Annotated in this window: 52 protein-coding genes; 17 read left to right on the top strand and 35 right to left on the bottom strand. The window is 66.8% G+C overall.

The window, feature by feature from the left end; translation table 11 throughout:
- Positions 1-161 precede the first annotated feature (161 nt).
- The gene (locus ABY44_RS37605; RefSeq protein WP_059696660.1) at positions 162-1,190 is read left to right on the top strand and encodes a MerR family transcriptional regulator; all 1,029 of its coding nucleotides are present in this window, start codon (positions 162-164) and stop codon (positions 1,188-1,190) included.
- 48 nt (positions 1,191-1,238) lie between these two features.
- Here ABY44_RS37605 and ABY44_RS37600 read toward each other — a convergent pair whose 3' ends face one another.
- The 5 genes from ABY44_RS37600 to ABY44_RS37580 form a co-directional block, all read right to left on the bottom strand.
- Positions 1,239-1,946: a hypothetical protein gene (locus ABY44_RS37600; RefSeq protein ID WP_060174538.1), complete on the bottom strand. Its 708-nt coding sequence runs from the start codon at positions 1,944-1,946 to the stop codon at positions 1,239-1,241.
- Positions 1,921-2,145, bottom strand: a complete 225-nt coding sequence (locus tag ABY44_RS37595; protein WP_027787308.1) for a helix-turn-helix domain-containing protein — start codon at positions 2,143-2,145, stop codon at positions 1,921-1,923. The genes ABY44_RS37600 and ABY44_RS37595 overlap by 26 nt, the downstream gene beginning before the upstream one ends.
- Positions 2,146-2,153: 8 nt before the next feature.
- On the bottom strand, positions 2,154-2,714 hold the full coding sequence (locus tag ABY44_RS37590) for a DUF2975 domain-containing protein (protein ID WP_048022805.1): 561 nt from the start codon (positions 2,712-2,714) through the stop codon (positions 2,154-2,156).
- Between the two features lie 162 nt (positions 2,715-2,876).
- Positions 2,877-3,407: a M949_RS01915 family surface polysaccharide biosynthesis protein gene (locus tag ABY44_RS37585; protein WP_059696656.1), complete on the bottom strand. Its 531-nt coding sequence runs from the start codon at positions 3,405-3,407 to the stop codon at positions 2,877-2,879.
- 79 nt (positions 3,408-3,486) lie between these two features.
- Positions 3,487-4,869: a sigma-54 interaction domain-containing protein gene (locus tag ABY44_RS37580; protein ID WP_060174539.1), complete on the bottom strand. Its 1,383-nt coding sequence runs from the start codon at positions 4,867-4,869 to the stop codon at positions 3,487-3,489.
- Between the two features lie 261 nt (positions 4,870-5,130).
- Here ABY44_RS37580 and ABY44_RS37575 point away from each other — a divergent pair, with 261 nt between their 5' ends.
- From ABY44_RS37575 to ABY44_RS37565, 3 genes are read left to right on the top strand one after another with little or no spacing between them, the layout of a single operon-like run.
- Positions 5,131-6,015 (top strand): MBL fold metallo-hydrolase, encoded by an 885-nt coding sequence (locus tag ABY44_RS37575; protein ID WP_060174540.1) that lies wholly within the window; start codon positions 5,131-5,133, stop codon positions 6,013-6,015.
- Between the two features lie 28 nt (positions 6,016-6,043).
- On the top strand, positions 6,044-7,714 hold the full coding sequence (locus tag ABY44_RS37570) for a bifunctional protein tyrosine phosphatase family protein/NAD(P)/FAD-dependent oxidoreductase (protein WP_060174541.1): 1,671 nt from the start codon (positions 6,044-6,046) through the stop codon (positions 7,712-7,714).
- An 18-nt stretch (positions 7,715-7,732) separates the two neighbouring features.
- On the top strand, positions 7,733-8,539 hold the full coding sequence (locus tag ABY44_RS37565) for a sulfite exporter TauE/SafE family protein (protein ID WP_060174542.1): 807 nt from the start codon (positions 7,733-7,735) through the stop codon (positions 8,537-8,539).
- Positions 8,540-8,688: 149 nt separating this feature from the next.
- Here ABY44_RS37565 and ABY44_RS37560 read toward each other — a convergent pair whose 3' ends face one another.
- The 5 genes from ABY44_RS37560 to ABY44_RS37540 form a co-directional block, all read right to left on the bottom strand.
- On the bottom strand, positions 8,689-9,099 hold the full coding sequence (locus tag ABY44_RS37560; RefSeq protein WP_431643554.1) for a hypothetical protein: 411 nt from the start codon (positions 9,097-9,099) through the stop codon (positions 8,689-8,691).
- A gap of 87 nt (positions 9,100-9,186) precedes the next feature.
- Complete coding sequence (locus ABY44_RS37555) at positions 9,187-10,008, bottom strand: ABC transporter permease subunit (RefSeq protein WP_027787300.1); 822 nt, start codon at positions 10,006-10,008, stop codon at positions 9,187-9,189.
- Positions 10,005-10,931 (bottom strand): ABC transporter permease subunit, encoded by a 927-nt coding sequence (locus tag ABY44_RS37550; protein ID WP_027787299.1) that lies wholly within the window; start codon positions 10,929-10,931, stop codon positions 10,005-10,007. Before ABY44_RS37550 ends, ABY44_RS37555 begins: the two co-directional genes overlap by 4 nt.
- Complete coding sequence (locus ABY44_RS37545; RefSeq protein ID WP_027787298.1) at positions 10,928-12,088, bottom strand: ABC transporter ATP-binding protein; 1,161 nt, start codon at positions 12,086-12,088, stop codon at positions 10,928-10,930. The genes ABY44_RS37550 and ABY44_RS37545 overlap by 4 nt, the downstream gene beginning before the upstream one ends.
- 85 nt (positions 12,089-12,173) lie before the next feature.
- Positions 12,174-13,268: a polyamine ABC transporter substrate-binding protein gene (locus ABY44_RS37540; RefSeq protein ID WP_027787297.1), complete on the bottom strand. Its 1,095-nt coding sequence runs from the start codon at positions 13,266-13,268 to the stop codon at positions 12,174-12,176.
- 421 nt (positions 13,269-13,689) lie between these two features.
- Between ABY44_RS37540 and ABY44_RS37535 the strand changes: the two genes are divergently transcribed.
- Positions 13,690-13,893, top strand: coding sequence for a DUF1289 domain-containing protein (locus ABY44_RS37535; protein ID WP_021159754.1), 204 nt, complete (start codon positions 13,690-13,692; stop codon positions 13,891-13,893).
- Between the two features lie 90 nt (positions 13,894-13,983).
- On the opposite strand, the gene ABY44_RS37530 is transcribed toward ABY44_RS37535, so the two are convergent.
- From ABY44_RS37530 to ABY44_RS37520, 3 genes are all read right to left on the bottom strand, one after another.
- On the bottom strand, positions 13,984-14,625 hold the full coding sequence (locus ABY44_RS37530; protein ID WP_027787296.1) for an OmpW/AlkL family protein: 642 nt from the start codon (positions 14,623-14,625) through the stop codon (positions 13,984-13,986).
- A gap of 65 nt (positions 14,626-14,690) precedes the next feature.
- Complete coding sequence (locus ABY44_RS37525) at positions 14,691-15,881, bottom strand: NAD(P)H-dependent flavin oxidoreductase (RefSeq protein ID WP_027787295.1); 1,191 nt, start codon at positions 15,879-15,881, stop codon at positions 14,691-14,693.
- A gap of 121 nt (positions 15,882-16,002) precedes the next feature.
- Positions 16,003-17,439 (bottom strand): aldehyde dehydrogenase family protein, encoded by a 1,437-nt coding sequence (locus ABY44_RS37520; protein ID WP_060174543.1) that lies wholly within the window; start codon positions 17,437-17,439, stop codon positions 16,003-16,005.
- A 124-nt stretch (positions 17,440-17,563) separates the two neighbouring features.
- Between ABY44_RS37520 and ABY44_RS37515 the strand changes: the two genes are divergently transcribed.
- Entirely contained in the window at positions 17,564-18,325 is a 762-nt protein-coding gene (locus ABY44_RS37515; RefSeq protein ID WP_060174544.1) for a hypothetical protein, read from the top strand.
- Between the two features lie 331 nt (positions 18,326-18,656).
- Positions 18,657-19,022: a hypothetical protein gene (locus ABY44_RS37510; RefSeq protein ID WP_027787292.1), complete on the top strand. Its 366-nt coding sequence runs from the start codon at positions 18,657-18,659 to the stop codon at positions 19,020-19,022.
- A 116-nt stretch (positions 19,023-19,138) separates the two neighbouring features.
- Here ABY44_RS37510 and ABY44_RS37505 read toward each other — a convergent pair whose 3' ends face one another.
- On the bottom strand, positions 19,139-19,618 hold the full coding sequence (locus ABY44_RS37505; RefSeq protein WP_021159760.1) for a DUF2501 domain-containing protein: 480 nt from the start codon (positions 19,616-19,618) through the stop codon (positions 19,139-19,141).
- A gap of 286 nt (positions 19,619-19,904) precedes the next feature.
- Here ABY44_RS37505 and ABY44_RS37500 point away from each other — a divergent pair, with 286 nt between their 5' ends.
- Together ABY44_RS37500 and ABY44_RS37495 are read left to right on the top strand one after the other, a co-directional pair.
- Positions 19,905-20,453 carry a hypothetical protein gene (locus ABY44_RS37500; RefSeq protein ID WP_060174563.1) on the top strand — a complete coding sequence of 183 codons (549 nt, stop codon included), beginning with the start codon at positions 19,905-19,907 and terminating at the stop codon, positions 20,451-20,453.
- Between the two features lie 70 nt (positions 20,454-20,523).
- Entirely contained in the window at positions 20,524-21,099 is a 576-nt protein-coding gene (locus ABY44_RS37495; RefSeq protein WP_060174545.1) for a polysaccharide deacetylase family protein, read from the top strand.
- An 18-nt stretch (positions 21,100-21,117) separates the two neighbouring features.
- Here ABY44_RS37495 and ABY44_RS37490 read toward each other — a convergent pair whose 3' ends face one another.
- A complete protein-coding gene (locus tag ABY44_RS37490) occupies positions 21,118-22,077 on the bottom strand; it encodes a phosphotransferase (protein ID WP_060174546.1) in 960 nt (319 codons plus the stop codon).
- Between the two features lie 25 nt (positions 22,078-22,102).
- On the opposite strand from ABY44_RS37490, the gene ABY44_RS37485 reads away from it, so the two are divergent.
- Positions 22,103-22,792 carry a cephalosporin hydroxylase family protein gene (locus ABY44_RS37485; protein ID WP_060174547.1) on the top strand — a complete coding sequence of 230 codons (690 nt, stop codon included), beginning with the start codon at positions 22,103-22,105 and terminating at the stop codon, positions 22,790-22,792.
- Here the strand turns inward: ABY44_RS37485 and ABY44_RS37480 are convergent.
- The 6 genes from ABY44_RS37480 to ABY44_RS37455 form a co-directional block, all read right to left on the bottom strand.
- Positions 22,749-23,954 carry a glycosyltransferase gene (locus tag ABY44_RS37480; RefSeq protein ID WP_060174548.1) on the bottom strand — a complete coding sequence of 402 codons (1,206 nt, stop codon included), beginning with the start codon at positions 23,952-23,954 and terminating at the stop codon, positions 22,749-22,751. The two genes, ABY44_RS37485 and ABY44_RS37480, sit on opposite strands and share 44 nt — an antisense overlap.
- A gap of 7 nt (positions 23,955-23,961) precedes the next feature.
- On the bottom strand, positions 23,962-25,035 hold the full coding sequence (locus ABY44_RS37475; RefSeq protein ID WP_027787285.1) for an asparagine synthase-related protein: 1,074 nt from the start codon (positions 25,033-25,035) through the stop codon (positions 23,962-23,964).
- Positions 25,032-25,892: a 4Fe-4S cluster-binding domain-containing protein gene (locus tag ABY44_RS37470; protein WP_233634251.1), complete on the bottom strand. Its 861-nt coding sequence runs from the start codon at positions 25,890-25,892 to the stop codon at positions 25,032-25,034. The genes ABY44_RS37475 and ABY44_RS37470 overlap by 4 nt, the downstream gene beginning before the upstream one ends.
- 22 nt (positions 25,893-25,914) lie before the next feature.
- Positions 25,915-26,907: a phosphotransferase enzyme family protein gene (locus tag ABY44_RS37465; protein WP_060084948.1), complete on the bottom strand. Its 993-nt coding sequence runs from the start codon at positions 26,905-26,907 to the stop codon at positions 25,915-25,917.
- Positions 26,908-27,657, bottom strand: coding sequence for an FkbM family methyltransferase (locus ABY44_RS37460; protein ID WP_060174550.1), 750 nt, complete (start codon positions 27,655-27,657; stop codon positions 26,908-26,910). It abuts the gene before it with no gap.
- A 255-nt stretch (positions 27,658-27,912) separates the two neighbouring features.
- Complete coding sequence (locus ABY44_RS37455; RefSeq protein WP_060174551.1) at positions 27,913-29,505, bottom strand: ABC-F family ATPase; 1,593 nt, start codon at positions 29,503-29,505, stop codon at positions 27,913-27,915.
- Positions 29,506-29,674: 169 nt separating this feature from the next.
- Between ABY44_RS37455 and ABY44_RS37450 the strand changes: the two genes are divergently transcribed.
- Entirely contained in the window at positions 29,675-30,127 is a 453-nt protein-coding gene (locus tag ABY44_RS37450) for a lipocalin-like domain-containing protein (protein ID WP_027787280.1), read from the top strand.
- Between the two features lie 139 nt (positions 30,128-30,266).
- Here ABY44_RS37450 and ABY44_RS37445 read toward each other — a convergent pair whose 3' ends face one another.
- Entirely contained in the window at positions 30,267-32,552 is a 2,286-nt protein-coding gene (locus ABY44_RS37445; protein WP_060174552.1) for an AsmA family protein, read from the bottom strand.
- Between the two features lie 152 nt (positions 32,553-32,704).
- Between ABY44_RS37445 and ABY44_RS37440 the strand changes: the two genes are divergently transcribed.
- Positions 32,705-33,406 (top strand): ABC transporter ATP-binding protein, encoded by a 702-nt coding sequence (locus tag ABY44_RS37440; RefSeq protein WP_060174553.1) that lies wholly within the window; start codon positions 32,705-32,707, stop codon positions 33,404-33,406.
- Complete coding sequence (locus ABY44_RS37435; protein WP_060084951.1) at positions 33,403-34,206, top strand: ABC transporter permease; 804 nt, start codon at positions 33,403-33,405, stop codon at positions 34,204-34,206. The genes ABY44_RS37440 and ABY44_RS37435 overlap by 4 nt, the downstream gene beginning before the upstream one ends.
- Before the next feature lie 42 nt (positions 34,207-34,248).
- Here ABY44_RS37435 and ABY44_RS37430 read toward each other — a convergent pair whose 3' ends face one another.
- The 3 genes from ABY44_RS37430 to ABY44_RS37420 all read right to left on the bottom strand — a co-directional run bounded on the left by ABY44_RS37430 (position 34,249) and on the right by ABY44_RS37420 (position 36,699).
- Positions 34,249-34,722, bottom strand: coding sequence for a PliI family lysozyme inhibitor of I-type lysozyme (locus ABY44_RS37430; RefSeq protein ID WP_059696615.1), 474 nt, complete (start codon positions 34,720-34,722; stop codon positions 34,249-34,251).
- 249 nt (positions 34,723-34,971) lie between these two features.
- The gene (locus ABY44_RS37425) at positions 34,972-35,523 is read right to left on the bottom strand and encodes a DUF6013 family protein (protein WP_027787275.1); all 552 of its coding nucleotides are present in this window, start codon (positions 35,521-35,523) and stop codon (positions 34,972-34,974) included.
- Between the two features lie 159 nt (positions 35,524-35,682).
- Positions 35,683-36,699, bottom strand: coding sequence for a zinc-binding alcohol dehydrogenase family protein (locus ABY44_RS37420; RefSeq protein WP_027787274.1), 1,017 nt, complete (start codon positions 36,697-36,699; stop codon positions 35,683-35,685).
- Between the two features lie 121 nt (positions 36,700-36,820).
- Between ABY44_RS37420 and ABY44_RS37415 the strand changes: the two genes are divergently transcribed.
- Positions 36,821-37,762: a LysR family transcriptional regulator gene (locus ABY44_RS37415; protein ID WP_060174554.1), complete on the top strand. Its 942-nt coding sequence runs from the start codon at positions 36,821-36,823 to the stop codon at positions 37,760-37,762.
- A gap of 201 nt (positions 37,763-37,963) precedes the next feature.
- Positions 37,964-38,809: a phosphoserine phosphatase SerB gene (gene serB, locus ABY44_RS37410; protein WP_060174555.1), complete on the top strand. Its 846-nt coding sequence runs from the start codon at positions 37,964-37,966 to the stop codon at positions 38,807-38,809.
- An 87-nt stretch (positions 38,810-38,896) separates the two neighbouring features.
- On the opposite strand, the gene ABY44_RS37405 is transcribed toward serB, so the two are convergent.
- The 4 genes from ABY44_RS37405 to rimO form a co-directional block, all read right to left on the bottom strand.
- On the bottom strand, positions 38,897-40,078 hold the full coding sequence (locus tag ABY44_RS37405; RefSeq protein WP_060174556.1) for a cystathionine beta-lyase: 1,182 nt from the start codon (positions 40,076-40,078) through the stop codon (positions 38,897-38,899).
- A gap of 113 nt (positions 40,079-40,191) precedes the next feature.
- A complete protein-coding gene (locus tag ABY44_RS37400; protein WP_059675871.1) occupies positions 40,192-40,734 on the bottom strand; it encodes a hypothetical protein in 543 nt (180 codons plus the stop codon).
- 90 nt (positions 40,735-40,824) lie between these two features.
- Entirely contained in the window at positions 40,825-41,751 is a 927-nt protein-coding gene (locus ABY44_RS37395) for a sugar kinase (protein ID WP_060084956.1), read from the bottom strand.
- Between the two features lie 3 nt (positions 41,752-41,754).
- A complete protein-coding gene (gene rimO, locus ABY44_RS37390; protein WP_027787268.1) occupies positions 41,755-43,116 on the bottom strand; it encodes a 30S ribosomal protein S12 methylthiotransferase RimO in 1,362 nt (453 codons plus the stop codon).
- A 686-nt stretch (positions 43,117-43,802) separates the two neighbouring features.
- Here rimO and ABY44_RS37385 point away from each other — a divergent pair.
- Both ABY44_RS37385 and ABY44_RS37380 read left to right on the top strand, forming a co-directional pair.
- The gene (locus ABY44_RS37385) at positions 43,803-44,648 is read left to right on the top strand and encodes a hypothetical protein (RefSeq protein ID WP_431643553.1); all 846 of its coding nucleotides are present in this window, start codon (positions 43,803-43,805) and stop codon (positions 44,646-44,648) included.
- A gap of 665 nt (positions 44,649-45,313) precedes the next feature.
- Entirely contained in the window at positions 45,314-45,568 is a 255-nt protein-coding gene (locus ABY44_RS37380; RefSeq protein ID WP_060068411.1) for a hypothetical protein, read from the top strand.
- Between the two features lie 95 nt (positions 45,569-45,663).
- On the opposite strand, the gene ABY44_RS37375 is transcribed toward ABY44_RS37380, so the two are convergent.
- From ABY44_RS37375 to ABY44_RS37350, 6 genes are all read right to left on the bottom strand, one after another.
- Positions 45,664-46,197, bottom strand: coding sequence for a dihydrofolate reductase family protein (locus ABY44_RS37375; protein WP_060174557.1), 534 nt, complete (start codon positions 46,195-46,197; stop codon positions 45,664-45,666).
- Positions 46,198-46,361: 164 nt separating this feature from the next.
- Positions 46,362-47,402 carry an NAD(P)/FAD-dependent oxidoreductase gene (locus ABY44_RS37370; protein ID WP_060174558.1) on the bottom strand — a complete coding sequence of 347 codons (1,041 nt, stop codon included), beginning with the start codon at positions 47,400-47,402 and terminating at the stop codon, positions 46,362-46,364.
- 209 nt (positions 47,403-47,611) lie between these two features.
- Positions 47,612-48,712, bottom strand: a complete 1,101-nt coding sequence (locus tag ABY44_RS37365) for a lysozyme inhibitor LprI family protein (RefSeq protein WP_431643552.1) — start codon at positions 48,710-48,712, stop codon at positions 47,612-47,614.
- A gap of 156 nt (positions 48,713-48,868) precedes the next feature.
- Positions 48,869-49,435, bottom strand: coding sequence for a polyhydroxyalkanoate synthesis repressor PhaR (gene phaR / locus ABY44_RS37360; RefSeq protein ID WP_006485265.1), 567 nt, complete (start codon positions 49,433-49,435; stop codon positions 48,869-48,871).
- Between the two features lie 119 nt (positions 49,436-49,554).
- A complete protein-coding gene (locus ABY44_RS37355; RefSeq protein WP_006491801.1) occupies positions 49,555-50,295 on the bottom strand; it encodes a 3-ketoacyl-ACP reductase in 741 nt (246 codons plus the stop codon).
- A gap of 134 nt (positions 50,296-50,429) precedes the next feature.
- On the bottom strand, positions 50,430-51,590 hold a 1,161-nt coding region (locus ABY44_RS37350), incomplete at its 5' end, for an acetyl-CoA C-acetyltransferase (RefSeq protein WP_431643551.1).

Genomic DNA, 51,590 nt, shown 5'->3' with positions numbered 1-51,590 from the left:
CCGCCGATACCGCCGCCACCGACACGCCGCCTTCGCCGCAATAAGCCGCCCCGCCATCGCGTGCGCGCGGAATCCCCGCGCGCACGCTTCCCCATCTTCCGCTTGACCCTCACGTAGCGTAACGTTCGAGACTCCAGTGTGCGTACCGAACGGAGGAACGAATGCGACTGAAAGTGGGAGAACTGGCGAAACGCAGCGGGCTGACCGTCCGCACGCTTCATCACTATCACGCGATCGGTCTGCTGACGCCTTCGGCGCGCGCCGACAACGGCTACCGGCTGTACGACCGCCACGACATCGCCCGGCTCCACCAAATCCAGGCGTTGCGTCGCTTCGGCCTGTCGCTCACCGAAATCGGCGATCACCTGAACCGGCCCGGCACCCCGCTCGTCGATCTCGTCGCAAAGCAGATCGCGCTGCTCGACCGTCAGCTCGCGCAGACCGCGCAGCTGCGCGAGCGCCTCGTGAGCCTGCATGCGCAGCTCGCCGCGGGCACGGAGCCGGAGCTGGCCGATTGGCTCACCACACTGGAGTTGATGACCGTGTACGACAAATATTTTTCCGAGGAAGAACTCGCGCGCCTGCCGATGTACCAGAAAAGCCAGGCGGGCGACGCCGAATGGATCGCACTCGTCGACGAAGTGCGCGCGCTGCACGACGCGGGCGTACCCGCCGAGGACGAACGCCCCCGTGCGCTCGCCAGTCGCTGGATGAAGCTGCTCGTGCGCGACACGAACAACGACCCGCGGCTGCTGGCAAAGCTGAACCTGATGCACGAGCAAGAACCGGCGATGCAGTCGAAGATCGGCATTTCGACTGCGCTGCGCGACTATGTGCTGCGTGCGTCGTCCGAAAACAAGATGCGGATCTTCGAGAAGTACCTCGCGCCGGACGAGATCCGCTTCATGCGCGCGCACTACGGCGAACGCGCGATGGAATGGCCGCAACTGATGGGCGACGTGCGCGACGCGATCGATGCGGGCGCCCGACCTGCTTCGCCGGAAGGCCGCGCGCTCGCGCAGCGCTGGCTCGAGCTGTTCTGCAGCTATGCCGGCCACGATCCGGCCACGCATGCGAAATTCCGCGCGGCGATGATGAACGAGCCTGCACTGACGCAGGATACGTGGGTCGACGACACGCTGATCGGTTTCGTGCGGGAGGCGATGGCGCAGCTTGCGCCCGCGCGCTGAGCGCATGAAGGTGCGGGCGGCAGGCGGGGTTCCCGCGTGCCGCCCGCTTCACCATTTGCAGCCCGTGTCGCGCACCGCATCCAGCGCGAGCATCGGCAACGCCAGCAGGCCCGCGCGTGAATACGCGTGCCGGCAGTCGGTGCGACGGGCATTCGACATGCCGTCGGCCAGCCTCGCATCGACGGTGTCACGGCGCGCGGCCACGCCGCCGGACGACGCGCCCAATGCCCCGACTGCCGCCTGCGCCGGACTGCGCGCCGCCGCATGCCGCGAGCCGATCGCGTCCAGATCGCGGCGCCAGTCGAGATCGGGGCTTGGTGCGTTCTCGGAATGGGGTTCACGTCGGGTCGCGATTGCGCCGGCAGGCGTTTCATCTTGCCGACGCGAAATGCCCCCCGTATTCGAAGACGCCCGCTTCGTCATGCGCGACACCGCAACCGCGGCGGATCGTTTCGTCGATGACACGGCGCCCTCGGCACCACGCTCACTCGCGGCGCGCCCGGTTCGCCCGGCGTCATGCGTGCCCGCCGCGGGCACCGGCCGCGCGGGAATCAGTTCGACGCGCAGCGCGAGCCGGGGCCGCGCCCCGGCGTTCGGGCCGGCCAGCGTCGACGTCCGCTGCAGCACGAACCATCCGAGCAGGTGAATCGATACGGACGCGACGACAGCCAGCGCGACGATGCGCGGCCGGCGCCGCCCCGCCACGCCGGCCAGCCGCGATGGCGATGCGTCAATCCGGCTCGCCGACACCGTCATCGCTGAACGCGAGCAGGTCGCCGGGCTGGCAGTCGAGATAACGGCAGATCGCCTCGAGCGTCGCGAAACGGATGCCCTTGACCTTCCCTTGCTTGAGCAGCGACAGATTCTGTTCGGTGATGCCGACCGCCGCCGCGAGATCCTTCGAGCGGACCTTGCGCGTCGCGAGCATCACATCGAGCTTGACCACGATCGACATGGCGCGCCTCAGACGAACTGCCGATGTTCGGCATCGAGTTCGCTCGCCTGCCGGAGGATATGCGCGATGACCGCGATGCAGGCCGCGGTGAACAGCGCGACCACGTACGGCAGGCTGAACCCGATGCTGACCACGCGATGGCCGACCGGTTCGCGCAGCGTCGCCCACACGCTCAGGAGCGGTTCGCACAGCAGGCTCAGCAGCACCCACATCCCGATCGCACGGCCCGTCTTGCCGAGATGGCCGGCCGCTTGCGCGGAGAAATAGTCGCGGCGCGCGTAGGTGCGGAACAGCGCACGCAGATGACGCAGGCCGTTCGCGAGCGCGATCAGCGGCACGCTCGACAGCAGGATGCCGACCGCCTTCTGCCACCACGGGAACGCGGCGACATCCACGTGCAGGTTCGAGATCACCGAATCGGTGAGGCCGAATACGAGGCCGGGCCCCGACGCCGCGTTCAGTGACGGGAACGCCCAGCACGCGGCGTTGAGCACCAGCATGCCGACGATGAACCACAGCGTGACGGTGGCCATCTGCTGGCTGATACGGGCGATGCGATCGGAATGCATGACGTGTCCTCGACGACGAATGAACGAGCGTCGATTGTACGTCTGAAATTATCGTAAAACGATAATTAATTGCCGTTGAACCATGATTTTTTATTGTTCGACAGTTTTGATCCACCCCCAACAGGCGCGTGTCGAACGCGCCGTCACGATCGCCGGGCACGCCTATCGGTAGTCGCGCGCGCTGATCGCGTGCCAGTGCTTCGTCATGTAGCGCAGAAACGCAGGTCGGGCTTTCAGGTCCGCATTCGGCACGGGCGCCGCGCCGCCGTCCATGAACTTGCCGTTGACCGTGACGGTTTCCTCGCCGCGCAGCACGTACTTCGTGCCCTGGTCGATCAGGAAGTACTTGACCTGGTCGGCGCTGACGTCACCGCGGCAGCCGATCCTGTACGCGAACAGAAACTGCTTGCGGCCGTTGCCGAGCAGGTCGCGCATCTCGATCGATGCGGGCACGACGTCGAGAATCACGTCGACCGGACATGCCTTCACGTAGTCGCGCACGGTCCAGTCGGGCCGGCCGTCGAGCGTCGCGGCGACCTTGAGCTCGAGGTCGTCGCCGGACGCGGTGCGTACGAGCGTCACCGCATGTGCGCCGGCCGCATCGGTCCACGTGTATTCGGTGGCGGCCTGCGCCAGGTTGCACAGCGCAGTGGCGGCAAGAAACAGGCAAGGCGAAAGGAAGCGTCTCTTCATCGGCGAGGTGGAAGCAGGATCGAACGCGTCATTATCGACACAGCCGCGTGCCTCTGCCAGCCGCCCGCCGCCTGCCCGTTCAGCGCTCGCGCGCCCCGAGCCCGAGCGCCTTCATCCGCCGGTACAACGTCCGCTCGCTCATCCCGACCTGCTCGGCGAGCGCCTTGCGCGTGCCGTCGAACGTGCGCGCGATGCGCACGAGCTCCGCGTCCGACACGCCGCGCGCATCGGCCGCGCGGTCCTGCGGCGCCGCCGATGCGGCGACCAGCTCGGCCGGCAGGTGTTCGACCCGGATCGTCCCGTCGTCCGCGAACAGGCACGCGCGTTCGAGCACGTTGCGCAGCTCGCGGATATTGCCCGGCCACGCATAGGCATCGAGACACGCACGCGCGCGTTCGGTGAGGACAAACGGCCGTGCGCCCGTCTCGCCCGCGCCGGCGCGCGCGTTCGCGATTCGCCGCAGGATCGATTCGGCCAGCAGCGCGACGTCCCCGCGCCGCTCGCGCAACGCCGGCAGCGGAATCGGAAACGCGTTGATCCGGTAGTAGAGATCCTGCCGGAACCGGCCGTCGTCGATCATCTCGCGCAGCGGCTTGTGCGTCGCCGCGACCAGCCGGAAGTCCGCGCGCAGCACCTCGACGCCGCCGACGCGGCGGAACGTGCCCGACTCGATCAGGCGCAGCAGCTTCACCTGCATCGGCAGCGGGACGTCGCCGATCTCGTCGAGAAACAGCGTGCCGCCCTGCGCGGTCTCGACGAGGCCCGGCTTGCGCTGGTTCGCGCCCGTGAACGCGCCCTTCTCGTAACCGAACAGTTCGCTCTCGAACAGCGTCTCGGCGATCCCCGAGCAATCGACGACGACGAACGGCCCCATCGCGCGATCGCTCGCCTCGTGCAGCGCACGGGCGAACAGCTCCTTGCCGGTGCCCGATTCGCCGAGCAGCAGCACCGGCAGCATCGACGGCGCGACGCGCTGCAGTGCACCGAGCGCCGCATTGAACGCGTCGGCGCCGCCGACGAGCCCTTCCGCACTCGGCTGCGCGGATGCGCTGCGCACCGTGGTCAGCCGCTCGACGTACGCGATCACGTTGCCGTGCGCATCGAAGATCGGCCGCAATTCGACGTCGACGTGTTCGGGGCCGCGCGGCGTGTGATGGATGTGCAGCACGCGGTTCAGCCCGCGCGACTCGAGCGCCTGCTTCATCGGGCAATGCTCGCCGGCCTGGTCGCACGGCACGTCGTAGTGATGCGACACCTGGAAGCAGTGCCGGCCCACGTGCTCGACGCCCGCGACGCCGAACTGGCGCCGGTACGCATCGTTCGCCGCGAGGATGCGGTAATCGGGATCGACGACGATCATCGGCTGCGGATCCTGCTCGAGATACGCGACGAGCGCGCGCACGTCGGGCATGACGTCGCGACGCGGCGCGGGGACGATCGGGATGGTGTCGTGCGGATTCATGCGGACGCTCGGTGAGGGAGATGCCTGACGAACTGGCAGGTGCACTGCCAGGCGGACTGCCAATTCTGCCACGACACTGCCAGAAGTGGCAGTCGGCAGCGGCAACCGAACGCCGGCGACGCCCGTGCTTCGCCGCGCCTGCGCCGAAAACCCGCGTCGAATCAAATCCCTGGCAGATCGGCCGGTGCCGCGACGCAGGCTGGCACGCTTCTTGAGTTACAGATCGCGATTGCAGATGCAGAACCCGATCAAGGACACCCCGTGAGCGATGCCACCACGCTGTCGGTCGAAGGCTTTTTCGACCCGGCGACCCACACCGTCAGCTATCTCGTGCTCGATACCGCGAGCCGCGCATGCGCGCTGATCGACAGCGTGCTCGACTACGACCCGACATCCGGGCGCACGCGCACCGCCAGCGCCGACCGGCTGATCGCCCGCGTCGCCGAACTCGGCGCGGACGTGCACTGGCTGCTGGAAACCCACGTGCACGCCGACCACCTGTCGGCCGCGCCGTACCTGAAGGAACACGTCGGCGGCCGGATCGCGATCGGTTCGCACGTGCGCCGCGTGCAGCACGTGTTCGGCACGCTGTTCAACGCGGGCCCCGGCTTCGCGCAGGACGGCCGCCAGTTCGACCGGCTGCTCGACGACGGCGACACGCTCGCGCTCGGCACGCTGACGATCCGCGCGCTGCATACGCCGGGCCACACGCCCGCCTGCATGACCTACTGCATCGACGACGCGACGCAACGCGCGGCATTCGTCGGCGACACGCTGTTCATGCCCGACTACGGCACGGCCCGCTGCGACTTCCCGGGCGGCGACGCGCGCACGCTGTACCGCTCGATCGCGCGCGTGCTCTGCCTGCCGCCCGACACGCGCCTGTACCTGTGCCACGACTACCAGCCGGGCGGCCGCGACGTGCAGTTCGTGACGACCGTGGCCGAGCAGCGCCGCGCGAACGTGCACGTGAAGGACGGCGTGACCGAGGACGATTTCGTCGCGATGCGTACCACGCGCGACGCCACGCTCGCCATGCCCGTTCTGATGCTGCCGTCCGTGCAGGTCAACATGCGCGCCGGCCACCTGCCCGAGCCCGAAGACAACGGCGTGCGCTACCTGAAGATCCCGCTCGACGCGATCTGAGCGCCGGCGCCCCAACCGAGACCCCGACATGACCTCCATCCGCAAGCTGACCGACGCGCTGTCGGTCTCGCCGCAGATCGTGACGGCCGACCTGCCCGCGCTTCAAGCAGCCGGCATCCGCGCGATCATCTGCAACCGCCCGGACGGCGAAGGCCCCGACCAGCCGACCGTCACCGAAATCCGCGCGGCCGCCGCGCCGCTCGGCATCGACGTGCTTTACCTGCCGGTCGATACGGGCAAGGTGACCGACGACCAGACCGCGCAATTCGGCGCACTCGTCGCGTCGATCGACGGCCCGGTGCTCGCGTACTGCCGCAGCGGCATGCGTTCGGCCACGCTGTGGGCGTTGTCGCAAGCCGGCCTGCGCCCGCTGACCGACATCGTCGCGACGGCCGCCGCGGCCGGCTACGACCTGCACGCGCTCGCGTCGCGTGTCGTGCCAGGCAACAAGCAGGCGGCACCGGCCGTCGACGCGCGGCACGACATCGTGATCGTCGGCGCGGGCGCGGCCGGCATCGCGGTCGCGTCGAGCCTGCTCGCACGCGACGCGTCGCTCGACATCGCGGTGATCGATCCGGCCGACGTCCACTACTACCAGCCGGGCTGGACGATGGTCGGCGCGGGCGTGTTCCGCCCCGAGACCACCGCACGCCGGATCACCGACGTGCTGCCGCGCGGCGTGCACCGGATCCAGGCCGCCGTCGCGGGCTTCGAGCCCGACGCGCACGCGGTCGTGCTCGACGGCTGCCGCCGCATCGGCTATCGCAAGCTCGTCGTGTGCCCGGGGCTCAAGCTCGACTGGCACGCGATCGAAGGCCTCGCCGACACGCTCGGCCGCAACGGCGTCACGTCCAACTACCGTTACGACCTGGCGCCGTACACGTGGGAACTCGTGCGCGCGTTCCGCGGCGGCAACGCACTCTTCACGCAGCCGCCGATGCCGATCAAGTGCGCAGGCGCACCGCAGAAAGCGATGTACCTGTCGTGCGACCACTGGCGACGCGCGGGCCGCCTCGAGGCCGCGAACGTCGAGTTCCTGAATGCGGGCGGCGCGCTGTTCGGCGTCGCCGACTACGTACCCGCGCTGATGGAGTACGTGAAAAGCTACGACATCGCGTTGTCGTTCGGCCACAACCTCGTCTCGATCGACGGCCCGGCACGCCGGGCGACGTTCGCGCGCGCACTGCCCGACGGCGGCAAGGAAACCGTGGTGCGCTCGTTCGACATGATCCACGTCGTGCCGCCGCAGAAAGCGCCCGATTTCGTGCGGTCGAGCCCGCTCGCCGATGCGGCCGGCTGGATCGACGTCGATCCGGCGACACTGCGCCACCGGCAGTACCCGGACATCTACGCGCTCGGCGACGCCACCAACACGACCAATGCGAAAACGGCCGCGGCCGCCCGCAAGCAGGCGCCCGTCGTCGCGCACAACCTGCTCGTGTCGCTCGGCCGCGCGCACGGCGACGCCGCATACGACGGCTACGGCTCGTGCCCGCTCACCGTCGAGCGCGGCAAGATCGTGCTCGCCGAATTCCTGTACGGCGGCAAGGTCGCGCCGACCTTCCCCGCGTGGCTGATCGACGGCAAGCGCCCGTCGCGGCTCGCGTGGCTGCTCAAGGAACGCGTGCTGCCGCCGCTCTACTGGAAGGCGATGCTCAAGGGCCGCGAATGGCTCGCGAAACCCGCGATCGCGCGTTGACCGGAGCCCGATGACGTCATGTTGATTTCCCTCGTACTGGGCGGTTTCGTCGGCGCCGTGCTCGGCCTGACCGGCGCCGGCGGCGGCATCCTCGCGGTGCCCGCGCTCGTCGTCGGCATGAGCTGGCCGATGCAGCAGGCCACGCCCGTCGCGCTCGTCGCGGTGGCCGGCAGCGCGGCGCTCGGCGCGCTCGAAGGCTTCCGCCGCGGGCTCGTGCGCTATCGCGCGGCACTGCTGATGGCGGTGGCCGGCGTGCCGCTGACCACGCTCGGCGTACGGCTCGCGCACGTGTTGCCGCAGCGCCTGCTGCTCGCGCTGTTCGCACTGACGATGCTGGTCGTCGCCGGCCGCCTGTTGCGGCAGGCGCTGCGGCATACGGCGGTCGACGCCGACGCGTCGCCGCTGTGCGTCGGCCGCGTGAATCCCGATACGGGCCGGCTGGTGTGGTCCTGGCCGGTCGGTGTGGCGCTGGCGTCGACCGGCGCGATGACGGGCCTGATGACGGGGCTGCTCGGCGTCGGCGGCGGCTTCGTGATCGTGCCGATGCTGCGCAAGTTCACGAACGTGTCGATGCATGGGGTGGTCGCGACGTCGCTGATGGTGATCGCGCTGGTCGGCACCGGCGGCGTGTTCGCGACGCTCGTGTCGGGCACGCGTGCACCGCTCGACGTGACGCTGTGGTTCACCGTCGCGACCGCACTCGGCATGGCTGCCGGTCGGGGCGCATCGAGACACCTCGCCGCGCGGCACGTACAGGCCGGGTTCGCGGCCGTGCTCGTGTGCGTCGCGCTCGGGCTGCTGGCGAAGGCGGCGTTCGGCGCGTAATCGCGTACCGACCGGCGCCGATCGACGCGCAGCGCCGCCAGACAAAACGCCCGGCCGACTCGACGTCCGCACCGGGCGTTTTTTATCGCGGGCGCCACCGGCCAACGGCGCGACGCGCCGTCGTCGTCAAGGCAGATGCTGGATGGCCGTCAATTCGGCCTTTCGAGCCATTTGCGCAGCCTGCCGGCAATCCCGGATCGCTCGACATACCCGAGCGCCGAAACCGCACACATCATTCCGATTGCCGCATACAGCAGGGCCATTTCTCCGTTCCCTGCGATGTCCGGCCAGACTGCCTGTGTCAGAACCGCAAGAACGGTCAATCCAGCCGCACCGCCCACGATGACCAGCATCGGCAATACCGCCCTCCGAGGAAGCAGCGTGCTGGCCCGATAGACCGGATACGAAAGCAGCATTGCCACGGGAAATGCAACCGTGAAAGCCACAGCGGAAAAAAAGATCGAAACTTCGCCGAAATCCTTGACGGACACAATGCCGATCAACAAGCCTGCCACGATCGCGGCAGTCAGGCTTGCACCAAGCAATTCCGAAATCTTCAATTCCTTTCTCCCGTCGCGCCAGACAAAACGCCCGGCCCGACTCGTCGTCGGCACCGGGCGTTGTTCATGGCAGACGCCGTTCAGGCGTCAGGTCGCGAACCCCGCCATCCGCTTGCGCTCCTGGCGCAGCATCACGAAGTTCGCAATCACGACGCCGGCCGTCACCGCGACGATGAACAGCGTCGCGAGTGCGTTCATCTCCGGGTTCAGCCCGAGGCGCACACGCGAGAACACCACGAGCGGCAGCGTCGTCGAGCCCGGGCCCGACAGGAACGCCGACAGCACGAGGTCGTCGATCGACAGCGTGAACGACAGCAGCCAGCCCGCGATCAGCGCCTGCGAGATCAGCGGCAGCGTGATCGTGAAGAACACCTTCAGCGGCGTCGCGCCGAGATCGAGCGCGGCCTCTTCCAGCGACGGGTTCAGCTCGCGCACGCGCGACTGCACGATGATCGCGACGTACGAGATGCACAGCATCACGTGGCCGAGCCAGATCGTGAAGATGCCGCGCTCGGCCGGCCAGCCGATCCACTTCGCCAGTTCGATGAACAGCAGCAGCAGCGAAATCCCCTGGATCACCTCGGGAATCACGAGCGGCGCGTTGATCATCCCGCTGAACAGCGCGAAACCGCGAAAACGCCCCATCCGCGCGAGCACGAAACCGGCCCAGGTGCCGATGATCACCGACGCGAACGCGGTCAGCACGCCGATCTTCAGCGACAGCCATGCGGCCGTCAGCAGCTCGTCGTCCTCGACGAGCGCCGAGTACCAGCGGAACGAGAACCCCGACCACACGGTGACGAGCTTCGACTCGTTGAACGAATAGACGATCAGGCTGATGATCGGGATGTACAGGAACGCGAAGCCGGCAAACAGCGCCGCGAACTGCAGGTAACGATTCGGCTTCATCGACGGCCTCCCTGCTCCTTCGCCTGGAAGTGCTGGAACATCGCCATCGGCACGAGCAGCAGCAGCACCATCGCGCAGGTCACGGCCGATGCCATCGGCCAGTCTGCGTTGTTGAAGAACTCGTTCCACATCACGCGGCCGATCATCAGCGTGTTCGCGCCGCCGAGCAGCTCGGGAATCACGTACTCGCCCACCGCCGGGATGAACACGAGCAGGCAGCCCGCGATGATCCCGTTCTTCGACAGCGGCAGCGTGATCTGCACGAACGCCTTCCACGGTTTCGCGCCGAGGTCGTATGCGGCCTCGAGCAGACGCAGGTCCATCTTCACCAGGTGCGCGTACAGCGGCATCACGAGGAACGGCAGGTACGAATACACCATCCCGATGTACACCGCGTAGTTGGTGCGATACAGCTCGATCGGCGTATGCGTGAGGCCGATCCACATCAGGAAGTTGTTCAGCAGCCCGTTGTTCTTCAGGATGCCGATCCACGCGTACACGCGGATCAGGAACGACGTCCAGAACGGCAGCATCACGCCCATCATCAGCAGGTTGCGGGTCGCCGGGTTCGAGCGCGCGATGTAGTACGCCATCGGATAGCCGATCAGCAGGCACAGCAGCGTCGTGATCGCGGCCACCCACACCGAGTTCACGTAGGTCGCGAAATACAGGCTGTCCGTGAACAGGAACGCGTAGTGCGACAGGTTCAGCGCGACGTGCACGACGCCGTCGGCGTACGACGCAAGCTCCGTGTACGGCGGGATGCCGAGCTGCAGCTCCGCGAAACTGATCTTGACGACCAGCACGAACGGCACGAGGAAGAACAGCACGAGCCACGTGAACGGGCCGGCCACGACCGCCGTGGCGCCCGTCAGGTTGAAGCGCCGCACCGGCCACGAGAGCATGGACTTGAACGAGGTCATGACGTCAGCACCACGCCGGCAGTCGCGCTCCAGCGCACGTAGATCTCGTCGCCGAGCGACGGCGTGTCGAGCTCCGAAATCGCGAGGCTCGACACGTTCGCGATCACCGTCTTGCCGCCGTCGAGCTTCACGTGATACAGCGAATAGCCGCCCATGTACGCGACGTTGCCGATCCGGCCGCGCGCCCAGTTGAACGCGCCTTCGGGCGGCTTGCGCGTGAGCGCGATCCGCTCGGGGCGCACCGACACCGTGACCGGCATCCCGAGCGGGCCCGAGATCCCGTGGCTCACGTACAACCGGCTCGGCAGCTCCGGCGATTCGATGTACACGTGGTCGGGTTCGTCCTCGACGGTCACGCCTTCGAACAGGTTCGTCGAGCCGATGAATTCGGCCGAGAAGCGGCTGTTCGGGTATTCGTACACTTCGTTCGGCGAGCCGATCTGCACGATCTGGCCTTCGCTCATCACCGCGAGGCGATTGGCCATCGTCATCGCTTCTTCCTGGTCGTGCGTGACCATGATGCAGGTGACGCCGACCTTGTTCAGGATGTTGACGAGCTCGATCTGTGTGCGCTGGCGGATCTGCTTGTCGAGCGCGGACATCGGCTCGTCGAGCAGCAGCAGCTTCGGGCGCTTGACCAGCGAGCGGGCCAGCGCGACGCGCTGCTGCTGGCCGCCCGACAGCTGGTGCGGCTTGCGCTTCGCGTACTTGGTCATCTGCACGAGTTCGAGCGCCGCGGCCACGCGCTCCTTCAGCTCGGCCTTCGGCGTGCCTTCCTGCTTGAGGCCGAACGCGACGTTCGACTCGACCGACATGTGCGGGAACAGCGCATACGACTGGAACATCATGTTCACGGGCCGCTTGTACGGCGGCATCTGCGCGAGGTCCTCGCCGTCGATCAGGATCTTGCCCGACGTGACCGTCTCGAGGCCCGCGAGCATCCGCAGCAACGTCGACTTGCCGCAGCCCGAGCTGCCGAGCAGCGCGAACAGCTCGCCCTGGCGCACGGTCAGGTTGACGCTGCGCACGGCTTCGGTGTCGCCGAATTTCTTGACGACGTCGACGATCTGGACAAAGTTCTCGGCGCGCGCATCGGCGCCGGAGGAGGAAACGGAGGACGGTGCGCCCGCGACCGGCGCACCCGACTGGCTATTCATGATGTGCTGCATCTCTCCTGCGTTGAACGAACAAAGCCCCCGGGGGCACCAGGGGCTTCATGACTGCTGGGAACGCCGGCTCGCGTCAGCGGCCCGACTTCAGCTCGGTCCACAGACGCGTCTGCAGACGCTGGATTTCAGGCGGCAGCGGCTTGAGCAGGAACAGCGTCTTCACGACGTCGGCCGGCGGATAGACGGCCGGGTCGTTCGCGACGTCGGGCCGCACGTACTTGCGGGCCTCGGCGTTGGCGCTCGGGTAGTACACCGCGTTCGTGATCGCCGCGTGCACCTTCGGATCCTCGATGTAGTTGATCCACTCCAGCGCGGCTTCCTTGTTCTTCGCGTCCTTCGGGATCGCCATCACGTCGAACCACACCGGCGCGCCGCCCTTCGGAATGTAGTACTCGACCTTGTACGACTTCTTCGCCTCGATCGCGCGATGCTTCGCGATCACGACGTCGCCCGACCAGCCGAACGCGAAGCAGATGTCGCCGCCGACCAGGTCGTTGATGTAGCCCGACGAGTTGAATTGCGTGATGTACGGGCGGATCTTCTTCAGCACTTCCATCGCGGCCTTGTAGTCGGCCGGGTTCGTGCTCATCGGATCCTTGCCGATGTAGTGCAGCGTCGCCGCGAACATCTGGTCGGGCGCGTCGAGCACCGACACGCCGCAGGTCTTCAGCTTCGAGATGTTTTCCGGCTTGAACAGGATGTCCCAGTTGTCGAGCGGCACCTTGCCGAGCGCCTGCTGCGCCTTCGTCAGGTTGTACGCGAGACCGGTCGTGCCGTACGCCCAGGGCACCGAGAACTTGTTGCCCGGGTCCGCGCCGGCGACGAGCGCCATCAGCTGCGGATCGAGGTACTTGAGGTTCGGCAGCTTCGACTTGTCGAGCGGCGCGAAGATGCCGGCGGCGATCTGCTTGCCCGCGTAGTTGCTGGTCGGCACGACGATGTCGTAGCCCGAGCTGCCCGTCAGCAGCTTCGCCTGCAGCGTATCGTCGCTGTCGTAGTTGTCGTAGCGAACCTTGACGCCCGTCTGCTTCTCGAAGTTCGGGATCGTGTCCTTCGCAATGTAGTCCGACCAGTTATAGACATTGAGCTGCGTATCCTTCGCCGCTGCCGCCGATGCACCCACGCACAGCGCGAGCGCTGCGAACCGGCCCACTACCTTTGCTTTCATCCCGTTCTCCCTCCGGCCGGACACGTTGCCCGGCTGCCGTCTGCCTCGTCATGGCGGCGCATTCTGGCGCGCCGCCCCTCGAAAACCCCGAAAACTACCATCATTCGCGCCCCGTCACAAAAAAATCATGCCGGTGTCGCGCAAACGGAACAGATATCCCGCTGCCGGCCGGTCAGGCGGCCCGTGCGGCGGGACGTTCCCGGGGAATTCTATCGGGTAATCGGCGGCTGTCCACCGGGAAAGACAGGCGGCGACGAAACCGCGTTCGGCGGCCGGACGCGAGCCGTGCGGCGGTCGCGCCCGAACCCGGCCGTACTGTCACGCCGCCGCACCGGTACGGCATGCCGGCCGCGCCCGTCCGACCGACCGGCCGCGATGCATTAAAATGGCGGCTGACGATTCAACTGCGTGAACCCCTCCGATGGCCTCCAATCTCCACGACCTGCCCGACAGCCCCTGCATCGGCGTGTGCTCGACCCTCTTCGACGAAGTCTGCAAGGGCTGCGGCCGCACGGCGGCCGAAGTGTCGAACTGGGTGTTCCTGAGCGACGACGAAAAGCGCGCGGTATGGGAGCGCATCCAGCGCGAAGGCACCGCGATGCGCTTCCAGTACGACAAGCTGTAAATCCGCCGCGCAAAAAAAAGCGGCATGCAAACCGCCATGCCGCCAACCCCAACTCTGTTCTGTCTCTGTTCCTGTCCTTTCCCGCCGCGTCTAGAACTTCATCCCGACGCCCACGCCGACGATCAGCGGATCGATGTGCAGCGTGCCGATGCCCTTGTCGCCGAGCGTCGCATCGGTGCTCATCCAGATCTTCTTCACGTCGACGTTCATGAAGACCTTCTTCGTCAACTGCACGTCCACGCCGAACTGCAATGCCGGGCCGAAGCTGCTCTTGTTGATCGACACGCCCTGCCCGCCGACGTTGAGCCCGTTGTTGTAGAAGTACGTGTAGTTCACGCCCGCGCCGAAATACGGACGCACCTTGCCGGCATGGTTGAAGTGATACTGCAGCAGCAGCGTCGGCGGCAGCACGCCCACGCCGCCGAGATTGCCGAGGCTCGACGTCAGCTGGTGCCGCGACGTGCCGAGAATCAGTTCGACGCCGAGGTAGTCGCGGATCATGTACGTGAAGTCGAGCTCGGGCACGATCGCGTTGTTCACGCCGACGTTGAGCGCGCCCAGCGTGTCGCTCGCGCGTTCGTTCGGCTGGATGCTGATCGCACGCAGCCGGACCAGGACGTCGCCCTGGTTGATGCCGTCGCCCGGCGAGGCCGCGTGCGACAGCGAAGGCATCGCGGCGAAACTGGCCGCAACGGCGGCAGCGGTGACACAAGTTCGAATCGTTTTATGCATGGTACGGACCCCCAAAGAATGGTTCCCATTTTCCTCGTAGGGTCTTTTCATCGTCTTGATATCCGTCAAGCCAGCGTAAACGTGGGACGGTTTGCCGCAGGCTCGGTCGCACAGCCCGTCAGCAGCAGGTCGAGCAGGTCGCGCACGCTGCGAATTGCACGGCCGAACGGCAACGCCTCGCGGCCGCGGAAGAACAGCCCGTTCGCGACGTCGCCGCGCAGCGCCGCCGCCAGCCGTGTGTCGATGCAGAAATGGCCGAACTTCTCGATGCCGTCGCGCAAGCCGCATACGCTCAGGCATTCGAGCGCGGTCGGGCAACGCTGCTTCAGCGCGCCGAGCTTGTTGCGGATGCGCGTCTCGTTGCGCAGGTAACGATCGAGCCACGGCGTTTTCACCGCGCGTGCGGGCAGCCCCGTCACGCTGACGAATTCGACGATGTCGTCGGGCGTCGCGTCGGCCAGCACGCGCTTGAAGTGCGGATGCGCATCACCCTCTTCCGTCACCGCGAACGGCGTGCCGACCTGCACGCCGTTCGCGCCGGCCTCGAGCGCCGCGCGCACCGTGTCGTGACTGTTGATCCCGCCCGCAACGATCAGCGGGATCGTTTCGCGTGCGATGCCAAGCGACGCCATCACCTGCGCGGTCTCGTCGAGCACGCGTGCGAAATCGAAACGGCGGTCGTGCATGTCGTCGATCTGCGTGACGCCGAGATGGCCGCCCGCATGCGCCGGATGCTCGATCACGATCGCGTCGGGCAGGCGCCCCTTCTTCATCCACTTCTTCAGCACGAGCGCGATCCCGCGGCTGTCCGACAGGATCGGGATCAGCGCGATGTCGTGTCCTTGCGTGAGATCGGGCAGGTCGAGCGGCAGGCCCGCCCCCATCACGATCGCATCCGCGCCCTCGTCGCATGCGACCCGCACGTAGTCCGCATGCGCGCTCACGGCCTTCATCACGTTGACCGCGATCATCCCGCGTCCTTCGCTGTAGGTCTTCGCGAGACGGATCTCGCGGGCGAGCGCCTCGAGGTTCGCGGCCTCGAGCGTCGCGCGATCGGGTTGCGCGCGGCAACGCGCGAGCAGGTCCGCATGATGGTGACGCAGGTCGATGCTCGCGATCGTGCCGACCGCGCCTTCGCGCGCGACGCTGCCCGCCAGGCGGTGCGCGGAGATGCCGACGCCCATGCCGCCCTGCACGACAGGCAGCAAGGTGCGGCCGCGGATCGTCAGCGGCGGAAAGGAAGTGCGTACGGTCATCTGAAACCTCGTCGGAACATCGGAACCGCGATGATCGACGATCCACCGCCGCGCACCTTGACGACCGTCAATAAAAAAACGGCACCAGCGTGCCGTTTTCGGTTCGTGCGGCGCGAAGCGCTCAGGCAGGCTTCGCGGGCTTGAGCTGCATCGACTTGTACTCGAGATATTCCTCGAGCCCGTACACGCCGTTCTCGCGGCCATGCCCCGACTGCTTGTAGCCGCCGAACGGCGCGGCGCCGTTCCACGTGCCGCCGTTGATGTCCACCTGCCCGGTGCGGATACGGCGCGCGATGCCCATCGCACGTTCGTCGCTGCCGGCCCACACCGCGCCGCCGAGCCCGTACGGTGAATCGTTCGCGATCCGCACGGCCTCGTCCTCATCGCGATACGTGATGATCGACAGCACCGGCCCGAAGATTTCCTCCTGCGCGATCGTCGATTTCGGATCGACGCGGCCGAACACGGTCGGCTTCACGAAGAAGCCCTTCGTGAGCCCTTCCGGCAGGCCCGTGCCGCCCGTCACGAGCTCCGCGCCTTCGTCGATCCCGCGCTGGATGTAGTCCTGCACGCGCTGCTGCTGCACGGCCGACGCAAGCGCGCCGAGACGCGTCGCATCCTGCCGCGGGTCGCCCGCGACGTACGATTCGGCCGCGGCCTTCGCGATCTCGCGCGCTTCGTCGTAGCGCGCTTCCGGCACCAGCATCCGTGTATGCGCCGAGCAGGTCTGCCCCGCGTTCAGGTAGCACGCGTTGACCGTGCCCTTCACCGCCGCCGCGAAATCGGCATCGTCGAGGATCACCGACGCCGACTTGCCGCCGAGCTCGAGCGCAACGCGCTTGACGCCCGCGGCCGCCAGCTCGGCGACGCGCTTGCCGGCGCGCGTCGAGCCCGTAAACGACACCATGTCGACGTCCGGATCGGTGGCCAGCACCTCGCCGACCACGGGGCCGTAGCCGCACACGAGATTGAACACGCCGGCCGGCAGCCCGGCTTCGTGAATCGCTTCGGCAAGCATGAACGCGTTGAGCGGTGCGACTTCGGACGGCTTCAGGACGACCGTGCAGCCGGCCGCGAGCGCCGGTGCGACCTTCAGCGTCACCTGGTTGAGCGGGTAGTTCCACGGCGTGATCGCCGCGACGACACCCACCGGCTCGCGCACGACGAGCGAGTTGCCGACCTGTGCCTCGAACTCGAACGACTCGGCAAGCTTCGCGTACGCCTTCCAGTTGTAGATCGGGCCGCCGACCTGGATCGCGCGCGACAGCTTGATCGGCATCCCGACTTCGCCGGTGATCGACTGCGCGAGCTCCTCGCTGCGCGCCTGCAGGTGCTCGACGATCTTGCGCAGGTAGCCCGCGCGCGTCGAGGCCGGCGTGGCCGCCCACGCGTCGAAGGCCGCGCGCGCCGCGCGGATCGCGTCCTGCGCGTCGGATGCGACGCCTTCCGGAATCCGGCCGATCACGGCTTCGGTGCCCGAGTCGATCACGTCGATCGTGCCGGTGCCGGCCGGCTTGCGCCACGCGCCGTCGATATAGAACTGGTCGTAGATTTTCATCGTTTTCCGCCTCCAGGAAAGCCGACATTCTAGCGAGCGTTTCGGCCGGCCGGTGCGACGATTGACAGCTATTGGAAAGGTCTTTAGCCTCGGCGCCTCATTCATCATAAGAAAGGAGAATGCCTTGAGCATCCTGACCAAAATCGAGGGCGGCTATCTTCAGGTATTGCGCGTGATCGTGCTGTTGTTCGCGACCGCGGTCCTGATCGGCGGGGTCATATTCGGCGCGATCGCACTCGATGCGCGCCTGTCGAAACCGCCGAAAGTCGATTCGGCCATCCAGGTCGATCCTGCATCGTTCGCGTGGGAGAACGACGCAACCGCCAAGGTCACGCCGGCCGCCGGCGGCGCGGCAGCGAAGGACGACAACGCGTCGCCCGCGCTGCGCCTGTCGACGCAACTGTCGGGCATCGTGCAGAAGCACGGCCGAGCGGCCCTGTCGCCGGACTACGCGGTCGATCGCGACGCGTACGAGCCGTCGTTCCAGCGCGTGCTCGGCGACGACGACCATCCGGAAGTCGCGTACTACGAGCAGCAGATCGCGTATCTCGACAAGGTGCTGTCACGCGCGGACGTCGCGGCCAGCGTCAAGAAGAAAGTCACCGGGCACGGCGACGAATATGCGCGCGAGCAGGCGTACACCGACGTCGTGTCGGCGGTCATGCGCGACTTCTCCGAGCGCTACGACGCACGCCGGACCGCGATCGACAACGAGAAGAAGGCCGCGGAAGAAACGGCTGCCGAGAACGGCCAGACCGCGCGCTTCGCCGGCGTCGCCGCGCTCGTCGCGCTGTATTCGTTCGTGTCGCTCGCGGTGCTGATCATCCTGATCCGCGTCGAGCGCAGCATCCGCTCGATCGCGCGCGCCACGCACACGGCGACCTGAATCCGCTCATCCGCCAGCCCGCGCGCCGGGCTGCGGGGGCCCGGCGACGGGCCCGCTTCGCGGCGCAAGCGACCGCTTTCTGGTCGCTTCCTGGTCGCTCCCCGGCCGCATCTTCCCGTGTCGTTCCTCACGCGCTCGCGCACTTTTCGTTCCCGCCGCTCCCTCATTCCTCCGTCGGCCATCCGCGCCGGCGCGGCGTCCGTTTCGCCACCGCCATGTCAGCATCCGCCCGGGTGCGCGGCCGGGCCCGCATCGTGCTATGTTTTTACTATCGGCACCGGCCCGTTGCAACCGGCGCCGCCCGGAATCCATGTATTTCGTGAGCGCTGCCATGTCCGACGCACCCCATACCCTCGGCTCGCAAGACCGCCTCGAGCTGCTTTGCTGGCTCACCTGCGGCAACCTCGGCGCGTTTTACCTCAACGAATCGTGGCCGGACGCCACGTTCCAGGTCCAGGCCGCACACCGCTGGCTCGACCGCCATCACCGTCAGGCCGACTGGCTCGCGATCGCCAAGCTCGCGGCGCTCGCGCAGGACATCGCCAAGCGGCACGCCGGGTTCGTCGATGCGTCGTGGGCGCGCGACGCGGTCGAGGAAATCGTCGATACCGACGACCTCGACTATCGGGCGAAACTCGTGCAATGGGTCTACGAAGACTGCTGCAAGGCGCTCGCCGACAAGCGGCTGGCCGATTGACGATCGGGACGGCACGCGCGGCGCGGCATCGCGCTCCTGTCGTTGACGGGAATGTCGGCCTGAAAGACTGACGGGTGCGGTACGTCGCGCATCGCACCCCGAACCGCGAGGCGCGCTTACAGCAGCGATTTCGCCTGCGTCAGCACCTTGTCGCAGATCTGCCTGGTTACCTGCTGCTTCAGTCCGCCGCCGCTCAGGTCGAGCTTGCTGCCATTGCCGGCGTCGAGCACACCGCTCGCGCCGCTGGTATAGCCGCTGTCGGACGACGCGTTGCCGCCGAGCTTGCCCATCAGCGCGTCCTTCACCGACGACGCACCGCCGGATGCCCCGCCGAGATAGTTGTTCTGGATGCAGAACTGCAGCAGGCCCGCGACGTTGCCGGTGCTGCCCGGCATCAGCGACGAACCGCCACCGCCCGTCAACGCGCCGCCGATGCCGCCGAGGTTGCCGAGCGCACCGCCCGCGCTGCCGCCCGAATCGCCCCCGCCGCCGACCTGCTTCAGGACATCGCCCAGCTGCGCATGCGCCACCGAAAACGGCGCGAGCAATCCGATCAGCGCACCGGCAATGGTCGCGCGGTATAGACGTGCATTCATGTGAAGCCTCCCGGTTGTGACCGCGTGAGTACCGCGAATCGAATCCAAGGATACTCAATCAACCCGTGCATGACAGCCTTCGGAGGCGGCCTGAAACGTCAGGCATCGTGATATCGCCACGATTTGACAAAGCTTGACGGCGAGCCGCGTGCGGACATGCCGGTTTTGCATCCGCGCGCGATCGCCCGCCCGGGTCGCCTGCGCGCGCGAAGCGTCATAGAATCGTCGTCGCCGGCCGCCCGGACCCTCCGGCCCGATCTCGATCCCGAACATGAAGAACGCTCGCGTGACGCTTGCCCATCGCTTTCTGCTGTTCGCCGGCGCAGCGGCCGCGCTCGGTTGCGGCGCCGGCACCGCCGGCGCGGCCACGCCCACGGCCGCCGCCGCATGCCCTTCGCCATCGTTCGAGCGCTATCCGGCACCCGCCGCAAGCGCACCGCGCAAGCCCGCCGCGGCACCACGCCTGACCACCAGGGAAGCCCGCCTCTACCGCACCGTCATTCGCGACGAATTCACGCAACCGGCCAACTTTGCCGGCCACTACCGCGTCGCGACCTGGGGTTGCGGAACGGATTGCCGGAATTTCGCGATCGTCGACAAGTACACGGGCGCGACGTACACGATGCCCGGCGTACAGGCCATCGCAGGCGTGATGGGCAACGACGAGGAGCGCGTCGATTTCCGGCCCGGCAGTACGCTGCTGATCGTCGCGGGCTGCTTCAACGACGATTGCGACTACAACGACGCGAAGGCGGCCCGGTTCTTCTACGAGTGGACCGGTACGCGCTTGCGTCGGGTCGGCACCTGTCCATTGGCCATCGAGCCGCGCGAGTAGCCGGCCGGCTAGTCGCCGCGACTTGCGCTATCGTTCCCCCGGTACACCTTGAACGGCGCACCCACCTGCGATGCCCATTTGCCTCAGTTTCGATGACGGCCCCGGCCCGTCGACGCCCCTCCTGCTCGACGTCCTGCAAGCCGCGTCGTGCCGCGCGACCTTCTTCCTGCTCGGCCGGAATCTGGCAGGCGCGCTCGATGTGGCCGCACGCATGGCGCGCGAAGGCCACCGGCTCGGCAATCACACCCGTTCGCACGCGAAGCCGGGCACGCTGTCGGACGACGCGTTGATCGACGAGATCGAGACGACCGACGCGCTGATCCGCGATGCCTATCGCGAGGCCCGCGTGCCCGCGCCGGATGCGATCCCGCTGCGTCTGCCTTATGGACTGATGCCGCAGGACAGTCGCGCCCGCGTGCTCGCACGGCTGCAACGTGAACACACCGGCTGGACCGCGATCCTCGACGACTGGCAGCGGCCGGCGCCGTCGCCGCAGGCGCTGTTCGACGCGATGTGCGCCCATGTCGACGCCAGCATGTCACGGCAGCGCGACGTGCTGTTCTGCATGCACGACGGATCGCGGCACGGCGAGGCACGGCCCAACACGGTCGAAGCCGTGCGCCTGTTCCTGAATCGGCCGCGCTGACGTGGCATCCGGCCGGCGTCAGGGCGCAGCGCCATCCAGCAACTGCCACCAGCCGCCGAGAAAACCGATGCCGGGCCCCGGCACCCACAGGCCGCGCTGCGCGGCTTCCAGGTGAATCAGCGTCTGGTCCGCGCAGAACAGGGCCATCAGCGCGTCGCGGCGGTCATGCATCCAGTCAGGCACGGCATCGGGCCGCGTCGCCGCATAGGCCCGCAGGCCGGCGTCCCAGCGGCGCGCGTCGAATACGAAGCGATCGTCCCGGCCCGCATCGCGCGACAGCGCAAACAGCGCAAACGCCGCTTCGAGCCACTGCGCACCCTGCCCGACGTCGTCGAAATCGAGCACGCCGTTTACGGCGCCCCCTAGGTACAGCAGATTGCCCGCGTGATAGTCGCCGTGCAGCCAGTGCACCGTGCCCGTCAGCCAGCGTGCGGTAGCGTCGAGATGCGCGCCGATCCGACGGATCATCGTCCCGTAGTGGTCGCTCAGGTCTCCCGGCAACGGCGGCGCGGCGCGCGCGGTTACGCGTGCGTGCCGCGCCGACAGCCAGGCCAGCGGCGCCGATTCGGTCACGGGTATCGCCGCCAGCGCCTCGTGCAGATGCGCGAGCGCACGCATCGCATCGATCGCGCCCGCCTCCGCTTCGTCCGGCAGGCCGGGGCTGCCGTCGATATGCTCGAACAGATGCAGCCAGCTTCCGTCAGGCAGTCGCACGCCGGATTGCGCGTCCACGGTCGGCCGCAGGCGCGGCAGCGCCGGCAGCATCGGCGCCGTCCGCGTATCACCGAGATGACCGAGTATCGCCGCCTCGCGATCCACCTGCCCGACCGGCTTGCCGGACCACGACACGCGCAGCACCGCGCGTCCCGCATCGCACTCGACGAGATACGTTTTGTTAGTATGGCCCGACGCCAGCGCCTGCATGCGTGCAGGCCCGATGTTCCAATACCGGTGAAGCCACGGTTCCAGCGTTTTCACGTCACTCCTACTCGTTGCATTGACCATGTCAGAGCGTCCTTCGGCCCGCATGCGGGACATCAACATCGAATGGCTGACGCGCGCCGCCGAATTCGACCACCTGTTCCAGACGCGCTGGCTCGGCGAGCGCTTCTTCCACTTGCCCGGCGACATGCTCGCGCTCCAGGAACTGATCTGGCGCGAGCGTCCCGACTGCATCGTGCAGACCGGCATCGCGGCGGGCGGCGGCGTCGTGTTCTCCGCGTCGATGCTGGCGCTGAACGGCGATCGCGGCCGTGTCGTCGCGATCGAGCCGCGCCTGCGCGACGACGTCAGGCAGCGCCTGCAGTCGCATCGGCTCGCCGATCGCATGGTGCTGATCGAAGGCGAATCGTGCGCGGCCGACACGCTCGCATCGGTACGCGCGCAGATCCCGCAGGATGCGCGCGTGATGGCGATCCTCGACCTCACGCATACCCACGCGCACGTGCTGCGCGAACTCGAATGCTATGCGCCGCTCGTGACGCCGGGCAGCTACGCGATCGTGATGGATACCATCATGGAATACCTGCCCGCGTCGATGTTCGACGGCAAGCCGTACGGCAAAGGCAACAACCCGGCCACCGCCGTGCGCGACTATCTCGACCGCGACGACCGGTTCGAGGTCGACTACGACATCGAAGACCGCGTACTCATGACGCTGTCGCCAGGCGGTTTCCTGAAGCGAGTTCGCTGATCAGGCGCGCGGCCTCCGCCGAGCCGTCACGCGCGTAGCTCGCACGGATCCGCGCCGCCTGCTCGCGCAACGAACCGGGGCGCAACAGGCACGCGAGCGCATCGGCGATCTCGGCCACGCCGGCGTGCTGCAGATCCAGCACGCGCCCCGCGCCGGCCCGCTCGACGAAGTGCGCCGAATGAAACTGGTCGTTGCAGAACGGCGACAGCAACATCGGCACGCCGCATGCGAGCGACTCCATCACCGAATTCGCGCCACCATGGCTGACGAACGCGTGCGTGCGTCGCAGCAGCGCCAGTTGCGGCACGTAACGCACCGCGATGACACGCGCGTCGTCGGCCGGCAGCAGATCCGCATCGACCAGCTCGCCCACCGACAACACCAGTTGCGCCGGCGTCGCGCGCGCCGCCTCGATGACTTTCGCGAACACATCGGGATGGTAATAAAGCTGGCTGCCGAGCGACATGTAGACGAGCGGACGATCGGCATCGAGGCGCTCCCACGGGAACGGCGTCTCGTCGCCACGCGGGCCGGACGGCAGCGCGGGGCCGACCAGTTCGACACCGGGCGGCGGCGCGCCGACCAGCGCGTCGGTCGTGAACGCGAGCGTCAGGTGCGGCGACAGGATGTCGCAACCGCGAAAGCGCGCATCGAGCCCGTAGCGCGCGAACAGCCGGGTGCGTTCCGGCGCCAGCCATCGCACCGTGCGCAGCAATTCGGAGTCGAGATCGTCCGGCAGCACCGGATTCAGCGAATTCGACATCGCCACCCACGGCAGCCCCTCCAGCTCGGCGGCGATCGCCGCCGCATAGAGCAGCGGATCGATCACGACCACATCGGGCCGCCAGTCGCGCAGCACCGCGCGGATGCCGTCCACCTGTGCGGGCGCCAGGTCGATCAGCAGCGTGCGGATCCAGTGCCGCAGCCAGTCCGCGTCGCGGATGTTCGCGGCAAAGCTCGCGCCGCGCGACAGGTCGTGACGCTCGGGTGTCTCGCGCGGCCCGACGAACGCGAAGCCGCCGGCGGCGTCGAGCTGGGCGCTGATGTCGGCCGGCGCATAGAACGCGACGTCGCACCCGGCGGCGCGCAGATGCTGGGCCGGGCCGATGCACGGATTGACGTGCCCTTTCTCGGGCACCACGCAGAACAGGATGCGTTTCATGAGCGGCTCAGGTTGGGCGATGCGCGGCATCGAGAGGGGTGTCGAGGCGGTTGAAATGATCGAGGATCAGCGACAGCGTCGTCCACAGCACGCGTTCGTTGTCCGTTTGCAGCGTGGGCGCGTCCAGACCGAGCGTGTCGGCCAGCGCGCGCGTGCGGTCGCGATCGAGCAGCGTCGCGAGATCCATCGCCGGGGCGAGCCGCCCGCGCTTGGGGCCATGCACGAGCCGGTCCGGCAGGTTCAGGCGCGCACCGAGATCGCGCAGGCATTGCTTGTCCGGATCGGGGGCGATGCTAGTCAGATGCGCGACGACGGCATCGTCGACGAACGGCGGATGCAGGTCGACCGACGCCGCGTCGAACAACGCATGGCACAGCGGCAGATAGTTGGCCGACTGGTCGCGGCGCAACACCTGGTCCGCGCCGTCGCCGGTGATGGCCACCTCGACGCCGTCCGCGGCCATCGCCTCGGCCAGCAGCAGCTTCGCGACCGGATGAAGGTTGAACATCGGCTCCTCGACCGCATGGGTCGTTCTCGGCAGCGCCGCGACGAAATCCGCTTCGTTCACGCGCACGAGCTTCACGTTCGCCTGCATCTGCCCGGCCAGTTCGAGTGCCGCATCGCGTTCGCAATAGTCCGGCATGTCGGTCACGAGGATGTAGGACGTCACGTGCCGCTGCGCGCCGAGTTCGCGCAGCAGCGCAAGCAGCAGCGCCGAATCGAGCCCGCCGCTCAACGCCAGCGCAACGCGCTTGCCGCTGTCGAGCGCACGTTGCAGCGACGCGCGCAGCACGGTTTCCAGATCCGCGTGCTGCGGCCGCCCGGGTGCCGGCTGAACGGCCAGCCCTTGCGGCGAACGGATCAGCGCATGGCCGGGCGGCACCGCGCGCACGTCGCGCAGCACGGTGCGGCCGACCAGGCGCTCGCCGCTCAGGTAGCCCGCGATGGCCGCCGCGTCCGGCTCGCCGGCCGGTTGCGCCGACGCGCGCAGGACGGCCCGGATGCCGGACGCCGCCGTGCCGCTGCGCGGATGGTAGTGAAGCCGGTCGAAGCCGAACAGGTCGCGCGTGCCGACGATCATGGATAACGAGCCTTCAAGGAGTCCACTTCAATGCGTTTGAGGATGCGATGCGGTGCCACCGGCGCGCTGCCGCCCTGGCAATGCAAGCACGCTTCGAGCGGCGCCTCGCGTTGCAGATAGGCGAGCATCGCGTCGAGCATGCCCGCGTCGTCGCGCAGCGGCAGGCCGTCGGATCGAAAATCCTTCTCGCCCTTGTAGAGCGTGTGGAAATGCGCCGGGCGCGTGCACGTGTAGAACATGCCGTCGCGAATCATATGGCAGCGCTCGCGAATCCAGCAATCGTGATAGAGGCGCTGCGCGGCGTCCCGGTCGGTGCCGGGCTGTGCACGGTTCATCGTCGTGAACACGTCCTGCACCTTCCAGTTCAGGCGCACGTCGAAGCGCGCGGCCTGGTGCTCGATGTGCGCGACCAGGTCGGCCGAAAGCGACGGCTTCGGATAGCGCGAGATCGTCAGCGCGTCCACCGCCTGCCAGAACGCGTCCGTCATCTCGCCGAGCTTCAGGCCATTCGTCGTGACGGAGATCACGGGCGCGATACCCGTGGCGCGCACGCGCCCGACGAGCTCGACGAGCGCCGGATGCAGCAGCGGTTCGCCGCCGACCAGCTTGAACATGCGCGGGCGCAGCACCTTCGCCGCACGGCGCAGATCGGCCTCGAGCGATGCCGGGCTCGCGTACCACTCGGGCAGAAGCGGCGACAGCGAGCAGCATTCCGCGCACGTCAGGTTGCAGTGGTCGACGATATGCGCTTCCAGCGAGCGCGTCAGGACGCGCCCGTCCTCGACACGGTAGTCGCGATCCAGCGGCGGCGGAAATACGTGCTGCCGCTCGCCCGGCGGCGACGTCGGATGCGGCATCCGGTTCAGGTTCGAATTCACTTCAGCGTCCTGCTTCGATGCAACGGGAAAAGAAATCGACCAGGCGGTCGCGGGCATCCACCATCGCGGATGCCATCGTCACCGCGCCGCTCAGATGCGACGCGAAACGCGACGGGTCGTCGAGCCAGCCTTGCACGATCCAGAGCTTCAGCGCGTGCTGCAGGCATGCGGCATCGACCGCCCAGGCAATGCGTGCAGGATCCACCGGCCGCACCCGCAGGTATGCGCGCACGAACGCTTCCGCCAGCTGCGGCGCTTCCAGCGGCAAATGATTCAGGCAACGCACCAGTTCGTATTCGCGCGGCGCGCCGATCGTCGCTTCCCAGTCGAGGATCAGCGGCGGCAGCGTGCCCGTGAACAGATAGTTGAACTGGTTGTAGTCGTTGTGGATCGGGTGCTGCGGATCGTCGGCGGGAAACGCGTCGATGCTGCCCGGATAGTAGCGGTCGAGCATGCGCAGCGCGAGATCGACGTAGCGGCGCAGGTTCGCGGCGTTCTCGTTCGAGCGTGCGTGATTCAGCGCATCGAGCAAACTGCGCCGCACCGCATCCGCGTCGATCGCGATCAACCGCGCACGGATCGTGTCGAGCGATGGCAGCTGAAGGCGTTCGAGGCTCAGATGCAACGCGGCCAGGCTCGCGCCCAGCGCCTCCCATTCGGCCGGCGAAAACGTATCGTAGGTTCTGAACTGCCCGAGTTCCCAGCGCGTGAGCATCGCGTGGGCGTTCGCCCCCGTCCACAGCGGTGCGCCGGCTGCCGTGCGTTTCAGCGCCTGCACATGGAAACGCGTATCGCCGTGCGTCTCGAAGTGCGCGAGTACAGCCGCTTCCCTGGCCGCACGCGCCTGATGCCCGGCCGCGTAGAGCTTGACCGCTACGCCGCCGTCATCGGTCGGCAGATGCCATACGCGTTCGCTGACCTGGCGCGGCGGCCCGCTACGGCCGAGCGCGCAGGCTTCCAGGATCTCGTCGAAGGTCGCAGCGAGCGGGCCCATTCAGATGTGCTCGGCCGGCCCGTGCCGATACGGATGACCGGTCAGGAACGTGTTGTGTCCGACATAGCGCAGCTTGTACATCGCGGGCCGGAACAGCACCGAAGGATCGTTGTTCGCGATACCGAGCAGCGGATACAGGTCCTGCCGCACGAAGAATGCGTTGTTGCCCATGTCGTCGCAGCAGACGAGTTCATATCCCTTCTGCCTGCCGAGATGCACGAGCGATTCGAGGCTCGCGCCGTAATAGGTCGAGCCGTCCCATTCGTGATCCGGGTTGAAGCACATGACCCAACGCTCGGGCGGCGTGTAGTACGGGTTGTATTCGATCACGACGATGCGCGGCTTGAACGCCTGCAGGCCGCGCCAGACCCAGTAGTCGTTGCCGTCGATATCGATCGACAGCAGGTCGAAGTCGGTCGGCGTGTTCGCGTCGGCGAGCAGATGATCGACCGTGTCGGGCTGGACGCGGTCGTGATGCAGGCGGATGCGCTCTGCACCCGCGTAGTGCGCGGCCAGCTTGCCGAACCGGTACGCGCTGCCTTCCACCAGCACGCCGGCCCAGTCCTGTTCGCGCAGCAACCGGGCGGTGTTGCTGTTGCGCAGGCCGTCGCTGGCGCCGATATCGACACAGAAGCGGTTGATCGGCGCGATCCGCTCCATCAGGCGCGACAGGATGCCCTCCTCGGTGCCCTGCGCGTACAGGCTTTGCGCAAGGCCGGACAGGTCGAGCGGGAGAGGATGGTCCGGCATCGGGGGCGGCTCCGGGTCGAAATGGGGAATGATGATTGGCGTTCGGTGGGTAATTTACCCGAAGTCGATTCGCGGGAGGAAACCGGAATGAGAAACGCTGCCGGGCCGCGCGGCAAGCGGAAATGAAAAAGCCCGCATCGACAACGCTGTCGATGCGGGCCCGATTTACTTCCGGCGGTTCGCTCCGTGGGGACGGCTGGAGGTACTGCTTGCCTGTCCAGCCGCGGCACTTGGCCGGAGGAAGCCTCAGGACACTTATTCCTGCCCCTGGCTCGTCAGGAACTCCTCGTAATTCCCGCCGAAGTCGAACAGCGTGCCGTCCGTACGCACTTCGATGATCCGGTTCGCCAGCCCGCTCACGAATTCGCGGTCGTGCGACACGAAGATCAGCGTGCCTTCGAACTGCTCGAGCGCGATCTGCAGCGACTCGATCGATTCCATGTCCATGTGGTTGGTCGGCTCGTCCATCAGCAGCACGTTGTGGCGGCCGAGCATCAGCTTGCCCCAGATCATGCGGCCCTTCTCGCCGCCCGACAGCACCTTCACCGACTTCTTGATGTCGTCCGACGAGAAAAGCAGGCGGCCCAGCGTGCCGCGCACCATCGTTTCGTCGTCGCCGTCCTTGCGGTACTGGTCGATCCAGTCCATCAGCGTGATGTCGTTCGGGAACTCCTCGTACGTGTCCTGCGGCATGTAGCCGACATTCGCGTTCTCGGACCACTTCACCGTGCCGTGCTCGAGCGGGAGCGCGCCGAGCAGCGAACGCAGCAGCGTCGTCTTGCCCGCGCCGTTCTCGCCGATGATCGCGATCCGCTCGCCCGGCTGCACCGACAGGTTGAAGTTCTGGAAGATCGTGCGCTCGTACTTCTTCGTGATGTCTTCCGCGACCACCGCGACGTTGTGCAGCTTCTTCTCGAACTCGAAGCGGATGAACGGGTTCTGGCGCGACGACGGCTTGAATTCCTCGATCTTGATCTTGTCGATCTGCTTCGCGCGGCTTGTTGCCTGACGGGCCTTCGACTTGTTCGCCGAGAAGCGGCGCACGAAGTCCTGCAGCTCGGCCACGCGCTCCTTCGCGCGCGCGTTCGCCGCGGCCTGGCGCTCGCGCGCCTGTGCCGATGCGAGCATGTAGTCGTCATAGTTGCCCGGCCAGACCTTCAGCGTGCCGTAGTCCATGTCGGCCATGTGCGTGCACACCGAGTTCAGGAAGTGACGATCGTGCGAGATGATGATCATCGTCGAGTTGTACTCGTTGAGCGTGTGCTCGAGCCAACGGATCGAGTTGATGTCGAGGTTGTTGGTCGGTTCGTCGAGCAGCAGCACGTCCGGCTTCGAGAACAGCGCCTGCGCGAGCAGCACGCGCAGCTTCCAGCCCGGTGCGACGTCGCTCATCGTGCCGTTGTGGAACTTCTCCTCGATGCCGATGCCGAGCAGCAGCGCGCCCGCGCGCGCCTCGGCGTCGTAGCCGCCGTATTCGGCGAACTTGCCTTCGAGCTCGGCGGCGTGCATGTAGTCGTCGTCGGTGGCTTCCGGGTTCGCGTAGATCGCGTCGCGCTCGGTCATCGCGGCCCACATCTCGGTGTGGCCCATCATCACGACGTCGAGCACGCGCACTTCTTCGTACGCGAACTGGTCCTGGCGCAACTTGCCCAGGCGCACGTTCGGCTCCAGCGCGACGTTGCCGGCGCTCGGCTCGAGGTCGCCGCCCAGGATCTTCATGAACGTCGACTTGCCGCAGCCGTTCGCGCCGATCAGACCATAGCGGTTGCCCTCGCCGAATTTGACCGAGATGTTCTCGAACAGGGGCTTTGGCCCGAATTGCATCGTGATGTTGGCAGTAGAAAGCACGGCAGGTCCCGTTAAAGGATAATTCGACGGAAAACCGTGTATTTTAGCAGGTGTCGGAGAAACTGCCGACCACGCCGTTCCGGCAGCGCATTCCAGCCCCCTGGACCGCCGCCCGGCGGCCCGCCAACACGACGGCACGCGCCCCGCCGCCGCCTGACAGGAATCCCGCATGCTTGCCAGCCAGCTTCGCGAACAACTCGTCGGCGCGTGGCGCCTCGTGTCCTACGAAATCCGCCCGCGCGACGGCAGCGCCGTCACCTATCCGCTCGGCCGCGACGCACGCGGCTGGATTCTCTATACGCGGGACGGTTACATGTCGGCCCAGCTGATGGCTGCCGGCCGCCCGCCGTACGCGAGCGGCGATCTGCACCGCGGCACCGAGAGCGAGTGCACGGCCGCCGCACGCGGCTACATTGCCTATTCAGGCCCCTTTCATCTCGACGACGACGGCACGCTGACCCACGAAATGGACGTCAGCCTGTTCCCCAACTGGATCGGCAACGTGCAGCAGCGGGTCTTCAGGCTCGACGGCGATCGCCTGCAGCTCGGCACCGTCGGCCCCGTGCGAATCGACGGCCGGGAAGTCGACGCCGTGCTGCTGTGGGCGCGCGCGGGTAGCTGACACGCCACGAACGGTCGACACGGTTCGCCGGGGCGATACATCGATACGGCCAGGCGGCAGGTCGTTGCAAGCCTGCTCCGCGCACGGAACGGTTGCATCGGCCGCACGCGCGTCGCGCTCACCGCGCGACGCACGTCCGTCACTTGCCGGCTTTCGCGGCGGCCTTCTGGGCCGCCGTCGCCTTCACCTGCCCGAACAGCTCCGAGCACGGCACGTCCTTGTTGTTGCTCGGCGCGATCAGCGGGATCAAGGCCGCGAACGGGTTGATCAGGCCGAGGCCGACCATCGCGCCGGCGCGCAGCGCGAGCGCGCCCGCGTCGACGCCGACCTTCGGATCCTTGAACGTGCCCTTCGCATACAGCGGCGAGCGCAGCGAGAAGATCCGGAAACCCTTCGTATGCGGATGGATCTTCAGGTCGAGCGTTTCGTCGCGCAGGCTGATCGGGCCGTCGACGTTGATCAACGCATCGTCGGTATCGAGCGCGAACACCTTCGGGTCGAGCATCCCGTTGGTCGCGACGAAGTCGACTGCCGCGCAGTTGATCTTCACGTCATTGTTGCCGAACAGCTTCTCGTACACGACGTTCGCGACGTTCAGCCCCGCCGCCTCCATCAGCAGGCGGCTGATGCGGCCGTCCGTGACGAGCGCCTTCACTTCGCCGGTCGACGTCGCGGCCAGCGCGGCCGGCGAGTTGCCGGTCGCCGACAGCGACGCATCGCCGTTGATCTCGCCGAGCGCCGACTGCATGACCTTCTGCGTGGGGAACAGCTGCTTGAGCTTCAGGTGCCGCGCGGCCACCGTGAAGCGGCCCTTCAGCGGCGCGCCGCTGCCGTCGAGGTGCGCGGTCGTCGCGAGCGTACCGCCCGCGACGCCGAACTGCAGCGGTTCGAGCGACAGCACGCCGTCCTGCATCACGATGTGCGTGTACAGGTTCGTGATCGGCAGGTTCGAACTCTTGATCAGCTTGCGGCCCGTGAACTTGACGTCCGCGTCGATCTCGCGCCAACGATCGGTACGGAACGTCTCGACCGGCAGCACGCGGCCCGGCGGCTGGCGTGTCGTGTCGCCGCGCCTGGCCTTGCTTGCGGCCGTATCCGCGCCGATCACCGGCGCGAGGTCCGAGAACTGCAGCAGGTTCGACACGAGCTCGCCCGACAGCTTCGGCCGCGGCTCGCGCTGCTCGTACACCAGCGTGCCGCCGAGATCGCTGCCGCCGACGCGGCCGTTGAAGTTCTCGTAGCGGAACGTGCTCGCGCGCCGCTTGAAGTTGCCGATCAGCCGCCCTTCCGTCGCGTAAGGCGGCGTGTCGGGCAGCGTGATGCCGGTGAGCTGGTAAAGGTGCGACATCGACGTGCCCTGCAGCCACAGCCGCAGGTCGATCGCCGCGAGATGCATCGGATCGGTCAGCGTGCCGACGATCGCGAGCCGCGTGTCGCCGGCCTTCACGTCGGCCTGCAGCGGGAACGGCCGCGACGCATCCTGGATCGCCAGCACGCCGCCGAGCTTGCCGGTACCGCTGATCGGCACGTTCTTGTAGCGGCCGTCGACCTTCAGCCCGAACGCATAGGTCGGGCCGGACGGCTTCGCGGGCGCCGCAGCGCCGCTTGCAGGAGAAGCGGAAGCGGCGACCGACGCCGATGAAGCGGACGACGACGAAGCCGATACCGCCGCAGATGCAGCCGAAGCCCCCACCCCCGACGCCGCACTCGCGGCCTGCGCGGCGGACGCGCCCGATGCGGCTTCCGCGTTGGCCTTCGCGCTCAGTTGCGCGGCGCCGCGCTTGCCGACACGCTGCGCGGATGCCGCGCGCGATGTCTGCTCCTGCTCCTTCAGCACATCGCCGAGGGGAATCGGCTGCCCGAGCGTATCGATCGCGACGGTCAGGTCGGCCTTCGTGATCGCGTCGCGATACGTGACGGTGCCCTTCGCGAAGCCGAAGCTGTCGAGCCGCACTTTCCACGGCGACGGCTGCGACGATTGCTTGAACTGGAAGGTCCACGTGTTGCGGCCGTCGGCGAGGCGCTCGAGGTCGACGGCCGGATTCACGACGTCGATCGACGGGATGACGATTTCATGCGCGAGCAGCGGCAGGATCGCGAGGTCGAAGTGCGCGGCATCGAGCGTGACGAACTTGGGCGTCTTCGCCCAGTCGGGGTTGCCGATCTCGAGTTGCGTGGCCGAAAAGCTCGGCCAGGGCACCCAGGCACGCCAGCCGGTTTCGCCGTCGGGGCGGCGCCAGCCGACCTTGAGATCGCCGTTGATCGCGAACGGGCGGCCGAGTGCGGCACTCACCTGTTCATTGACCCACGGCTTCGCGCGGTTCCAGTCGAACGTAAAGAGAAAGACGCCGGCCGCCGCGATGAGCACCGCGACGATACCGACGATCCATGCAGCCGATTTGCCGATGGCTCGGGTAAGCGTCATGGCGGTTCCGTTGTTGTTCTGAAATGTCGCCGCACCATGCCGGGCCGCTTGCGTGGACGAACGGCGCGCGACACCCGCGGCTTTTCAGTCGGTATTATGACGCACGCCATGGTGACGTTTCGGCGCCATTAACGCTTTTTTTCATTTGTGACATGACAGCCCCCACCGGCCTCATCGATGCGCAGCACATCACGCGGCGCGACGCCAGCAGCGGCAAGACCCTGCTCGCCCCGACCGATTTAAGCCTCGCAGCGGGATCGCGAATTGCTGTCACGGGACCGTCCGGGTCGGGCAAGAGCGTGCTGCTGCGCGCGCTCGCGCTACTCGATCCGCTCGACGGCGGCCACATCCTGTGGCGCGGCAAACGGATCCGGCGCAGCGCGATCCCGCGTTACCGGCGCAGCGTCGCCTATGTACGCCAGCGCCCCGCGCAAATGGACGGCACCGTCGAATCGCAGTTGCGCTATCCGTATTCGCTCGCGATCTATCGCGACGTCGCGTTCGATCGCGCGCGCGCCGAAGCGCTCGCCGCGCAGGCCGGCCGCGGCCCCGACTTTCTCGACAAGCGCGCGAACGACCTGTCGGGCGGCGAAGCCCAGATCGCCGCGCTGCTGCGCGTGCTGCAGCTCGATCCCGACGTGCTGCTGCTCGACGAGCCGACCTCCGCGCTCGACCCCGAATCGGCGCGCGCGATCGAGTCGCTCGTCGGCGCATGGTTCGACGCGGCGCCCGACGCCCGCGCGTACATGTGGATTTCGCACGATCCGGCCCAGGCCGCACGGATCGGCACGATGCGGCTCGTGATGCAGGCCGGCGTGATACACGTTGCCAACCCGACGGAGGCAACACGATGAGCCCCGCATTGCAGGACCTGAGCCTCGTCGACGTCGGCATCGCCGCCGCGCTCGTCGCGGTCAACGGCGCGATCTCGATGGCACTGTCGCTCGGCCTCGGCCGCAAGCTCGCGCTCGCGGCCGTGCGCACCGTCGTGCAGTTGCTCGCGATCGGCTACGTGCTCGGCTGGGTATTCGGTCATCCTCACTGGTACATCGTGCTGCCGCTCACCGCGCTGATGACCTTGATCGCAGGGTTCGCCGGCGCGGGGCGCGGCAAGCGCACCTACCGCGGCCAGCGCATCGACAGCATCGCGTCGATCTGGTTCAGCAGCTGGTTCGTCGCGGCGGTCGGCCTGTTCGTCGTGATCCGCATCCATCCGTGGTACGCACCGCAATACGCGATTCCGATCCTCGGGATGATTCTCGGCAATACGCTCACGGGCGTGTCGCTCGGCGTCGAGCGGATGATGGAGGAGCTCACGGCGCGCCGCGACCGCGTCGAAACCGCACTCGCGCTCGGCGCGACGCGCTGGGAAGCCGCGCAGGACGCCGCGCGCCAGGCCGTGCGCGCAGGCATGCTGCCGACGCTGAACCAGATGGCCGTCGTCGGCGTCGTGAGCCTGCCGGGAATGATGACGGGCCAGGTGCTGGCCGGCCAGTCGCCGCTGCAGGCCGTGCGCTACCAGATCGTGATCATGTTCCTGATCGCCGCGGCTTCCGCGCTCGGCACCGTCGGCGCGGTGCTGATGACCTATCGCCGGCTGTTCTCGGCGGATCACCGCTTTCTCGCATCGCGGCTCGAGGAACGCACGCACTGACACGCGGAAGTCGCCGCGCGATGCGTTCGCGCGGTTCGCCGGTCAGCGCGCGCCGCGACGCTTGCCGATCGCCTGCCGCAATGCGGCCACGATGTCCGCGTCCGCTGCGAGCCCGTCGACCGACGCAACGAGCCGCACCGCGCGCGACGTCGTCACATAGGCCTGCGCGCCGACATAGCCGCCGCTGCCGGCCGAGCGTGTCGTCACGACGAGCGCCTGCGGCGCCCGCGCGCCGAGGTCGGCCGTGAACGCATCGGTGACCGTACCGTCACGCGCGTGCAGCGCGCCCGTCACGTAGTCGTCGGTATCGAAGCCGGCGGCGGCATGTGCGGTCGAATACACCCGCACCGCGTAGCTGCCGGTCGAGCACGGTTCGAGCGCGCCGCTCGACACGACGGCCACCTGCTGCCGGGACGGCAGCCCGACCTTTTTCACGAAACCGCAATCGTCGGCCGCGTGCGCGTGCATGGCGGCGAACGCAATGGCGCACAGCAATGCGCGGATTCGGCATTTCATCGGGATGTCGTTACGAGAAGTGGATGATGCGGGCGAGCATAGCGTGACATTCGCATGACGTCACGCTGGTCGACGCGCGACGCCGCGCACGCCGTGCTGCTGCCATACCGTTGCAGCAGCACGGTACCGCGAGCAGGTCGCGGGAAAGCACCGTGACGGCGACACGAAACGCTCACGCGCCGCCGGGCCGGCCCGCGCGCCGAATCCGTTGCGCGCGCACCGGTTCCGGCAGCGGCCCGCGCGCGCCGTTCAGCGCTTGATCGACACCGTCACCTTCGTGCCGTCGCTCATCGTGACGGACTTCGAACCGCCGTTGGTCGGGATCGACACCCACTTCACCTGGCTCACCGACGCGACGTCCGGGCATTGCAGCGACTTGCCGCCGACCGTCACGTTGCGCGTGCCCTTCGGCGCGGCCGCCTGGAAGCTCATCTGCACGTTGGCGACGCCCTTCGCGTCGATCGACGGCGCGAGCCGCACCTGGGTCTGGCGGACCATCGCGCCGTTCGCGTCGCGCGGCAGGCTGTCGGCGTTCGGGCAACCGTCCGGCATCGCGACCGCACCGCTCGGCGGCACCGACTTCCAGTTGAAGTCGTCCGTCTCGCCCGAGCGGATCTTGCGGGTCTCCTGCGTGTTGCCGAAGGTCTTCGAGTCGACCTTGACGGTGTATTCAAGCTGTCCGGTGCCGCCGCCCTTCAGGCTGCCCTTGACCGGCGGCGCCGCGAATACGCTCGCGCTGACGCACGCCGCCGCGAACACGACCGACCACGATGCGGCGACTGACAAGCTGCGTTGGCTCATGCTGACCTCCTTGGTATGCGGCGGCACGCGCGTGCCGCGCGGTTTTCGATGCATGATGCGCTGCCAGTCTACCGCCAAGCGGCATGCCGTGCGCCGCAAACGCATCGGGTGTTACCCCGCTTGCGTTCGCGGCGCCGCAACCTTACGCGAGATGCCGGCTCAGAAGCCGCTCAGCACGAGCTTGCCGATCGCGCGCCCGGCCTCGAGCAGCTGGTGCGCGCGCCGCACGTTCGCGGCATTGATCGTGCCGAGCTGTTCGCCGAGCGTGGTGCGCAGCGTGCCGCCGTCGACGAGCCGCGCGACTTCGCCGAGGATCCGGTGCTGCTCGATCATGTCCGGCGTCTCGAACATCGCACGCGTGAACATGAACTCCCAGTGAAACGCCGCACTTTTCGCCTTCAGCAGTTCGACCGGCACCGGCTTGTCGTTCTCGACGATCGTGCAAATGCCGCCCTGCGGCCGGATTACCTCCGCAGCGGCGGGGAAATGACGATCCGTATCGTTGAAAATCAGCACGTAGTCGACGCTCGGATGCCCGGCCTCGCGCAACTGCGCAGGCAAGTCGCCGAAATGGTCGACCACCGCATCCGCACCCAGCGCACGCACCCATTCGGCCGACGCCGGCCGCGACGCGGTCGCGATCACGTGCAGCTTGCCGAGCGCCTTCGCGAGCTGGATCGCGATCGAGCCCACGCCACCCGCGCCGCCGATGATCAGCACCGATTTGCCGGCGTCCGCCCCCTGCGGCGACACGCGCAGCCGGTCGAACAGCGCCTCCCACGCGGTCAGTGCGGTGAGCGGCAGCGCGGCCGCCGCGGCGAAATCGAGCGTACGCGGCTTCAGCGCGGCGATCCGCTCGTCGACCGTATGGAATTCGCTGTTCGCGCCGGGCCGCGTGATGCTGCCCGCATAGAACACTTCGTCGCCGGGCCGGAACAACGTGACGTCGGCACCGACCGCGACCACCGTGCCGGCCGCATCCCAGCCGAGCACGCGCGGCGTGTCCTCGACCTGCGGCTTCGGCGCGCGCACCTTGGTGTCCACCGGGTTCACGGAAATCGCCTCGACCTTCACGAGCAGGTCGCGCGGGCCCGGCACGGGCTGCGGCAGCTCCACGTCGAGCAAGGCTTGCGGATCGTCGATCGGCAGATAACGGGTCAGTCCAACGGCCTTCATCACGAAACTCCTTCTGGAAACCTGGGGGCCGCGGCGCAGCCCCATGAACGTCATCGTAGGCAACCCGATCATTCGAGAAAACCGCTATATTTCCTGAAACATTTTCAGGAAATTCAGAATAATGGCCTCCGATTCGATTCCGGCCCCCGACAAGCCGCTCGACCTGCTCGACGTCGCGCTGTTCGTTCGCGCGGCCCTGCTCGCGAACGTCACTGCGGCCGGGCGCGAATTCGGCGTGTCGGCCGCGGTCGCGAGCGCGCGCATCGCACAACTCGAGCGTCAGCTCGGCGCACGGCTGCTGCACCGCACCACGCGCCGCATCAGCCTCACGCAGGACGGCGAGGTATTCATGGCGCACGCCGACACGCTGCTGTCGGCGGCCGACGCCGCGCGCGCGTCGGTCGGCCACGGCCGCACCGAGCCGTACGGGCGGCTGAAGGTGTCGATGTCGTCGTCGTTCGGCCGGCAGCATGTCGCGCCGGTGATTCCCGCATTCCTGCGTCGCTATCCGTCCGTGTCGCTCGACCTGCGGCTGTCGGACGAGATCGTCGATCTGGTCGACGACGGCTACGACGTCGCGATCCGCCTCGGCGCGCTGAAGGACTCGACGCTCGTCGCGCGCAAGCTTGCCGCCAACCGCCGCGTGCTGTGCTGCTCGCCCGCGTATCTCGCCGGGCACGGCACGCCGCGCCATCCGGCCGACCTGACGCAGCACGAATGCGTGATCCTCGGCGACCAGCGCGACTGGTCGTTCACGACGCCGCAAGGCCCGCTGACCGTGCGGGTCGGCGGCCGGCTCGTCGCGAGCAATGGCGAAGCCATCCGCGAAGCGCTCGTCGACGGCTTCGGGATCGCGATCAAGTCGACCTGGGACGTCGGCCCGCTGCTCGCGAGCGGCACGCTCGTCACGATACTCGACGACTATCCGTTCGCCGACGATGTCGCGATCTGGGCCGTCTACCCGAGCCGCACACACGTGCCGCTGAAGACGCTCGCGTTCATCGCGTTCCTGGCCGAGCATTTCGGCGATCCACCGTACTGGGATCGCGCGGACGGGCGATAGGCGCCTTCATTCGGCTCGCGCCGCGGGCGTGCCGGTTCGAGTCGGGCCTCAGGATTCGTCCCTGCCGCGACCGCCCGGTCCGGCCAACCGGCTACAATGGCGCGTTCGCGACGCAATGGCCCGCAGTCGAACGGGGCCGCGCACGCAGACGGCCGCCCATTGGCCGCGCACGCTTTTCATACGTCTCCCAACCATCCCGTCATGACCCACAACCTCGTCATCCAGAGCCTTGCGCCGCTGTCGGACGCCCATCACAAACCGCTGCTCGCGCTGTCGCGCGGCACCCGCATCGTGCAGACCGACGATCATGCGCTGCGCATCGAAGACGCGAGCCCGGCACAGCGCGTCGACATCGACGCGTACTGCGGCACGCACGCGCTCGACTTCGCGTTCGTCGAGGCCGGCCGCACGCTCGCCGATTTCGGGCTCGCCGTGATGGACATGGATTCGACGCTGATCACGATCGAATGCATCGACGAGATCGCCGATTTCTGCGGGCTGAAAACGCAGGTCGCCGAGATCACCGAAGCGTCGATGCGCGGCGAGATCCGCGACTTCAACGAAAGCCTCATGCGCCGCGTCGCGCTGCTGGCCGGGCTCGACGCGCACGCGCTCGAACGCGTGTACGAGGAACGGCTGCAATTGACGCCGGGAGCCGAGACGATGCTCGCCGGCGTGAAGGCCGCCGGCATGAAGACGCTGCTCGTGTCGGGCGGCTTCACGTTCTTCACCGAGCGGCTGAAGGCGCGCCTCGGCCTCGACTACGCGCATGCGAACACGCTCGAGATCGTCGACGGCAAGCTGACCGGCAAGGTGCTCGGCGAGATCGTCAACGCCGACGTGAAGGCGCGCCTGCTGCGCGAGACGTGCGCGTCGCTCGGCCTCGAGCCGAGCCGCGCGATCGCGATGGGCGACGGGTCGAACGACCTGAAGATGATGGCCGAAGCCGGGCTGTCGGTCGCGTACCACGCGAAACCCGTCGTGCGCGACGCGGCGACGGTCGCGTTCGATCACGTCGGCCTCGACGGACTGCTGCGGCTGTTCTGATCCTGCCGCGCGTCAAATGAAAAACGCCGGCGCGATGTTGCATCGCGCCGGCGTTTTGTCGTGCCGGGGAACCTGACCGGCCGGCGATCAGCCGAGTGCGGCCTGCATCGCGCGTTCGATGTCCGCGCGCAGGTCGGCTTCGTCTTCCAGGCCGACATAGAAACGCACCAGCGTGCCGCGATGCGGCCAGTCCGGACGCATCGACGCGACGTCGTAAGGCATCGCAAGGCTGCATGCACCGCCCCAGCTCCAGCCGATCGCGAACAGTTCGAGCGACTCGACGAAGCGGTCAACCTGCTCCGCGCTGTAGCGTTCGTCGAACACCACCGAGAACAACCCGCCCGCGCCGGTGAAATCGCGCATGAACGACGCGTGCCCCGGGCAATCGGCCATCTGCGGATGCAATACCGACGCAATCTCCGGCCGCGCCTTCAGCCATTGCGCCAACGCGAGCGCGCTCTTGCCGTGCGCGTCGAAGCGCACCTGCATGCTCGGCAGGCTGCGCAGCACGAGCGAGCAATCGTCGACCGACACGCCGATCCCGCAGCGCATCCGCGCGAGCTTCAGCTTCGCCTGCAGGTCGGCGCTCGCGGTGAGCGTCGCGCCCATCAGCACGTCGCTGCCGCCCGACTGGTACTTGGTCAGCGCCTGCACCGAGATGTCGACGCCGTGCTCGAACGGCTTGAACGCGAGCCCGGCCGAAAAGGTGTTGTCGATCGCGGTGACGATGCCGCGCGCCTTCGCGGCCGCCGTGATCGCCTGCACGTCGGGCACTTCCATCGTCACCGAGCCGGGCGCCTCGATCCAGATCAGCCGCGTGTTCGGCTGGATCAGGTCGGCGATGCCGGCACCGACGAGCGGATCGTAGTAGCGCGCGGTGATGCCGAAATCCTTCGCGAGCCAGTTGCCGAAATCGGCGTTCGGCCCGTACACGTTGTGCGGAATCAGCACGTCGTCGCCGGCTTTCACGATCCCGAAATAGACGTTCATGATCGCCGCGAGGCCCGACGGCTGCAGCAGCGCATGCGTGCCGCCCTCGATCTCGGCAAGCCGCTGCGCGAGCGTGAGCGACGTCGGCGTCGAATGCAGCCCGTAGCGCCACTGGTTGTCGTTGTGCCAGACGAGCGCACGCATCGTCGCGAGATCGGGGAACACGACCGTCGACGCGCGCGCGACCGGCGGCACGAACGAACGGAAACCTTCCGGGATCACGTCGTCGGGTTGAACGATGCGGGTTTGCAGCGCGCGCTTGGGAGTGGATGCAGTCATGACAGGAAGCCGGGCACGAGGCCGTTCGGTTGCGGAATAAGTCGCCAGATTAGCCAAAATCGGCACGATTGGCCCGGTACAATGCGCGCCGCGCGCGCCGAGCCAGCGCGGGTTCAGTTGTCGGTGCGCAGGTTGACGACGCCGCCCACCGTCTCGATTTCCTGCACGCGGCCGTCGCGCACCTGCAGCGCCGCGCGCTTGCCCGGCGCGAGACGCAGCACGACGGGCTGCGGATCCGACTCGTCCGAATTCATCCGGTCGGCCTTCAGGGTGCCCGTCGCGTCGAAGCGGCCGATCCACACGCCCGTGATGTTCGTGCCGTCGTTCGATTCCTCGATTTCAAGCGTGTCGCCGTCGCGATCGCCCGCGAGCAGCACGACCTCACCCGTATCGGCGAACTGGTATTCGCCGTGCACGCCTTCCTCGTCCGTCTTCGGGCCGAGATGCACGACGATCGGGCGGTCGCCGAGCGTGCCTTCGTAGCGCGGCAGGCGGGCAAACTCCGGATTCGGCTTCAGCGGCCGCGCCGGTGCCGGTTCGTCCTGCTGCACGCCCGGCGCGACAGCCTGCGCCGCGACCACGCCCGGCATCGCCATGCCTGCCGCCAGCGCGCCCGCGACGACGAGCGCCCGTTGCCATTGCGAATATCGACCCACCTTGTGTTGCTCCTTGCTTCAGATTCGCTCGTAAATTGCGGCGATGCGCTGGCCGTCATACGAAGCCGCGGCCGGCGCGCGTATTGCGCATCAGCCTTGCATCAGGCGCTCCACCGCCTCGCGCTGCGGAATCGGCGCGACCGCGCCGTAGCCCGTCGTCGACAATGCCGCCGCGGCGTTCGCATAACGCGCCGCCGCGAACGGATCGTCGCCCGCGACGATCCGCGCGACGAAGGCACCGCCGAAGCAGTCGCCCGCGCCCGTCGCGTCGACGGCTTCGACCGCGAAGCCCGGCACGACGCGCCGCTCGTTCGGCGTCGCCACGTAGGCACCTTCCTTGCCGAGCTTCAGCGCAACGACCTGCGGCCCGTGTTCGAGCATCGCGTCGACGATCGCGTCGCGATCGTTCGCGCCCGTGATTGCCGTCACGTCGTCCCAGCTGGGCAGGCAGATATCCGTCTGGCGCAGCGCCTCGCGCATCACCGCGCGGGCGCGCGGCAGCGGCCACAGCTTCAGGCGCAGGTTCGTGTCGAAGCTGACCTTCGCACCGTTGCGGCGTGCGTGGTCGATCGCCGCGAACGCGGCGTCGCACGCGGCCGTGCTGATTGCGAGGCTGATGCCCGACAGGTGCACGGCCTTCGCGGCGGCCAGTGCGTCGAGCGGCAGGTCGCCCGCCGCATAGCGGCTCGCCGCCGAGCCCGCGCGCAGATAGTCGAACTGGTGGCCGTCGGCGCCGTGCGTGACGAAATACACGCCGGTCGGCGCCGTGCGATCGATCCGCACGTACGTCGTGTCGACGCATTCCGCGCGCCACATGTCGGCCAGCAGCCGGCCGAACGGATCGTCGCCGATCGCCGATACGAAGCCCGTCGACGCGCCCTGGCGCGCCGCCGCGATGCAGAAGTTCGACGTGTCGCCGCCGAAGCCCTGCAGGAATTCAGGCCGGCCCGGCTGCGACTGGTTGAATTCGATCATCGCTTCGCCGAGCGCGAGGATCTCCGGGAATGCGGCGGCCACCGCTTACACCTCGCCCCACAGATCGTGGCCGTCGGCGCCCGTGATCTTCACGGACACGAAATCGCCGACCTTGTAGCGCTTCGAGGCCTTCGCCGCCGGCTCGACATAGACGACGCCGTCGATCTCCGGCGCATCGGCCGCCGTGCGGCCGATCCCGCCTTCCTCGCTGACTTCGTCGATCAGCACCTTGAGGGTCTTGCCGACCTTGCGCTGAATGCGGTTCGCCGACACTTCCTCGGCGACTTCCATGAAGCGTGCGCGACGCTCCTCGCGAACCTCATCCGGCAGCGCGCCGTCGAGTTCGTTTGCCGTCGCGCCTTCGACCGGCGAATACGCGAAGCAGCCGACGCGATCGAGTTCCGCCTCGCGGATGAAGTCGAGCAGCGTTTCAAACTGCTCTTCCGTCTCGCCGGGGAAGCCCGCGATGAACGTGCTGCGGATCGTCAGGTCCGGGCAGATCTCGCGCCACTTCTGCACGCGCTCGAGCACCTTCTCGGCGTTCGCCGGACGCTTCATGCGCTTCAGCACTTCCGGATGCGCGTGCTGGAACGGCACGTCGAGATACGGCAGCACGTGGCCCTTGAACGGACCTTCGGCCATCAGCGGAATCACTTCGTCGACGCTCGGGTACGGGTACACGTAGTGCAGGCGCACCCATGCGCCGTACTGTGCCGCGAGTTCGCCGAGCGCGGCGACCAGGTCGGTCATGCGCGTCTTGATCGGCTTGCCGTTCCAGAAGCCCGTGCGGTACTTCACGTCGACGCCGTACGCGCTCGTGTCCTGCGAGATCACGAGCAGCTCCTTCACGCCCGACTTGAAGAGGTTCTCGGCTTCCAGCATCACTTCGGCGACCGGGCGCGACACGAGGTCGCCGCGCATCGACGGGATGATGCAGAACGTGCAGCGGTGGTTGCAGCCTTCGGAGATCTTCAGGTACGCGTAGTGGCGCGGCGTGAGCTTGATGCCGGCCGCCGGCACGAGGTCGGTGAACGGGTCGTGCGGCTTCGGCAGGTGCGAATGCACGGCCTGCATCACTTCGCCCACCGCGTGCGGGCCGGTGACGGCGAGCACCTTCGGATGGACTTCCTCGATCAGGTTCGAGCCGCTGGCGCTCGACTTCGCGCCGAGACAGCCGGTGACGATCACCTTGCCGTTCTCGGTCAGCGCTTCGCCGATCGCGTCGAGGCTTTCCTGCACGGCTTCGTCGATGAAGCCGCAGGTGTTCACGACGACGAGGTCGGCGCCGTCGTAGGTGCCGGAGATTTCATAACCTTCGGCACGCAGTTGCGTGATGATCTGTTCGGAATCGACGAGGGCTTTCGGGCAACCAAGCGAAACGAACCCTACTTTGGGGGATTGGGACATCTGGAATGTGGGGGCGTGGCAGCAAAAGCGTGAGTTTACAGCGATTTAGGGGCGGCGAGCCAAAACAAGTAGCCAACGGTAACGTCGATCGACAGCTCGAGCATGCGGCGCGGCGGGCGGCCGACAGCGAATATGGCGCCTGATGCGTCCCTATCATTTCGTGACGAAGGACTGTCGGCGTGCCGTCAACGCCATGTGCGGCAGTGCGCGCCCCAGTTTTTCTTGCGCGCGGTGCGGGATGTCGCGATTCGTTCGTATCGCAGTTTCCTGATAGGCCGCAGGCATCTTCGCGTGTTGTCGAAACCGGCCTCCACATGAAACCACGGCGCTTCGGCGCCATTTTCGTTATGCCTGTCGCATTGCGAGTCGAACTGATCGATGCTCGGAATTTCCATTTACGCAAACTACTTCCGGATGACGAAGCCGTGTAATCACGTGTAATGGATCTACCACGCGAGGGAGATTATTTTCATTACGCGTGGCGTTTAAGTTTCACGTCACCGGCATCGGAGTTCCTGTCGGGAACCTGACATCTGAGATGTATCGACGCAACCACGCGATTTCCGGGCATCCAATGGCAATTGCCAGGGCCGCGACCTCTGTCGGGTGCATGTTCCGGTTCCAAGTCTGTACGGGATCGCTTGCTCCAAAGCACAAGCGCTTCTCATACCTTATGGAGACTATGAATGACGTCGCTTCTTTACACCACATCGGGCTCGAGGCCTCGAAAAGACTGGATGAAAGACACGTTTTTTCCACTTGTGCGAGAAGAGTACGGTAATCAGGCGGTGTACGTGGCCGGACGCGCATTCGGTGCCAGTTGGGCAACCGGCCTAATTGGTCCAGACTTCTACAATCAGCCGGGGAAGATGCCCGATGGATACCCATGGAATGGGAAACCCCCGAGCAATACCTGGCCGCCCGAACCGTTCAACGAGAATACCTATCATTATGACGGGACACCTCCGCGCAAAACCGATACGTGGATCCGCGCACACTTGATAAATCAAGGTATGGGCGGTAATACCGACTGGAAAAACCTCGCACCATTTACGAAGATCGGCAACTCGAATCACGAGACCGTCGAGACATTTATTCGAAATTTCCTGACAGCCAGCCTGAGCTGGGACAATGGTCGTAGCGACGATAGCAGCACGCGCTGGATCGGCGTGTACTACTGCGCACAATGCGCCGTCGAACCGCTTTCCCATCAAATAGCCCAGACGGACTTGTACTCGTACGCCCCCAACTTCATCAAGCTTACCTGGCGCGCCGTAAGCTTGGATAAACCGAAATCCACCCTTTCACAAGAAGACGTTCGAAAGAAGGCCAAGGAACAAGTGACCAGCGGGACCTTAAGCCCTGTAGCAGTACTGCCATTCAGGATCCAGAACTCGCCAGTGAAGACACCGACGCTCCCGCCAGGCTATACGGCCGGCGGCCGCGTGCAGGGCACGCTGCCGCCCTTTCTCGCCAGGCCGGCACAGCCCAACGGGTTCGACGGAGAGGTAGAGATTCACATCCCGGTGTAATGCGGGTGAATCTCACGCCCTCGCACCCCAATCACGGGTAAATGAAGAATCAAGCCGAATGGATCTGCCTGGTTTCTTCGGGCCACTTCAATCTTGGAGAACGGCCACGGATGGCCCGATCATGAGCGCGACCGTCCGCCGGGCGTTTGCATAGATCCTTCACCGGCTCGCTCCGGCTCTCGGCCATCTCGCTCAAGATCCGGATGACTTGTTCGTTGGTAAATCGCCTCTTCACTGAGTTCTCCTCACCTCTTGGAGAAAAGAGAATTCACTTGTCCCGTGGCCACGAGAATCGGCTCAGGTCAGCCTTGCGTGCGCTAGAGGCCGCCGGGGAAATGCAGAAATTTCGCGGCTATTACGAATAGGATCCGACAATTACCACCTTGGTGCCGCGAACTGCAGCTTGCGGACCGCATGACGCGTGCCCACTTCGATTGAGCGAACACGTATGTCGGAGATCGCTTGCTGACCAGGCTGCACACATTCGTCCACGCGCCTTCACGCCACGCACAATCAGCGACGCACGTAGCCCAGCCAGCGACGTCCGCAAGCGCACCCTCGCACTCCATCGATGCCACCTACCGCACAAAAATCGCCCCGGGCACAGCCGGCCGCTATGCGAAAATCCAGGCGTCCATCCTTTTCAATCGACCAACGGGGTTCGCATGACCACCCACATCACGATCGAATTCACCGAGCACGCAGCCGAAGCCATCGGCGAGCAGACCAGCACCAGCTTTTCGTACGACCAGGGCGCGCACGTACCGCAACCGGGCGACTTCGTCGAACTCGAGAATTCGCGCCAGACGTTTCTCGTGATTGGCCGCGTGTTTTCGCTCAAGGCCAACTACAGCGCCGTCAAGCTGGTGCTCGACCTTCCTCCGTCGGATGGCGAGCCGGATTTCGACCCGGCGCACTGACGGACCACGAGAGACGCGTTACACGCATTACACCAGCCTGAACCGACGACCACGCAGCGCCTGCCTCGGCGCTGCGTTCAGCATCGCCACCCGCATCAATCCTGCCTGACAGGTACATACCGGGCCTGCATCAACCCGCTCGGCAACCGTTTCGTATCGTCGAGCTGCAGCAGCGTCTGCGGCAGGTCACTGCCGAACAGCGGAATCCCCTTCCCGAGTACGATCGGCACCCAGCTGAGCGTGATGCTGTCGACGACCCCGGCCGCGATACCTTCCCGCGCCGTCATGCCGCCGTCCAGGTAGACGTGACGATGGCCTTGCTCCGCCAGCCTGCCAAGCAGTGTCGTGAGCGCACCGTCGAACGGTTCTTCGCCGTGGCGCGAAGCCAGTTCCCGACGGGTCATGACCACCATCCGCTTGCCGGCATAGGGCCATGGGTCAAACGCAATCACCGTGTCGTACGTGTTGCGCCCCATCACGATCACGTCGATGTCGTTCATCAGCGACGTATAGCCGGTTTCATCCGGCGAGTCCGACGAAAACGCCTCCAGCCACGACAGATCGCCGTTTTCACCCGCGATGAATCCATCGAGACTGAGGGCGAGAAACACGCTGACCCGAGGGCGCATACAGACATCCTTTCGAAAATGAAAGGATGCCGAGTATATCCATGATCGACGTGCGCTGCCGATACGGTGGCAGGACGTCTTCGTTTGCGGCTACGGCGTTCGCTCGCATGCGGCAGGCATCGCCCGTCGTCCGATCGATCGCAGCCCGGCGCTCGAGCATCGAATTACGCCCCCGTGATCGCGTTCGCGGCCAATCGGCCAAGCTGAGGAGCCAGAATCACGCCAGGATGGCCAACAACGGCATAGACGCCTGCAACATCCGGCAAGAACCCGTTGATCGGCGCACCGTCGTTCGTCATCGGCCGAAGCGCCGATTTCGCGGAGAGGGGCGTGAGGGTCGGCGGATCGGCAAACAATGCCGAAATGTCCGACGCCGTACGCGCAGCAAGCGCGGCAAGACCGTCGTCCCCCTCTTCCGGAGGATCCGCAGCCGACAGCAGGCTACCCGACGGGCCGACGCGCACTTCGAGGTCCTGCCCGTAGAGCAAGTGGCTGATGAGCCCCGGCTCGGCCGCGAAGCGCATCAAGACGGCCGGCTCCTCGCGAACGGGCAATGACATGCCCAGGCCTGCGGCGATAGCAACCGCGGAAGCAGCGTTCGCCAGGACGACGACCTCCGCCGGCACGTGCCCGTGCGCGGTATTTACACCGACAGCGCGCCCATTGTGCGTTTCGACCGCTTCAACTGCGCAACCGCACCGGATCCGAGCACCGGCGGTTTGTGCGCCGGCCAGCAACCGATGCGTCAAGTCGATCGGCTCGACCACGAAATCGTCCGGTGCCCATGCGATCAACTCGGGAAGTCGTGCAAGACGCGGCTCCATCCGGGCCACGTCTCGACGTCCCAGCGCCTCCATTTGCACGCCCGCCGCGCGCTGCTCGTCGATCAATGCGGCGGTCTGCGCATCCGTGTCCAGCCAGACAAGCGCCCCGCGCGTCGTCACCGGCAACGGGCCCAGTTCACGCGCCAGCCGGGCGAACTCCGGGAGCGCGCCGAGCGTGCGGGAAAATCCGGACGGGTTTTCAGAAGGAAGCGCGCTACCGGTGCCCACCCAGCCGAACGACCAGTGAGTTGCGCCGCCCGCGGCCGCCGGCTGCTTTTCCAGCAGCGTCACCTGCGCACCCGATCGAGCAAGATGCCACGCGATGGACGCGCCGACGATGCCTCCGCCGACCACGACGACGCGCAGATGGTTGATTCCCATGAGTGACATTCGGAAGTCGCGGGGTTCCGACTATACCGTTCGCCGCTCTTCGCCGCTGTGCGGTTGCCTGCCGCCCATCATCGCGAATCGCGTCGTCCTCTCGCGCCCGGCAAACAAACAATCGATCGATATCCGCGGCACTTGAGGCGGGCGGACGATACAGAAAAGCCCGCCGAGGCGGGCCTTACTCAAACACCGGGCTCGACACTTCATCGCATGTCCGGAAACGCCGCCGCCTTCAGGCATCGGTCGAACCACACCACATCGTCGCCGTCGCCGATCGGCCACATTTCCGCATCGAGTTGCGGCAACCCGGCTACGGGGGCTGACACATGGCTATCGCCACCGGACGCCCCTGCGCGCATCCATGCCGATTGCGCTCCACCGTTGTCGCACGCATTCGCATGCGCCTGTGTTTCGCAGAATGCCACGGGTCGAACCTTCCCGCCGTCTGCCGCGCTCACCGACCGGTACTGATAAACCGCACCGGTTGCCCAGTCCTCGCTCTGGCTGCAGACCCGCGCACGATGCTGCACATGGACAGCACCGAAACACGCATAGGAAACGTGCGCGCCACTTGCATCGTCGGGAATGAAATCGCAGTTTGCATCGAAACCGGTGAGCGGGCCGCCCGTGTAATTCGCGAGCCACTTGCGCTCGGCCAGTGCACGCGCGATCAACCCTTTGTCCGATCGATCGGCCAGCACGGCGGTGCGCCGATCGATGGCCTTGCGCACTTCGTCGACGGCCAGCGGATGGCCTTCGTAATCGGCGTCTAGACGGTTGTTGCGTGCGTCGATCCAGCGGCGCTGGCCGCGCACCAGCATGTCGCGGATCGTCGTGTCCGGCGCGGCCTTCAGTGCGCCCGAGTACGCCGCGTTCATGCGCGCGTCGGCCGCGCGCAGCATGGAGTTCGCGCAGATGCGCTTCTCGATCGGCTGGACGGCTTTCGCGCAATCCATCGCAAAGCCCGGCAAGGCCAGGCCGACGCCCATCATGAACATCGCAACAAGACCGGTCAGCCTGCCGGTCGATGCCGTTCGAATCCCTCGCATGTTCTCTCTCAGTCGGTTTGTTTTTCTCGGCCGCACAGCATCGATGCGGCATCGCACATCTCGCCGTGCGCGGGAACCGCTACCGCGTTCGCCAGAGGCAGCTTCCACGCAGCGCCGCTTATGGTACGACACGCGAGCGCCCGCGCGGACACGAACGCGCACCGTCAGGCTCGGCGCGTCCCGGCTTTCATTCGTATGGACTGGATCTCGATCGACTGGAGAGCGACGATGCCCGCGCGTACCGGGCACGGGCATTCGGTACCGACGATCCTGGACGACCGTCGGCGATTTCTTCCGGCAGGCGGCAACCGCGCATCGTCGTGCCCGAATGCACGACGGCGATCGACCGCCCTGCTTCGCGGCGCCGACGCCCGACGGCTCGCACCGCCGCGGCCGGCCTGCCGCGAATCGCTACTTCTTCTCCGGCTCCGACGCGCCCGGCTGCTTGAACGGGAACGTGCTGAACATCGACTTCGCCTGGTTCTGCATCTGCTCCTGCATCTGCACGAACATGTTCTTCGACTGCTCGATGTAGCTGGTCATCATCCCTTGCATCATCGGCGCCTGCATGTTCATGAACTGCGACCAGACTTCCGGATTCATCGCATTGCCTTCGTACAGGTTCTTCGACTGATCCGCGAGCTTGTTCTGGATGTCGATGAACGCCTGGATGTTCTTTTCCAGGTACGTCCCCATCATGCCCTGCATCGCATGCCCGTAGAAACGGATGATCTGCGACAGCATCGACGACGAGAACATCGGCACGCCGCCGCTTTCCTCTTCGAGGATGATCTGCAGGAGGATGCTGCGCGTCAGGTCTTCGTTGGATTTCGCATCGACGACCTTGAAGTCCTCCTGCTCCAGCACGAGTTGCTTCACGTCGGTCAGCGTAATGTACGTGCTTGTCTCTGTATCGTAGAGCCGACGGTTCGGGTACTTCTTGATGAGCCGTTCGGCCGTCTTCTTTGTAGTAGTCATGTAACGCCTTTGAGTGCAGCGTAGCGGAAGTGACGAATCCCCGCCGCCCGAATCCGGGAGGCGGGGGCCTTCGGAATACGCCCGGCTGCGCGGCCACCCGGCCCGCGCAGCGCGGACGCTCAGCCCATGTGCAGGCCGCCGTTCAGCGAGAAGTCGGCGCCGGTCGCGAAACCGGAATCGTTCGACGCGAGCCACGCGACGATCGAACCGATTTCCTCCGGCCCGCCGAGACGCCGCACCGGGATCGTCGCGACGATCTTCTCGAGCACGTCCGGGCGGATCGCCTTCACCATGTCGGTGCCGATGTAGCCCGGCGACACGGTGTTGACCGTCACGCCCTTCGTCGCGACTTCCTGTGCGAGCGACATCGTGAAGCCGTGAATACCGGCCTTCGCGGTCGAATAGTTGGTCTGGCCGAATTGCCCTTTCTGGCCGTTCACCGACGAAATGTTGATGATCCGGCCCCAGCCGCGTTCGACCATCCCGTCGATCACCTGCTTCGTCACGTTGAACAGGCTCGTCAGGTTGGTGTCGATCACGGCGGTCCAGTCTTCGTGCGTCATCTTGCGGAACACGACGTCGCGCGTGATACCCGCGTTGTTGACGAGCACGTCGATCTCGCCGACTTCAGCCTTGACCTTGTCGAACGCTTCCTTGGTCGAGTCCCAGTCGCCGACGTTGCCTTCCGACGCGATGAAATCGTACCCGAGCGCCTTCTGGTCCTCGAGCCATTTCACCCGGCGCGGCGAGTTCGGGCCACATCCTGCGACCACCTTGAAGCCGTCTTTCGACAGGCGCTGGCAGATGCTGGTGCCGATGCCGCCCATCCCGCCCGTTACGTACGCAATTCGCTGAGACATAAATCTCACTCCATTTTTTGGTTTCGAGAGCTGCCGGAGCCCCCTCTGACTTCACGTGACGCCGGCCGAAGCCGCAATCGGCCGGCGCACGGATTCGGTTCGCCGGTGGCGAACGGCCGGTTACGGACGACCGGTTACGGACGCTCGACCGCGAGCGCGACGCCCATCCCGCCGCCGATGCACAGCGACGCCAGCCCGCGCTTCGCGTCGCGCTTGGCCATCTCGTGCAGCAGCGTCACCAGGATCCGGCAGCCCGACGCACCGATCGGGTGACCGATCGCGATCGCCCCGCCGTTCACGTTCACCTTCGACGTGTCCCAGCCCATCTGCTTGTGCACCGCCAGCGCCTGCGCCGCGAACGCCTCGTTGATCTCCATCAGGTCCAGGTCGCCCGGCGTCCAGCCCGCGCGCTCCAGGCACCGGCGCGATGCCGGCACCGGGCCCATCCCCATCACGCTCGGATCGACGCCCGCGTTCGCGTAGGCCTTGATCTTCGCCAGCGGCGTCAGACCCAGCGCCGCCGCCTTCTGCGCCGACATCACCAGCACCGCCGCCGCGCCGTCGTTCAGCCCCGACGCGTTCGCCGCCGTCACCGAGCCGTCCTTCGAGAACGCCGGCTTCAGCCCCGCCAGCGACTCCGCCGTCACGCCGTGACGCACGAATTCGTCGGTCGCGAACTGCAGCGGCTCGCCCTTGCGTTGCGGGATCGACACCGGCACGATCTCGTCGTCGAAGCGGCCCGCCTTCTGCGCGGCTTCCGCCTTGTTCTGCGACAGCGCCGCGAACGCATCCTGCTCTTCGCGCGTGATCCCGTATTCCTTCGCGACGTTCTCCGCCGTGATGCCCATGTGGTACTGGTTGTACACGTCCCACAGGCCGTCGACGATCATCGTGTCGACCAGCTTCGCATCGCCCATCCGGAAGCCGTCACGCGAGCCCGGCAGCACGTGCGGCGACGCGCTCATGTTCTCCTGGCCGCCCGCGATCACGATGTCCGCGTCGCCCGCGACGATCGCGTTCGCCGCCAGCATCACGGCCTTCAGGCCCGAGCCGCACACCTTGTTGATCGTCATCCCCGGCACTGCCGTCGGCAGCCCGGCCTTGATCAGCGACTGCCGCGCCGGGTTCTGGCCCGAGCCGGCCGTCAGCACCTGGCCCATGATCACTTCGCTCACCTGCTCGGGCTTCACGCCCGCGCGCTCCAGCACTGCGCGGATCACCGTCGCGCCCAGTTCGGGTGCTGCAATCTTCGCAAGCGAACCGCCGAATTTGCCGACCGCGGTCCGCGCGGCCGA

The sequence above is a fragment of the Burkholderia sp. ZZQ-2 genome (assembly GCF_050768715.1).
Classification (GTDB): domain Bacteria; phylum Pseudomonadota; class Gammaproteobacteria; order Burkholderiales; family Burkholderiaceae; genus Burkholderia; species Burkholderia cepacia.
The sequence above is the reverse complement of the archived record's forward strand: the minus strand, read 5'-3'. Positions and strand labels throughout refer to the sequence as shown.

What these genes read in the sequence shown, in the direction of transcription:
- ABY44_RS37535 (WP_021159754.1), top strand. Translation starts at nt 13,690, where the DNA reads ATGGCCTCCAATCTCCACGACCTGCCCGACAGCCCCTGCATCGGCGTG.
- ABY44_RS37465 (WP_060084948.1), bottom strand. Translation starts at nt 26,907, where the DNA reads ATGGGCCCGCTCGCTGCGACCTTCGACGAGATCCTGGAAGCCTGCGCG.
- ABY44_RS37435 (WP_060084951.1), top strand. Translation starts at nt 33,403, where the DNA reads ATGAGCCCCGCATTGCAGGACCTGAGCCTCGTCGACGTCGGCATCGCC.
- ABY44_RS37475 (WP_027787285.1), bottom strand. Translation starts at nt 25,035, where the DNA reads ATGATCGTCGGCACGCGCGACCTGTTCGGCTTCGACCGGCTTCACTAC.
- ABY44_RS37590 (WP_048022805.1), bottom strand. Translation starts at nt 2,714, where the DNA reads ATGCATTCCGATCGCATCGCCCGTATCAGCCAGCAGATGGCCACCGTC.
- ABY44_RS37445 (WP_060174552.1), bottom strand. Translation starts at nt 32,552, where the DNA reads ATGACGCTTACCCGAGCCATCGGCAAATCGGCTGCATGGATCGTCGGT.
- ABY44_RS37545 (WP_027787298.1), bottom strand. Translation starts at nt 12,088, where the DNA reads ATGAATAGCCAGTCGGGTGCGCCGGTCGCGGGCGCACCGTCCTCCGTT.
- ABY44_RS37565 (WP_060174542.1), top strand. Translation starts at nt 7,733, where the DNA reads ATGTTGATTTCCCTCGTACTGGGCGGTTTCGTCGGCGCCGTGCTCGGC.
- ABY44_RS37385 (WP_431643553.1), top strand. Translation starts at nt 43,803, where the DNA reads ATGACGTCGCTTCTTTACACCACATCGGGCTCGAGGCCTCGAAAAGAC.
- ABY44_RS37380 (WP_060068411.1), top strand. Translation starts at nt 45,314, where the DNA reads ATGACCACCCACATCACGATCGAATTCACCGAGCACGCAGCCGAAGCC.
- ABY44_RS37480 (WP_060174548.1), bottom strand. Translation starts at nt 23,954, where the DNA reads ATGAAACGCATCCTGTTCTGCGTGGTGCCCGAGAAAGGGCACGTCAAT.
- ABY44_RS37510 (WP_027787292.1), top strand. Translation starts at nt 18,657, where the DNA reads ATGTCCGACGCACCCCATACCCTCGGCTCGCAAGACCGCCTCGAGCTG.
- ABY44_RS37440 (WP_060174553.1), top strand. Translation starts at nt 32,705, where the DNA reads ATGACAGCCCCCACCGGCCTCATCGATGCGCAGCACATCACGCGGCGC.
- ABY44_RS37580 (WP_060174539.1), bottom strand. Translation starts at nt 4,869, where the DNA reads ATGAATCCGCACGACACCATCCCGATCGTCCCCGCGCCGCGTCGCGAC.
- ABY44_RS37520 (WP_060174543.1), bottom strand. Translation starts at nt 17,439, where the DNA reads ATGAAAATCTACGACCAGTTCTATATCGACGGCGCGTGGCGCAAGCCG.
- ABY44_RS37485 (WP_060174547.1), top strand. Translation starts at nt 22,103, where the DNA reads ATGTCAGAGCGTCCTTCGGCCCGCATGCGGGACATCAACATCGAATGG.
- ABY44_RS37540 (WP_027787297.1), bottom strand. Translation starts at nt 13,268, where the DNA reads ATGAAAGCAAAGGTAGTGGGCCGGTTCGCAGCGCTCGCGCTGTGCGTG.
- ABY44_RS37355 (WP_006491801.1), bottom strand. Translation starts at nt 50,295, where the DNA reads ATGTCTCAGCGAATTGCGTACGTAACGGGCGGGATGGGCGGCATCGGC.
- ABY44_RS37585 (WP_059696656.1), bottom strand. Translation starts at nt 3,407, where the DNA reads ATGAAGAGACGCTTCCTTTCGCCTTGCCTGTTTCTTGCCGCCACTGCG.
- ABY44_RS37430 (WP_059696615.1), bottom strand. Translation starts at nt 34,722, where the DNA reads ATGAAATGCCGAATCCGCGCATTGCTGTGCGCCATTGCGTTCGCCGCC.
- rimO (WP_027787268.1), bottom strand. Translation starts at nt 43,116, where the DNA reads ATGTCCCAATCCCCCAAAGTAGGGTTCGTTTCGCTTGGTTGCCCGAAA.
- ABY44_RS37460 (WP_060174550.1), bottom strand. Translation starts at nt 27,657, where the DNA reads ATGCCGGACCATCCTCTCCCGCTCGACCTGTCCGGCCTTGCGCAAAGC.
- ABY44_RS37405 (WP_060174556.1), bottom strand. Translation starts at nt 40,078, where the DNA reads ATGACTGCATCCACTCCCAAGCGCGCGCTGCAAACCCGCATCGTTCAA.
- ABY44_RS37495 (WP_060174545.1), top strand. Translation starts at nt 20,524, where the DNA reads ATGCCCATTTGCCTCAGTTTCGATGACGGCCCCGGCCCGTCGACGCCC.
- ABY44_RS37415 (WP_060174554.1), top strand. Translation starts at nt 36,821, where the DNA reads ATGGCCTCCGATTCGATTCCGGCCCCCGACAAGCCGCTCGACCTGCTC.
- ABY44_RS37550 (WP_027787299.1), bottom strand. Translation starts at nt 10,931, where the DNA reads ATGACCTCGTTCAAGTCCATGCTCTCGTGGCCGGTGCGGCGCTTCAAC.
- ABY44_RS37505 (WP_021159760.1), bottom strand. Translation starts at nt 19,618, where the DNA reads ATGAATGCACGTCTATACCGCGCGACCATTGCCGGTGCGCTGATCGGA.
- ABY44_RS37370 (WP_060174558.1), bottom strand. Translation starts at nt 47,402, where the DNA reads ATGGGAATCAACCATCTGCGCGTCGTCGTGGTCGGCGGAGGCATCGTC.
- ABY44_RS37470 (WP_233634251.1), bottom strand. Translation starts at nt 25,892, where the DNA reads ATGCCGCATCCGACGTCGCCGCCGGGCGAGCGGCAGCACGTATTTCCG.
- ABY44_RS37365 (WP_431643552.1), bottom strand. Translation starts at nt 48,712, where the DNA reads ATGCCCGTGCCCGGTACGCGCGGGCATCGTCGCTCTCCAGTCGATCGA.
- ABY44_RS37525 (WP_027787295.1), bottom strand. Translation starts at nt 15,881, where the DNA reads ATGACCGTACGCACTTCCTTTCCGCCGCTGACGATCCGCGGCCGCACC.
- ABY44_RS37570 (WP_060174541.1), top strand. Translation starts at nt 6,044, where the DNA reads ATGACCTCCATCCGCAAGCTGACCGACGCGCTGTCGGTCTCGCCGCAG.
- ABY44_RS37450 (WP_027787280.1), top strand. Translation starts at nt 29,675, where the DNA reads ATGCTTGCCAGCCAGCTTCGCGAACAACTCGTCGGCGCGTGGCGCCTC.
- phaR (WP_006485265.1), bottom strand. Translation starts at nt 49,435, where the DNA reads ATGACTACTACAAAGAAGACGGCCGAACGGCTCATCAAGAAGTACCCG.
- ABY44_RS37605 (WP_059696660.1), top strand. Translation starts at nt 162, where the DNA reads ATGCGACTGAAAGTGGGAGAACTGGCGAAACGCAGCGGGCTGACCGTC.
- ABY44_RS37375 (WP_060174557.1), bottom strand. Translation starts at nt 46,197, where the DNA reads ATGCGCCCTCGGGTCAGCGTGTTTCTCGCCCTCAGTCTCGATGGATTC.
- ABY44_RS37600 (WP_060174538.1), bottom strand. Translation starts at nt 1,946, where the DNA reads ATGACGGTGTCGGCGAGCCGGATTGACGCATCGCCATCGCGGCTGGCC.
- serB (WP_060174555.1), top strand. Translation starts at nt 37,964, where the DNA reads ATGACCCACAACCTCGTCATCCAGAGCCTTGCGCCGCTGTCGGACGCC.
- ABY44_RS37425 (WP_027787275.1), bottom strand. Translation starts at nt 35,523, where the DNA reads ATGAGCCAACGCAGCTTGTCAGTCGCCGCATCGTGGTCGGTCGTGTTC.
- ABY44_RS37530 (WP_027787296.1), bottom strand. Translation starts at nt 14,625, where the DNA reads ATGCATAAAACGATTCGAACTTGTGTCACCGCTGCCGCCGTTGCGGCC.
- ABY44_RS37595 (WP_027787308.1), bottom strand. Translation starts at nt 2,145, where the DNA reads ATGTCGATCGTGGTCAAGCTCGATGTGATGCTCGCGACGCGCAAGGTC.
- ABY44_RS37420 (WP_027787274.1), bottom strand. Translation starts at nt 36,699, where the DNA reads ATGAAGGCCGTTGGACTGACCCGTTATCTGCCGATCGACGATCCGCAA.
- ABY44_RS37555 (WP_027787300.1), bottom strand. Translation starts at nt 10,008, where the DNA reads ATGAAGCCGAATCGTTACCTGCAGTTCGCGGCGCTGTTTGCCGGCTTC.